Here is a 48,555-nt window from a genome sequence, read left to right on the forward strand (position 1 = left end):
GGGGCGTGAAGGAAGGCGCCATCGACCTCGTGAAGATCGCCGACGACGTGCCCCAGGACATCAAGGACAAGGTCGCCAAGGCACGCGACGGCTTGAAGGACGGCAGCTTCGCCGTCTGGACCGGCCCCATCAAGGACAACACCGGCAAGGAAGTGCTGACGGCAGGCCAGGTCGGCGATCTGGGCTTCATGACCAGCATCAACTTCTTCGTCAACGGCGTCGAAGGCAAGGTGCCGGGCGCCAAGTAAGCGCAGGCGCCGCATGCGCGGCGGCTTGTCTAGTGCGGGGCAGTCCCGCCGGGGAAGCTGACGCGCATGCACAGTCCGGGGCCATCGTCCGCGTCATCGCAGACGATGCTCCCCCCATGCTGGCGCACCACGGCCGCCACGATGGCCAGGCCCAGCCCGCTGCCCGCCACCGCCTGGTCGGGCGCGCGGAAAAAGCGGTCGAATACACGGCTGCGCCAGGCCGGCGCAATGCCCGGTCCCTCATCCATGACTTCGAGCACCATCGCCTGCGTGGCCGCATCCCGGCGCGCGCGCACGCGCACCAGGCCGCCTGGCGGGCTGTACTTGATGGCGTTGTCCACCAGGTTGTCGATCAGGGATTCCATTGCCTGGCGTTCGGCCCACAGCGGCAGCGGGCCTTCGGCGTCCAGATCAAGTTCCACGCCGCGCTCACGGGCCAGGCCCGCCAGACAACCCAGGCGCTGCTGCAGCAGCCTGTCGATCTCCAGCGATTGCATGCCCGGCGCGGAGGGCCCGGCGTCGGCCCGCATCAGTGCCAGCATCTGGTCCACCAGGCGGGACGCGCGTGCGCTGCAGCCGACCAGCGCATCCAGGCGTGCGCCCAGGCGGTTGTCCAGCCCTGCCGGCAAAGGCAGGTTGTTCAGGGCTTCCGCATGCACGCGGATGGCGGCCACGGGTGTGCGCAGTTCATGGGCGGCATCGGCGATGAAGCTGCGCTCCCTGGCCAGCCCGTCCCTGACGCTCTGCAGCAGGCGGTTGACAGAGTGGGCCAGGGGCTTGAGCTCGCGGTGGCGCGGCTGAAAACCCAGCGGCGCAAGGTCGCCCATGCCACGGCGCGCGATTTCGGCACTGAGGCGCCGCCAGGGCCTGAGCGCAAGCCACACGGCGGCCCATGCCGGAAAAACCAGCAGCGGCGCGCTGATCAGCAGGGGCAGCACCAGCAGGCTGCTGGAGGCCAGCGTGAGCATGCCGCGCCCGGGCTCATTGGAGATGGCCAGCGTCACGCGCAACTGGCCCGAGGCGTCCGAGCGCGTCATGGCGCGCCAGCGTTCCCCGGCCGCCGTGACTGTCTCGATGCGATCCGTGGCGGTTTGCACGATGGGGGCGGAAAGGCCGGGCGAGGCAAACAGCAACTGCGGTCCGTGCCACACCATCATGTTCACGCGCCAGCGCGGCTGGTCGGGCAACTGCCCTTCGGTTCTTCGGGCCAGGTCGATGCGGGCGAGGGCTTCCTGCAGCGCGGCAGGGCGGTCCAGCAGGGGGCCGGCAACCGCCAGCACCGCGTCGTGGCGCAACGGGTCCAGCTCCGAGGCATCGCTCTGGAACTCCACCATCAGCAGCGCGCCGAGGGCGATCCACACCACGACCAGCACCACGGCCTGGGCAAGCACCAGGCGCCGGATCAGGCTGGGCTCGGCCCCTGCGCGCCAGGCGCGGCGCAGGCAGGCTGCCGCCTTCATCGCCGCCTGCCTTCATAGGGCTGGCGGTCCAGCACATAGCCGACGCCGCGCACCGTGCGCACATAGCCTTCGCCGATCTGCCGCCGCAGGCTGGAGATGTGCACCTCCAGGCTGTTGCTCGCATAGCGCCCGCTGCCCGGCAGCACCTCCTCTTCGAGCATGTGGCGGCTGAACACCTGGTCGGGGCGGCGGATCAGGGCGGCCAGCAGGGCGAATTCGCTGGGCGACAGATCGATCTCGCGGCCGAAGACGCTGACACGCCGGCTGCGTTCGTTCAGCACCAGTCCGCGCACGTCGAAGACCTGCTCTTCCGTGCCCAGGCTGCGGCGCCTGAGCGCGCGGATGCGCGACAGCAGCTCGGCCAGCGCAAAGGGCTTGACCACGTAGTCATCGGCTCCGCCGTCGAGCCCGCGCAGGCGGTCGTCCAGCCCGTCCCGCGCCGTGAGGATCAGGATGGGCAGGTCCTTGCGTTCACGCCGCACGCGCGCCAGCAGCGACAGTCCGTCGCCATCGGGAAGGCCCAGATCCGGCACCAGCAGGTCGCAGGCGCCCTGGTCCAGCAGGGGGCGGGCCTCGGCGATGCGGCGAACCCAGGTGACATCGAAGCGCTGGTCCTGCAGCGCCAGGCGCACCCCGTTGCCAAGGTCCAGATCGTCTTCAACCAGCAATAGCTTCATGGGGCAGGGCGCGGGGCCGGTGGGGGCAATGCCGGATTTTCCCAGACAGGGTCTTCAGGATTCCTTCAGGCGGCCGTCCGGCTTTCTTCAGGCCCGCCGCCGACAGTGCGGACCTCTTCATTCATTGTACGGAGGCGTTTCATGCACGTTCGAGTTCCCGCTCCCACCCAACCCCGCTGGCTGCTTGCCGCGGCCCTGTCATCCCTGCTGCTGGCGGCCTGCGGCGGCGGCGACTCCAAGATTCTGTCGGAGCGCAGCGGCCAGGTCGTGGTGGATGGCCGCACGTCCGGCGACCTGGAGGGCGTATGGCGCATCCTGGGAGAAGGCACGCTGATGGAGTTCAAGTCGAATTCCGTGGCGCGCTACCAGGAGGCCGGAGCCCTGTGCTACCCCCAGGCCGGTGCTGCAGGCGGCACGGTGGAGCAGTTCAAGGAATACAGCTACCGCACCACGGCCAATCTGCATGGCATCCGTGCCGAGCTGTTCGAGCTGCCGGGCTTTCCTGCCACCTACTCCCTGGAGCGCCTGGGCAGCGTGCCTTCGGCCTGCCGCAATGCGCCGGCGACCGACCCTGCCACCACCTTCAAGGCCCTGAGCGATGTGATTGCCCTGGACTACGCCTTTCTCAAGGAACGCAACATCGACTGGCCGCAGATCACCAGCCGCCTGGCACCCCGGGCGGCCGCTGCCGCCAACGACGATGCCCTGCAGGCCGTGATGAGCGAGGCGCTGAAGGACTTCAACGACGTGCATACCGCCCTGATCCGCTCGCACGATGGCGCGCTGAGCTATGCCTTCCTGGGGGGCAACAAGCCCACCACCAAGCGCCTGCGCCAGGCCTTCGAGGCACAGACCGAGGTCAAGGACTTCCTGGTTTTCCAGGAGCTGTGGAAGGCGCGGGTCCGTGAGGACCTGGCATCCCGCCTGCAGGGTGGCAGCGGCCCCGTGCTCGGAGGAACCATGGTCTGGGGCCGGTTGCCGGGCAATGTGGGCTACATCGAGATCGGCAGCATGGGCGAGTTTTCCAGCCCCTTCGATGCGCACAAGGACATGGCCGCGGCGCGGGCAGAGATGGACCGCGCGCTGGCCGCGCTGGCGGACACGCGCGCGCTGATAGTCGATGTGTCGCTCAACACCCTGGGCGGACTCGACCAGGTCAGCGCCGAGATGGCGGGCAGTTTCACGCGGCAGCGCGTGCTGGGCTTCACCAAGCAGGCGCATCGCCCGCAGGGCCGCAGCGAACAAAGCTGGTATGTCGAGCCCAGGGGCAGCCAGACCTATGCCAGGCCCGTGCATGTGCTGACCAGCGATCTGACCGTCAGCGCTGCCGAGACCTTCACGCTGATGATGCGGGCGCTGCCCCAGGTGACCCAGGTGGGCCAGCCAACGGCAGGATCACTGTCCAACTCCCTGGTCAAGCCCTTGCCGGGCAACTTCTTCGTGTCCCTGTCCAACGAGATCTACCGCGATGGTGCCGGCGTGGCCTTCGAGGTCACCGGCATTCCCCCGCGCATCGGCCTCGCGGTGTTCGATCCCGCCGATCCTGCCGCGCTGGAGACCGGGCACCGCCGTGCGGTGGAGCGCCTGGTGGCGATGCTGGGCAGTTCCTGAGGGCCGGCGCTGGCGGCCTGTTCATGCACCGATTCCGTGCGCATCCCGGAAAATGTCGTTTTCCAGGAGCACGCAGCCCATGAACAGGCCGGCTGGCGTCATTCTTGCTTTATTCTCTGGACCCATCGCGGCGGGCCTGCGCCCTGCAGACCTGCCTTCTTCCTGCCTGCCGCAGGACCACTTGAGGAAACTTCGATGACTGATCTTCACAAACGCTCCCTGATCAAGGTGGCAGCGCTGTCGGCCGTGGCCGCCGCCGCGCTGGCCGGCTGTGGCAAGAAGGAGGAGGCCGCGCCTGCGCCCGCTCCCGTTGCCGAGGCCCCTGCTGCCGCTGCAACCGAGCCTTTGAAGATCGCCTTCGCCTACGTGGGCCCCGTCGGTGACGGCGGCTACACCTTTGCCCACGACCAGGGCCGCCTGGCACTGGAGAAGGAATTCGGCGACAAGATCAAGACCTCCTATGTGGAGAGCGTGCCCGAGGGCGCCGACGCCGAGCGCGTGCTGCGCGACATGGCCGCCAACGGCAACAAGCTGGTCTTCGGCACCACCTTCGGCTACATGGAACCCATCCAGAAGATCGCTCCCGACTTCCCCGATGTGAAGTTCGAGCACGCCACCGGCTACAAGACTGCCGCCAACGTCAGCACCTACGACAGCCGCACCTACGAAGGCGCCTACCTGGCCGGCATCATCGCGGGCTCCATGACCAAGTCCAACGTGCTGGGCGTGGTCGGCTCCGTGCCGATTCCCGAAGTGCTGCGCAACATCAACAGCTTCACGCTGGGCGCGCAGTCCATGAACCCCAAGATCAAGACCAAGGTGGTCTGGGTCAACGAGTGGTTCGCCCCCCCGAAGGAAACCGAGGCTGCGACTTCGCTGATCAACGGCGGCGCCGACATCCTGTTCCAGAACACCGACTCCGCTGCCGTGCTCAAGACGGCCGAGGAAAAGGGCAAGCGCGCCTTCGGCTGGGACTCCGACATGACGGCCTACGGCCCCAAGGCCCACCTGGGCTCGGCCATCATCAACTGGACGCCCTACTACACCAAGACCGTTCGCGAGATGCTGGACGGCAAGTGGAGCAGCCAGCAGACCTGGTGGGGCGTGAAGGAAGGCGCGATCGACATCGTCTCGCTGGCCGATGACGTGCCCGCCGAAGCCAAGGCGAAGATCGAAGAGGTCAAGAAGGGCCTGAAGGACGGCACCTTCCACATCTGGAAGGGCCCGATCGCAGGCCAGGACGGCAAGGAACTGCTGGCTGCCGACGCCGTGGCCGAGGACAAGTTCCTCACGGGCATCAACTTCTACGTCAAGGGCGTGGAAGGCAAGGTGCCGGGCCAGGACAGCAAGTAAGCAAGACGCCAGGCCGCCCGGCGCAGGCCGGGCTGCCCGTTGCCGCCAGGGCCGCCTTCGGGCGGCCTTGGCGTTCATGCGCCGCACAGGTGTACCTGTACCGTACCTGTGCTGCGCATCGAGTGGGTTTATGCTCGCTCCCAGCCGCGGCCTGCCCGCCGCCGCGGCACAGACAGACAGCAAGAGATTCCCCCCATGATCGAAAACTCCCTCTGGCATCCCGTGGCCCAGGCCCACGAAGTTGTCGATGCGCCGCTGGGCGTGCAACTGCTGGACCAGCCCCTGGTGCTGTGGCGCGATCCGCAAGGCCTGGTCCGCGTCTTCGTGGACCGCTGCCCGCACCGTGGCGCACGCCTGTCCATGGGCCGTGTCGAGAACGGCCACCTTGAATGCCCCTACCACGGCTGGCAGTTCGCCGACAGCGGCCAGTGCGTCAAGGTGCCGGCCCTGCCCAGCTTCACGCCCCCGCCCTCGCAATGCGTGAAGGCCTTCGAGGCACAGGAAGCCTACGGCCTGGTCTGGGTGCGGCTGGCCACGGGCGAGGAGCTCTCGGCTGTTCCGGCCCTGGCGGCCCTTCCTGCCTTTGAAGCCGAGGCGGACGCGCACCTGCGCAAGCTCAACTGCGGCCCCTACGATGTGGCCGCCAGCGCGCCGCGCATCATCGAGAACTTCCTGGACATGTCGCACTTCGGCTTTGTCCACGAAGGCTGGCTGGGCAGCCGCGATGCCATGGCCATCGAAGCCTATGCCGTGGAGACCACGGCCACGGGCGTGCTGGCCACGGGCTGCAAGGCCGTGCAGCCGCAGTCCAACCTGCACTCCACCAGCGCGGCCGAGGTCGAATACACCTACGAAGTGACGGCGCCCTATGCCGCCGTGCTGACCAAGCTGCCCGAGTCCGGCACCACCCGGGCCGGCTGGCGCGAGTCCATCGCCCTGTTCATCTGCCCCCTCACGCCCGAGACCAGCCGCGTCTGGTTCCGGCTGGCCGTGGCAGACTTCGACTCGCCCGACGCACAGCTGCAGGAATTCCAGCACACCATCTTCTGCCAGGACCAGCCCGTGCTGGAGTCGCAGCAGCCCAAGTGCCTGCCGCTGGACCCGCGCGCCGAAATGCACTCTGCGGCCGACCGCATGTCGTCCGCCTACCGCCGCTACCTCCGGGCCAGCGGCATCACCTTCGGAGTCTGCTGATGCACACCGTACCCGCCGTGGATGCCGCGCATCTGCCCCAATTGCTCCAGGCCATGCCCAAGGCCGAGCTGCACATGCACATCGAAGGCTCGCTGGAGCCCGAGCTGATCTTCGCCCTGGCCCAGCGCAACGGCGTGAAGCTGCCCTACGCCAGCGTGGAAGACCTGCGCCGCGCCTATGCCTTCACCGACCTGCAAAGCTTTCTGGACATCTACTACGCCGGCGCCAGCGTGCTGCTGTACGAGCAGGATTTCTACGACATGGGCCGCGCCTACCTGACGCGCGCCGCGCAGGACAACGTGGTCCATGCCGAGATCTTCTTCGACCCCCAGACCCACACCCAGCGCGGCGTGGGCATGGAGACCGTGATCAACGGCCTGTACCGCGCCTGCCGCGATGCGGAGATAGAGCAGGGCATCTCGTCGGCGCTGATCCTGAGCTTTCTGCGCCACCTCAGCGAAGAGGACGCCTTCGCCACGCTGGAGGCCGCGCTGCCGCTGCGCGACCGCTTCATCGGCGTGGGGCTGGACAGCAGCGAGGTCGGCAACCCTCCCGAGAAGTTCGCCCGCGTGTTCGCCCGCTGCCGCGAGCTGGGCCTGCACCTGGTCGCGCATGCGGGCGAGGAGGGGCCTCCCGCCTATATCTGGGGCGCGCTGGACGTGCTGCATTCCGAGCGCATAGACCATGGCGTGCAGGCCGCGCGCGACGAGGCCCTGATGCAGCGCCTGGTGCGCGACGGCGTGCCGTTGACCGTGTGCCCGCTGTCCAACCTCAAGCTGTGCGTGGTGTCCAACCTGGCCCAGCACAACCTGCCCCAGCTCTTGGAGGCAGGGCTCAAGGTCACGGTCAACTCCGATGATCCGGCCTATTTCGGCGGCTACGTGAACGAGAACTACCTGCAGCTGTTCGCCGCCACCGGCATGAACTCGCAGCAGGCCTGGCAGCTGGCGGTCAACAGTTTTGACGCCAGCTTCGTCACACCCCAGCAGCGCGCCCACTGGATGCGCCAGCTGGAGGCCGTGTTCGCCCGCTACGCCGCCCTGGCCTGAGTCCGTTCAGGCCAGCGCCTGCCTGAGGCGCTCGGCATGGTCCTGCAGCGCCTGCATGCCGGGCTCCTTGCGCGGCCAGCCCAGGCCCACGCCGTCGCCCTCGTGGCGCGGCAGCACATGCAGGTGGAAGTGGAAGACGGTCTGCCCGCCCGCCGCGCCATTGGCCTGGAACAGGCTGATGCCATCGGGGTCGAACGCCGCCTGCACTGCCTGCGCCACGCGCTGGGCCGTGCGCATCACGGCGCCGGCCTCGTCGGGCGTGAGGTCCAGCAGGGTCACGGCATGGCGCTTGCTGGCCACCAGCACATGGCCGGGGTTGACCTGGCCGATGTCCATGAAGGCGATGGTCTGCTCGTCCTCGAACACCTTGGCGGACGGGATCTCGCCCGCCACGAGGCGGCAAAAAAGGCACTGCCCCGGGGGCGAGGTATCGACGAACATCGGCATGGTCCTGTACTCCTTGGTGGTTGCTTGGGGTTGGAATTTGCTGGCGATCTTAGAGCGTGTTATGCACTTTTAAGTACCCGCGCTGGTTCTGCGCGCTAGTGGACGGTATCTGCTGTCCCTTATGGAGGCCATAAGCGCAGGCCCAGGCAGCCCTCAGGGCCGCTGCCTATAATCGCGCCCCGCACCGGCCGCTGCCCATGGCCGGTGCGTTTTCATTTCCGGGCCATGTAGAGGAACACCATGTACAAAAACCTCGCAGCCGCAGTCGCGGCCGCAAGTCTTGTATCCACGGCCTTGTCCCAAGGCCATCCCGCCCCTTCATCCCCCGCAGGTTCCGCGCCCCTCAAGGCCGCCTTCGTCTATCTGACGCCCGTGCTCGACGCCGGCTGGACGCGCCAGCACGACGAGGGACGGCGCGCATTGCAGGCGGCCCTGGGTCCGCGCGTGCAGACCCGTGCGGTGGACAGCGTGCCCGAGGGCCCCGACGCCGAGCGCGTGCTGCGCGACCTGGCCGCCTCGGGCAACCAGCTGATCTTCACCACCAGCTTCGGCTACACCGAGTCCGTGATGCGCGTGGCGCGCGACTTCCCGCAGGTGAAGTTCGAGTCGGTCACGGGCTTCAAGCGTGCCGACAACGTGGCCACCTCGAACGCTCGCTACTACGAGGGCCGCTATCTGTCGGGCATTGCCGCAGGCCGTGCCAGCAAGACGGGCGTGGCCGGCTTCGTGGTCGGCTTTCCGATTCCCGAGGTGCTGCAGGGCATCAACGCCTTCACGCTGGGCATGCGTTCTGTCAATCCCAAGGCCACGGTCAAGGTGGTCTGGCTGGATACCTGGTTCGACCCGCCGCGCGAGCGCGATGCGGCCATGGCGCTGTTCAACGGCGGCGTGGACGTGGTGTCCTTCCAGGTCGCATCCACCGCCGTGATGCAGGCCGCCCAGGAGCGCGGCCGCATGGCGATTGCCTACCACTCCGACATGCGCAAGGACGGGCCCGACGCCCAGTTGCTGGCCGTCACCCACCAGTGGGGCGACTACTACACGGCGCGCGCCAAAGCGGTGCTGGACGGCCGCTGGAAGAGCCAGGACACCTGGGGCGGCGTGCGCGAGGGCATGATCCGCGTGGAGGGCTTCGGCCCCAGGCTGCCGCCTGCCGTGCGCGAGGAAGTGCTGCAGCGCCAAAAGGACATGGCCCAGGGCCGTCTGCAGCCCTTCAAGGCCGGCGACCAGCCGGTGCGCGACAACCAGGGCCAGGTGCGCATTCCAGCCGGCAAGCAGCTGGACGATGCGCAGATCCTGCAGATGAACTGGCTGGTGGAAGGCGTGCAGGCCACCCTGCCCAAGTGATGCGGCCCGTGGGGCGTCCGGTCCTGGCGTAAACCCTAGGATGGCGCCTGCCGATGGCGCCTATAGCGCTGCGGATATGGCATCTGCCTGTCCGCCCGCTAAGCTTGGCGGCATGCAAATCTACCGTTCCTCATTGCTGCGTTTTGCCGACGATGGCCAGGCGCTCTACGACGAAGACGGCCTGCTGGCCGTCGCCCCGGATGACAGGGGGCAGCAGCGCGTCGTCGCCGCCGGCAGCTGGCAGGCGCTGCAGGCGCAGTTCACCGGACAGCCGGGCGCCGAAGTCACCCATCTGCCGGGCCGCATCCTCGCGCCGGGCTTCATCGACCTGCACATCCACTATCCGCAGACCGATGTGATCGGCGCGCCCGCCGCCGGCCTGCTGCCCTGGCTGGAGAAATACACCTTTCCGCACGAGTCGGCCTTTTGCGAACGCGCCCATGCCGACAGCGTGGCCGAGTTCTTCCTGGACGAGCTGCAGCGCAACGGCGTGACCACGGCGCTGGCCTTTGCCACCTCGCACCCGGGTTCGGTCGATGCGCTCATGGGCGCGTCGCAGGCGCGCGGCATGCGCATGATCACGGGCAAGGTCCTGCAGGACCGCCACAGCCCCGACGGCGTGCGCGACCAGACCGAGCAAAGCCTGATCGATACCGAGACCCTTATCCAGCGCTGGCATGGCGTGGACCGCCTGGGCTACGCCATCACGCCGCGCTTTGCGCCCACCAGCACGCACGAGCAGCTGCGCGGCGCGGGCGAGCTGGCCGCGCGCTACGCCGATGTCTGGATCCAGTCCCATGTGGCCGAGAACCTGGACGAAGTGCGCTGGGTGGCCGAACTCTTTCCGAAGGCCCGCAGCTATCTGTCGGTCTACGACGACTTCGGCCTGATGCGCGAGCGCGCCGTCTACGCGCACTGCATCCACCTGGACGATGAAGACCGCGCCCTGATGCGTGAACGCAGCACCGCTGCGGCCGTCAGCCCCACCAGCAACCTGTTCCTGGGCAGCGGCTTCTTCGACTTTGCGCGGGCCGATGCCGCGCAGTTCCTCTACGGCCTGGCCAGCGACGTGGGCGGCGGCATGAGCTTCAGCCCCTTCCGCACCATGCAGGCCGCCTACGTGGCGGGCCGCGAGGGCCAGACCAAGCAGGGCCTGAGCCTGTCGCCCGGCAACCTGTGGTGGCAGCACACGGCGGGCGCGGCGCGCGCCCTGGGCCTGGCGGGCCAGGTGGGCAATCTGCAGCCGGGCTGCGAGGCCGACTTCGTGGTCATCAACCCGGCCTGCACGCCGCTGCTCGAGCGCAAGACCCGCCAGGCCGAGAGCCTGGACGAGCTGCTGTTCGCCATGATCATCCTGGGCGATGACCGCCTGATCGAGCGCACCGTCGTTTCTCAAGCAAAATAGCGCCTTTGCGCCAGTGCCCGGCCGGGTGCTGGCGCCTGACAAGTGCAGCTAGGGAACGAGGAATTGCCATGAGCATCAAGAGCGACAAGTGGATCCGTCGCATGGCCGAGGATCACGGCATGATCGAGCCTTTCGAGCCGGCCCAGGTTCGCAACGTCGATGGCCGCAAGATCATCAGCTACGGCACCAGCAGCTATGGCTACGACATCCGCTGCGCACCCGAATTCAAGGTGTTCACCAACATCCACAGCACCGTGGTGGACCCCAAGAACTTCGATGAAAAAAGCTTCGTCGATTTCGAGGGCGACAGCTGCATCATCCCGCCCAACAGCTTCGCGCTGGCGCGCACGGTCGAGTACTTCCGCATCCCGCGCAACGTGCTGACCATCTGCCTGGGCAAGAGCACCTACGCGCGCTGCGGCATCATCGTCAACGTCACCCCCTTCGAGCCCGAATGGGAAGGCTATGTGACGCTGGAGTTCTCCAACACCACGCCGCTGCCCGCCCGCATCTATGCCGGCGAGGGCTGCGCCCAGGTGCTGTTCTTCGAGAGCGATCCCGACGATGTCTGCGAGGTCAGCTACCGCGACCGTGGCGGCAAGTACCAGGGCCAGGTGGGCGTGACGCTTCCCAAGGCCTGACGGCTTTGGCCCGGCAGACAAGGCCCGCAGCGAAAGCTGCGGGCCTTTTTCATCGCCGGGCCGCCCCAAGATGAAAAGCGGCCCCCTCGGGGGGCAGCGGACCTTGCGCAGCAGGGGGAGCGTGGGGGCCATTTCTCATCGCCGGGCCGCCCCAAGATGAAAAGCAGCCCCCTCGGGGGGCAGCGGACCTTGCGCAGCAGGGGGAGCATGGGGGCCATTTTTCATCGCCGGGCCGCCCCAAGATGAAAAGCAGCCCCCTCGGGGGGCAGCGGACCTGGCGCAGCAGGGGGAGCGTGGGGGCCATTTTTCATCGCCGGGCCGCCCCAAGATGAAAAGCAGCCCCCTCGGGGGGCAGCGGACCTTGCGCAGCAAGGGGAGCGTGGGGGCCATTTTTCATTCCACCAGCGCCAGGGCGGCGTCGATGCGCGAATGCGCACCGCAGCTCTCGCGCCGTGCGGCGGCAGCCGTGGCCATGAGCCAGCAGACATCGAGCTGATTGCGCAGCGCATGGCCTGCGGCAGGTGCCAGCCTTTCACGCCATGCCGCAATGCGCTGCACGGCCTGCGCCAGGCCCTGGTCGCTGCGCTGTATGCCCACGCAGTCCTGCATGAGCTGGCGCAACTCCTGCGCGATGGCTGCCGTGTCCTGATCCTGTGCGCCGGCCTGCAGGGTTTCGGTCGGCCGGGTCGGCGCAGGGACAGCAGCCGGCTGCTGCGCGATGGCCTGGGCGGCCGCGCGCCCCATCACCACGCATTCGAGCAGCGAATTGCTGGCCAGCCGGTTGGCGCCGTGCAGGCCGGTGCGCGCCACCTCGCCAATGGCGCGCAGGCCATCGACATCCGTGCGCCCGTCGATATCGGCCAGCACGCCGCCGCAGGCGTAGTGGGCGCAGGGGGCCACGGGAATCGGCTGCGTGGCAATGTCGATGCCATGGCTGGCGCACAGGGCCATCACGCCCGGGAAATGCGACTGCAGCCAGGCACGTGGCCGGTGGGTGATGTCCAGGTGCACGAAGGCCAGGCCATGGCGGTCCATCTCGTGCCGGATGGCCCGGGCCACGATGTCGCGCGGCGCCAGTTCGGCCCGCTCGTCATGGGCAGGCATGAAGCGCGTGCCGTCCGGCAGGCGCAGCAGGGCGCCTTCGCCGCGCAATGCCTCGGAGACCAGGCCGGCCGCACGGCCGCCCACCTGCAGGGCCGTGGGATGGAACTGCATGAACTCCAGGTCGCCCACGCGGCAGCCTGCGCGCCAGGCCATGGCCACGCCGTCGCCCGTGGCGGTGGCCGGGTTGGTGGTGGCGGGATAGACCTGCCCCAGCCCGCCCGTGGCCAGCACGGTATGCGCGGCATGCCAGCGCTGCTGGCGGCCATCGGGCAGGCGCACCAGCGCGCCTGTGCAGTGCGCAGCCTGTCCTTCGGTCAGCAGGTCCAGCGCGCTGGTGTGCTCATGCAAATCGATGTTCGCGCGCTCCCGGCAGGCGTGCAGCAGGGCGGCGTGCACGGCCTGGCCGGTGCAGTCGGCGGCATGCACGATGCGGCGGCGGCCGTGGCCGCCCTCGCGCGTGAGGTGCAGGCCACCGCTGTCGTCACGCGTGAAAGGCACGCCGTGGGCCACCAGCCAATCAATGGCGGCAGGCGCCTGCTCAAGGATGGCGCGCACGGCCTGTGCATCGCACTGGCCTGCGCCCGCGACCAGGGTGTCTGCCAGGTGTTCGTCGATGCTGTCTTGTGCATCCAGCACGGCGGCAATGCCGCCCTGGGCCCAGGCGCTGGCGCATTCCTCGGCCGCGCCCTTGCTGAGCAGTGCCACGCGCAGATGCGGCGGCAGCGACAGGGCGGCGGCCATGCCGGCCAGGCCGGCGCCGATGATGAGTACGTCTGTGCAAGGCTGTGTCATGGCGCTGTCCTCAGGCGGGACCGAAATGCTGGAAGAGCGCTGCATCGCGCGCAAGGTCGCCGCTGGCGCGCACGGGCTGGCGGTGGCCGGCCGCGAAAGCCAGCATGCGTTCGATGGGCCGGCGCGCGGCCTGGGCGATGGCGGGATCCACCTCGATGGCGCACAGGCCCTGCTCCAGCGCCAGCTCCACGCCCTGCAGGCTGTTCATCGCCATCCAGGGGCACATGGCGCAGCTCTTGCAGGTGGCGCCCTGGCCGGCCGTGGGCGCGGGCAGGAAGGTCTTGCCCGGGTAGCGCATGCGCATGTCGTGCAGGATGCCCTGGTCGGTGGCGACGATGAAGGTGTCGGTGGGCAGCCGGCCAGCCGCGTTGATGAGCTGGGTGGTGGAGCCCACCACATCGGCCTGGGCGGCCACGGCGGCCGGCGACTCGGGGTGCACGAGGATGGCGGCCTGCGGATACTCCAGCGCCATGGCGGCCAGTTCGTCGGCCTTGAACTCGTCATGGACCAGGCAGGAGCCATGCCACAGCAGCATGTCGGCGCCGGTCTGGCGCTGGATGTGGGCGCCCAGGTGGCGGTCGGGGGCCCAGAGGATCTTCTCGCCGCAGGCGTGCAGGTGGGCCACGATGTCCTGTCCCACGGACGAGGTGACCACCCAGTCGGCACGCGCCTTCACCGCCGCGCTGGTGTTGGCGTAGACCACGACCGTGCGGTCCGGGTGGGCGTCGCAAAAGGCGCTGAACTCGTCTGCCGGGCAGCCCAGATCCAGCGAGCAGCTGGCGTCGTCGTCGGGCATGAGCACCCGCTTTTCCGGGCTGAGGATCTTGGCGGTCTCTCCCATGAAGCGCACGCCGGCCACGACCAGGGTGCTGGCCTGGTGCTGGGCGCCGAAGCGCGCCATCTCCAGCGAATCGCCCACGCAGCCGCCGGTCTCGCGCGCCAGGTCCTGCAGTTCGCCGTCCACGTAGTAATGGGCCACGAGCACGGCATCGCGCTCGTGCAGCAGGGCGCGTATGCGCTCGGCGGTCCGAAGGCGCTGGGCGCGGTCAAGTTCAGGAGGAATGCGGGCCCAGGCCTCGCCGATGCCGCACTGGCCGGCGAGGGAGAAATGGGGCTTGTCGTACTGCACGGATTTGAGCTGCATGGTGGCCGTCCGGGACTGTGGAAAGGGCTGGTGATGGCAGCGAATAATATGCTCAATTTGAGTATTAGTGTGGTGTTTTTTGCCGCACAGGTGTTTTGCGGCAGTCAGGAAATCGAGGGCGGGAAAAGCGGCGCGGGGCCGCCTCAGCGCTGCAGCTGCACGTTGTTGCGGCCTGCGCCCTTGGCTTCGTACAGCGCTTCGTCGCCACGGCGCAGCATGGCGGTGGCCGTGTCCGTGGTGCCGCGCAGCGTGGCCACGCCCACGCTGGCGGTGACGGGCTCGCCATGCGCCATGGGCGTGGCGGCCAGCAGTTCGCGCAGTTGCTCGGCAATGACCACGGCGGCATCGGCCGTGGTGTCGGGCAGCAGCGCCAGGAATTCCTCGCCCCCCATGCGGGCCAGCACGTCGGACTCGCGCAGCCGCATGCGGAAGGCGCGCGCCAGGGCGCGCAGCACGGCGTCGCCCATGTCGTGGCCGTGCTGGTCGTTGATGCGCTTGAAGTAGTCCACGTCAATGACGAGCACGCTCAAGGGCCGGCCGCTGCGGCGCGCCAGCGCCATGGCGAAGTCCAGCTGGAAGTCGAAGCCGCGGCGGTTGAGCAGGCCCGTGAGCGGATCGCTGCGCGCCTGGTGCTCCAGTTCGGCATTGGCCTGCTGCAGCTGCAGCGTGCGCTCGCGCACCTGGCGCTCCATGGCCTCGTTGGCCGAGCGCAACTGGGCAATGCTGCCGCGCAGCGCTTGCGAAAGGCGATGCACTTCGCGGCTGCTGTGCAGCTGCGGGATGTCGGAGGCCGCACCGCTGCCGTCGATGCCATTGGCGGCACGGGCCAGGCGCTTGAGATCCTGGCTCAGCCTGCGCGCCACCAGCCAGGCGATGACGGCGGCCACCAGCGCGGCCGCCAGGCCGCCGGCCAGCACCTGGTGCATGGCCTGGCGAGCGGGCGCGTAGGCGCTGTCATGCGGCTGCCGGGCCACGATGTGCCAGCCCATGGCGGTTGCCCGGTTGTGGGCCTGCAGCGGCACGGTGGCCGTCAGAAAGCTCTGCGGGCTGTCCTGCCAGCGCGCCACCTGTACGGGCTGCAGCGTGGCATCGGCCGTATCGGCAGACACGGTATGGGCCACCGGCAGGCGCTGGTCCAGGGCCAGCAACGGCTCCAGGCTGTCGCCCGGCGCGTGGATGAGCCGTCCACGCCGGTCGAAGATGAACAGGCCGATCTGCCGGTCGGCGCTGTCGGCCTGCTGCAGGGTCTGCATGGTTTCGCGCACCCATTCCCAGCTGCTGTGCATGCACAGCACGCCCTGGGTGAGATCGCCCACGCGAATGGGCGCCGCGAAGTCCATGAACCGGCGCGGCGCGCCGTCGGCCGCAGGCGGCAGCAAGGCGGACATCACAGGCGAGGAGGCGCGCACATCGCCCACATGGACGCGCTGCAGGCCCGGCTCGAACCAGGGCCGGTCGCTGACATCGTGGCCCACCAGCACCTGGTCGGTCGCGCTGCGCACCGTGCCCTCGGCGTCGGCCACGCCGATCCAGAGGTTGGTGGGCGTCAGCGAACGGGCGCGGTTGAGCAGTGCGCCCACGCCCGGGGACTCCAGCCCCTGGATCCAGAGCTCCGGCGAGGCGGCCAGCACTTCCACGGTATGGGCGCGGCTGAACAGGCCATCGGACAGCTGCCGCGCGGCGTTGGAGGCCATGGCATGCAGCGAGGCGCTGACCTCGCGCTCCATGCGCCAGCGCAGCAGCTCGCCGAATGCCAGCGACATCAGCACCGTCACGCCCACCAGCAGCGAGCCGAAGACCAGGGCCAGTTGCGTGCGCAGGCCCAGGCGCTGCCAGCGACTGGGCGCGGTGCTGGAATCCGGGGCGGGGGAATCCGGGGGGAAAAGCTCGTTCAACGCAGAAATCCGCTTTCAACTGTTCTGGAGTGCGGCCCGGCGCATGGCCAGGCGGGTGGCTGCAAGATCCCAGCCACCCCAGCCGCAGCATTTGAACAGCACGGGCGAATCCGAGCGCGGCCATTGCTCGCGCACCACCTGCTCCAGCGTGGGCAGGGCGGCGACATCGATGCCGGCCTGCAGCAGGTCACCGGCCTCATGCAGCGCATCCCCGGTATCGACCACCACGCGGCCCGACTGCAGCAAGCCCTGGCACAGGCCGGGTGCCAGCTCCACCATCTGCGGCGTGAAGGCGCCCACGGCCGAGATGAAGGCATCGCTGCGCGGCGCCTCGCGCAGCACCACGCCCCGGGCGGGCGTGCAGGTCACGATCAGCGGGCAGTGGCGCGCCGCCGCCTCCACATCCTCCACGGTGGTGGCCTGCAGTCCCATGGCCCGGGCCTGGTCGACCAGCGCCTGGGCGCTCTGCGCGCTGCGCGATGCCACCTGAACCTCGCGCACGCCCAGGCCTGCGGCAAAGGCCTGCAAATGGGCCAGGCCCTGCACGCCGGCGCCCACGATCAGCAACGGACCCTGCGGATTCGGCGCCAGCCTTTGCGCGGCCAGCAGCGATACGGCGGCCGTGCGCCGCGCCGTGACCGTGGGGCCGTCCAGGATCAGACGGCGCTCGCCCGTGGCCACGTCGAAGACCACCACATCCCCCTGGATGGTGGCGCGCGGCGTGCCGGCGTTGCCGGGCGTGAAGCTGATCAGCTTGGTCATGGCCACCTGGCCGTCGGTGGCGGGCATGCAAAACAGGCTGCCACCGGCCGGCAGGGGCATCACGATGCGCGCCGGCACCTGCGCTGCCTGGGGCTGCAGCAGCACGGCGGCGATCTCTTCGGCCAGTTCGTTCCAGGGCAACAGCGCGGCCGTGGCCTGTGCGTCAAGGGCGGTGGAGGAGGGCATGCTGGAATGGCTCATGGCCGCGACTGTACACAGTAGGCTTGGACCGGCCAATTCGCGATGTGTCCAGTGCTGCGCACAGGCCCGTGAGGGCCTGCGCAGGCACTACGATGTCGCCTATGTCACAAAAGCCTTCTTATCCGCGCGAAGAGCCCCGCTGGGACGGTTCGGCGCGGCCCGAAGCTCCGCGCAAGGAATCGGCCCCGCGCTATGAGCAGCAGCGGCGCGGACCCGCGCCCGAGCCGTGGCAGCGCGAGCAGCCGCCCAGCGAGCAGGCTCCCGCGCCCCGCCGGCCCGGCGAGCCTGCACGCGAGCGGCGCAGGCGCGGCGGATGGGGGCTGGGCCTGGCGGTCGTCATCGGCCTGGGCATCGTCGCCGCGCTGCTGGCCGCCATGGTGCTGGTGGCCCGCGAGCAGGTCCTGCGCAGCCAGGCGCCACCGGCCACCGCCCCCATGGCGGTGCAGCCCGTGCGCTGATACACGCCGTATCATTGCCGCAGCTGCGGTCGCTGCGGTCCCGCAGGTTCCGACGTAATATCGCCGCCCGATGCTGCAGGCTGCAGCACAGATCCAGGAGTGAACACCATGAGATGGGATGGCAACCGCGAGTCGGACAATGTGGAAGACCGCCGTGACGAGGGTGGCGGTGGAGGCGGCCCCGTCTTCGGCGGACGCAGCATAGGCATTGGCACCATCGTCATCGCCCTGGTCGGCGGCTGGGTGCTGGGCATCAACCCGCTGACCATCCTGGGTGCGCTCAGCGGCGGCTCGCCGGTGCAGGTGCAGCAGCCTCAGGGCCCGGCCCACAAGCCGCCGGCCGATGACAAGCTCGCCCGCTTTGTCTCCACCGTGCTGGCCGATACCGAAGACGTCTGGCGCGATGTGTTCCGCCAGGGCGGCGCCCAATATACCGATCCCAAGCTCGTGCTGTTCCGTGGCGCAACGCCCACGGCCTGCGGCACGGGGCAGTCGGCCATGGGGCCGTTCTACTGCCCTGCCGACCAGAAGGTGTATATCGACCTGGGCTTCTACGAAACGCTCAAGAACCAGCTGGGCGCGCCCGGCGATTTCGCCCAGGCCTATGTGATTGCCCACGAGGTGGGCCACCACGTGCAGAACCTGCTGGGCATCAGCGCCCAGGTGGACCGCGCCCGTGGCCGCGTCAGCAAGGTGGAGTACAACCACCTGTCGGTCAAGCTGGAACTGCAGGCCGATTGCCTGGCCGGCGTCTGGGCGAACCGCGCGCAAAGCGCCCGCCAGATCCTGGAGCAGGGCGATGTGGAGTCGGCCATGAATGCGGCATCCAAGATCGGCGACGACGCCCTGCAGCGCGCAGGCGGCGGCGCCGTGGTGCCGGACAGCTTCACGCACGGCACCAGCGCCCAACGCCAGCGCTGGTTCAGCACCGGCCTGCGTACCGGCAGCGTCAAGTCCTGCGACACTTTTTCGGCCGCTTCCCTCTGAGAAGTACCCCCACGCTCGCGTTGCTGCGCAAGCTTCTACGGCCCCTGCGAGGGACCGCCTTTTCATCTGGAGGCTGTCCGGCGATGAAAAAATGCCCGCATTGCGGGCCCTCATACCGGGTTTTTGCGGGTTGCGCTCACACAACGCCATGCTTGTCCAGGTGCCAATTGGCGTTATTGCAACGCACAAATCGCGCTAGGTGCGACAATAGCGCTCTCAATGACAAGCTCTTTCTCCAATCTCCAGCTGGCTGAGTCCCTGGCGCGCGCCGTGGCCGACATGGGCTACGAGTCCATGACGCCCATCCAGGCACAGGCCATTCCGGTCGTTCTGACCGGCAAGGATGTCATGGGCGCCGCCCAGACCGGCACAGGCAAGACGGCGGCGTTCTCGCTGCCGTTGCTGCAGCGGCTGATGCGCCACGAAAATACCTCCGCTTCGCCTGCACGCCACCCCGTGCGGGCGTTGGTACTTTTGCCCACACGCGAACTGGCGGACCAGGTGGCCCAGCAGATCGCCCAGTATGCGAAGTACACCAAGCTGCGCAGCACCGTGGTGTTCGGCGGCATGGACATGAAGCCGCAGACGCTGGAGCTCAAGAAGGGCGTCGAGGTGCTGGTGGCCACGCCGGGCCGTCTGCTTGACCACATCGAAGCCAAGAACGCCGTGCTCAACCAGGTCGAGTACGTGGTGCTGGACGAGGCAGACCGCATGCTGGACATCGGCTTTTTGCCCGATCTGCAGCGCATCCTGTCCCACCTGCCCAAGACACGCACCACCTTGCTGTTCAGCGCCACCTTCTCGCCCGAGATCAAGCGCCTGGCCAGCAGCTACCTGCAGGACCCCGTCACCATCGAAGTGGCCCGCCCCAACGAGACGGCGTCCACGGTGGAGCAGCGCTTCTACAGCGTCAGCGACGACGACAAGCGCTATGCGCTGCGCTCCTTGCTCAAGCAGCGCGACATCCGCCAGGCCTTCGTCTTCTCCAACAGCAAGCTGGGCTGTGCGCGCCTGACGCGTGCCCTGGAGCGTGATGGCCTGCGCGCAACGGCGCTGCACGGCGACAAGAGCCAGGACGAGCGGCTGAAGGCGCTTGAAGCCTTCAAGCGCGGCGAGGTGGATCTGCTGGTGTGTACCGATGTCGCGGCCCGTGGCCTGGACATCAAGGACGTGCCGGCCGTCTTCAACTACGACGTGCCCTTCAACGCCGAAGACTATGTGCACCGCATCGGCCGCACGGGCCGTGCAGGCGCCTCCGGCATTGCCGTGACCCTGGTGACCAACCACGATGCGCGCCTGGTGGGCGAGATCGAGAAGCTCATCAAGAAGAAGATCAACGTCGAGCCCTGCCCCATGGAAGATTTCCGTGGCAGCGCACCGCGTGGTCACCGTTTTGACGAGCTGCCGCGCCAAAGCAGCGGCGGCTACGGTCGTGAACGGGATCGCGGCGCCGAGCGTGGCGATCGCGGCGGTGATGCGTCGCGGGGCAGTTCCGGTTTTGGCCATCGCGGCTCGCGCATGGCCCAGCGCCCGGCGCACTCGGACCCGTTCTTCGACAAGCCCTACGAGGCATCCGCCAGCGTCGATGCGAGCTGGGACAGCCAGGGTGCTGCCGCGCCCAAGGCGGGCAGCGGCATCAAGCCCAAGCGCAAGCTGGCCGCGCTGTTCAAGGCGCCTGTCGCACCTGTCGCGCCGGTCCCGCCTGTGGCACCCGTCGCCACTTCCGAGGTCTGAGCGCCGCGCAAGCCGCCTGCCTCACGAAAAACGCCTGCCTTGCAGGCGTTTTTTCATGGGCGCTCGCCCATCGGAGTCGTCCAGGTCAGCCCGGGGCCTGCGCCTGCGGGCAGTCCACCTGGATCAGTTCCCGGTCCGCCAGGTGATCGCCGAAGCGCATCATGCTCAGGCAGCCGCCCCAGACGCAGCCGGTGTCCAGCGCCACCAGGTCGGGCCGGCTGATGTGGCCCAGCGTGGACCAGTGGCCGAACGCAATCGTTGCGCTCGCCGTGGCGCGGCCCGGCACATCGAACCAGGGCATGAGGCCGGGCGCCGCCTGCTCGGCCGACTCGGTGCTGTCGAAATCCATGACACCCTGTGCGGTGCAAAAGCGCAGCCGGGTCAAGGCGTTGACGATGACCCGCAGGCGCTCCCAGCCCTGCAGGTCGGGTGACCAGCGATCGGGCTGGTTGCCGTACATGGCCTGCAAGAAAGCGGGCAACTGCTTGCTGCGCAGTACCGAATGCACCTCGCCCGCCAGCGCCATCACTTCCTGGCTGCTCCACTGCGGCAGCACGCCGGCATGGACCATCAGCAGTTCCTCGCCATGCGCCATGCGGTGGCTGCGCGCCAGCGGCTGGTGGCGCAGCCAGTCCAGCAACTGATCGCGGTCGGGCGCATCCAGCACCCGGGCCAGCGTGTCGCGCCGGCTGCTGCGGCGCACGCCCTGGGCGGCGGCCAGCAGGTGCAGGTCATGGTTGCCCAGCAGAGCGCGCATGGAGTCGCCGGCGGCCATGCAGGTGCGCAACACCTTGTCCGATTCCGGACCGCGGTTCACAAGGTCGCCCAGGATGTACAAGGTATCGCGGCTGGCGGAGAAGTCCACGCGGTGCAGCAGGCGCTCAAAGGCGTCGTGGCATCCCTGGATATCGCCGATACAGTAAAGTGCCATGGTCTTCTTTCTGATATACGAACCATGGATTTTCTGCTGATCGCGTTGCTTACGCTGCTCAATGGGGTGTTTGCAATGTCCGAATTGGCACTGGCCTCCAGCCGCAAGGCTCGGTTGGTGGCACTGGCTGAAACAGGCGACAAGGGTGCGGTGGCAGCACTGGCCTTGCTCGAAAACCCCACGCAATTTCTTTCTTCGGTGCAGGTGGGCATCACCTCCATCGGCCTGCTCAACGGCATTTTGGGCGAGGCGGCCTTCAGTGACGGGCTGGCCGCATGGCTGCTGGGCCTGGGCGTTCCGGAACGCGCGGCCAGCATTTCTGCCACGGCGCTCGTCGTGACCGTGATCACCTTCGTCACCATCGTCTTCGGCGAGCTGGTGCCAAAGCGCATAGGCCAGCTTTATCCCGAAACCGTGGCCACGGTGGTTTCCCGGCCCATGACCTGGGTGGCGTCGGCTGCAAAGCCCTTTGTGCGGCTGCTGGCCTTTTCCACGCGCGCCATGCTGACTCTGCTGCGCATCAATGAATCCGCAGCGCGCGCCGTGACCGAAGAGGAAATCGTGGCAAGCCTGGCCGAAGGGCGGGATGCCGGAGTGATCGAGGCCAACGAGCACCAGATGGTGCAAAACGTCTTTCACCTCGATGACCGCTCACTGACGTCGATCATGGTCCCGCGAGGCGACGTGCAATGGCTGGATGCCGACATGACCGTCACCGAGGCATTGCAGGCCTCGGCCGACGACCACTCGAAGGGCGGGCATTCCTGGTACCCGGTGTGCCGCAATTCGCTGGATGACGTGGTCGGCATCATCAGCGTGGCGCGCCTGCTGGCATTGGGCTCGGATGCCGCCGGCACCACGCTGTACGAACATGTGCTGCCGGCTTCTTTCCTGCCCGAGACGCTCAGCGCCATGGAGCTGCTGGAGCAATTGCGTGCCCGGTCCGGGCGCATGGTGTTTGTGGTGGACGAATATGGCGTGGTGCAGGGCATCATGACGCCCCGGGATTTGCTCGAAGCGATTACCGGCGAGTTACAGCCTGTGACCGAGGCAGAAGCCTGGGCCATGCAGCGTGAGGATGGCTCCTGGCTATTGGACGGTCTGATGCCCATATCGGAGCTGAAGGCGCGCCTCGATATTCGTGATCTTCCCGATGAGCACCGCGGCCGATACAACACCGTGGCGGGCCTTCTCATGGCAGAAAGCGGTCATTTGCCCATTCTGGGGGAACGGGTCAGCTGTGCGGGCTGGATCTTCGAGGTCATCGATCTCGATGGCAAACGCATTGACAAGGTGCTGGCCATATCGGATTTATCCGAGAACTACTCTTCGCAATAGGCAGCAGCGATATTGTGGGTTTTGCTTACATGCGTCTTGCGCCATGGGCTGATTATGTTTTTATAATGAAAGCTCTTAAACTACTTTCAAGGCGCATACCATGAGCTCTTACAAGGAACTGCTGAAGCAGCGACAGGAACTGGAGCAACAGATCCAGGAAGCACGCAAGCGCGAGCTTGCCGACGCCGTGGGACAGGTTCGCAACTTGATTGCCGAATATGGTCTGACTGCCGATGACGTGTTTCCTGCAGCTCGTGGTCGTACCGCTGGCACAACCGGCGCCAAAGTGGCTCCCAAGTACCGCGATCCCGCAACCGGCCAAACCTGGACCGGACGTGGCAAGCCGCCAAAGTGGATTCAGAATCAGGACCGTGAGAAGTTTGTCATCTGATTTTCCCGCCGCGCATGAAAGAGCCCGCCCAGTGCGGGCTTTTTTCATTGTCACGGCCATTTGTCAAAAGATTGTCTCAGTTGAGAATCTCTATCATCCGCGGCGTAAAGTGTGGATCCGTGTATGGACATTTCCAGAGCGGCGATGCAAAGGCCGATTTTTGGCCGCACCGCACAGGTGATGGTGGGGCGGTGTCCTTTATGGCAGTCTGGTGCGTGGCGGGATGTCCGTTTTTGGGATCTTGATGCGCCTCAATGCCTGGGGGATGCGCGCATGTTTCAGAAGATTCCGAGCATTCTTTGATTTTCTTCAGCGGTGTCCGACTTGAATAATCAGGCCCCGGCCGCCACGGGTGGCGGCAGGGGCACAATACGCACATGAACAAGCAGGTGTTGATTGCCGGCGGCGGCATTGGTGGCCTGGCCGCCGCCATCGGTGCGTCGCGGGCGGGTTGGGAAGTGCGTCTTTTCGAGCAGGCGCCCGCGCTCAGTGAAGTGGGCGCCGGAATCCAGATCGGTCCGAATGTCGTGCGGCGGCTTCAGGCCTGGGGCCTGCAAAAACCGCTGCAGCAGGTGGTGGCGCTGCCGGGCAGCCTGCGCGTGCGCAGCGCAGTCACCGGGCAGGAATTGGCGCATATGCCCTTGGGCAGCGAGTCCGTGCAACGCTATGGCGCGGCCTACGCCACCATCCACCGGGCCGATCTGCAGCAATTGCTGCGGGAAGCCGCTCAGACTTATCCGGGCATGCACCTGAACCTGGGCCAGCCCATCGAGAGCTTTTCCGAGACCGACGGCGTGGTCACCGTGCGAACCCGGGCCGGCAAGCTGATCGAAGGCGATGCCCTGGTCGCCGCCGATGGCGTGCGCAGCGTTCTGCGCCAGCAGTTGCTGGGCGACGGCCCGCCGCGTGTCACCGGGCACCTGGCCTACCGCGCCCTGGTGCACCAGGCCCAGTTGCCCAAGCGCCTGCGGGCCACCGATGTCACGGCCTGGCTGGGCTCGCGCATGCATGCCATCCAGTACCCCGTGCGCCGGGGCGAGCTGCAGAACCTGGTGATCATCATCCAGGGCCCGGCGCCCGAGGATCTGGCGAACTGGGACCATGCGGGCAATCTCGACGATCTGGTGCGGGTGCTGCAGGGCAGTTGCCCCCAGCTGCTGGACCTGGTCCAGCATGTGCCGGCGGCCGGTGGCGACTGGCGGCTGTGGCCGGTGGGGGACCGTCCGCCCGTGCAATCGGCCGCGCAGATGGCGCGCGGCGTGGTGGCCTTGCTGGGCGATGCGGCCCATCCCATGCGCCCCTACCTGGCCCAGGGCGCCGGCATGGCGATTGAAGATGCAGCGGAGTTGCAGCGCGCCCTGTCCATGCACGACCTGGACGTCAACATGCGCCTGCGCCGCTACGCGCTCAACCGCTGGCAGCGCAATGCGCGCGTGCAGGCGCGCTCGCAGCGCAATGGCCGCATCTTCCATGCCACGGGTCCCGTGCGCTGGGGGCGTGACCTGTCGCTGCGCCTGCTGGGCTCCCGGCTGATGGATCTGCCCTGGCTGTACCGTGGCGATGGCTCGGCCGCCAACGCCTTGTAGAGACAGAGACTCCGGCCGCTAGGCGGCGGATGCCTGGCGCAGCAGCGGCGAGGAGGGCAGGAAACGGAACGCAGTTGACGCGCCCACCAGCGTGGCCGCAATCGAGATCATGACGGCCTTGTAGGGCTCCACGCCCCAGGCCTCGGCCCAGGCTGCCACCCAGCCCGTGAACCATTGCACCAGGGCCACGCCCAGGAACATGGCCATGGTGAACAGCGACAGTGCGCGGCCGGTCATCTCTGGGGGGTAGGAAGCACGCACATCGGCGTACTGCAGCACCGAATAGCCCGACAGCAGGCCCATGGCGAAGATCAGCGCCACATTGGTCCAGCCATGGTGCAAAAAGGCCATGAGCATGAACAGGCTGCCCATGAGCAGCGAGTAATTGGTGAGCCAGCGCCGGCGCCGTCCTGGGCCGGGGTCCATGCGCCCGAAAATCGCGGGGCTGAACAGCGAGATCATCGATACGACCAGCGCCACATTGCCGCTTTCCACCAGCGAAAAGCCATAGCGATGGATGAGCAGCGGCCCCAGCCACAGGCCGCGCAGCGCCAGAAACGATGCATAGCAGGCCATGGCCAGCAGGACGATGCCCAGGGTGTGCGGCAGCGTGAACAGCTCGGCCATGCGGCGTGCCGCCACGCCCCAGCTTTCCCGTGCGGCGGTCTGTGCTCCGCTGCGGGCGGGCTCGTGCACGCGCCACCAGATCAGCAGCCACGACAGGGCCGACATCACGGCCAGCAGCGCAAAGCCCGAGCGCCAGCCGAAATGCTGGACCAGCCAGGCCAGTGGCGTGCCTGTGAACAGCAGCCCCAGTCCCCCGACACCCATGCCCACGCCCGACAGAAAGGCAAAGCGGTCCATGGGAAAGTGGCGCGAGATGAACATGGTGCAGGCCAGAAAGGCGGGCGAGCAGCCCACGCCGATCAGCAACTGGCCCACCATCAGCCAGCCGTAATTGGGTGCGGCGGCGGACAGTGCCGATCCCGCAATCGCCAGCGGAAACGACAGCAGCACCGTGCGCCGCAGGCCGTAGAGGTCCATGCCGATGCCCATCAGCAGCTGGGCCACGCCGAAGGACAGGCCGAACAGGCCGGCGAAGGCGCCCAGCGACTGGGCCGTGAGCCCGAAATCCTGCTGCAGGCCCGTGGCCATGACCGAGGTGATGGTGCGAAAGGCCTGGCTCAGCGCAAAGGCCGAGAGCAGGGACAGCAGCATGGCCCACAGCAGTTGGCTGCGCGGCGGCGGTGCTGCGGGGGAGGTCTGCGAAGCCTCTGTGTGTATGTTGTTGTGTGGGGGCTGTTGTGGCGCTGCGGACACGGTATTTCTCCTGGCGCCGCAGCTTACCCGTTTGCGCGCCTGCGCGCTGTCGCCACCGCAGCGGTTTGCCGTCGGTGGCGCCCGCCAGTTCTTACAGCTCGGTGCGCAGCGCCCAGATTTCGGGGAACAGCACCACGTCCAGCATCTTGCGCAGGTAGCTGACACCACCGGTGCCGCCTGTGCCGCGCTTGAAGCCGATGACGCGCTCCACCGTGGTCAGGTGGCGGAAGCGCCACAGGCGGAAGGCGTCCTCGATGTCGGCCAGCTTTTCGCCAAGCTGATACAGGTCCCAGTGCTTGTGGGGATCGCGGTAGACGGTGATCCAGGCCTGCTTGACGCCCTCGCTGGCCTCGTAGGGCTGGGTCCAGTCGCGCTCCAGCCGGTCGGCGGGCACGTCGATGCCCTCGCGCGCCAGCAGTTGCAGGGACACGTCGTAGAGCGAGGGCGAGCGCCATGCCGCCTCCACCTGGGCCAGCAGGTCGGGCCTGTGGGCATGGGGCTGGAGCATGGCGGCGTTCTTGTTGCCCAGCGAGAACTCGATGCAGCGGTACTGGTAGCTCTGGAAACCGCTGGAGTTGGCCAGGTAGGGGCGCATGGCCGTGTACTCGGGCGGGGTCATGGTGGACAGAACGGTCCAGGCGCTGACCAGTTGCTCCATGATGCGGCTCACGCGGGCCAGCATCTTGAAGGCGTCGGCACGCGTGCCGCCTGCGATGGCGGCCGTGGCGGCTCGGACCTCATGCAGCATCAGCTTCATCCACAGCTCGCTGGTCTGGTGCTGGATGATGAACAGCATCTCGTCATGCGCGGGCGACAGCGGATGCTGTGCCGTGAGGATCTGGTCCAGGTGCAGGTAGTCGCCATAGCTCATGGACTGGCTGAAGTCCAGCTGGGCGCGCTCCTCTTTGACGATGGATTCGGTGCGGCCGGGGCTGTTCATGGGGCAGCCGGAGTGTTCGGTGGTCATGTGGGAGTCTCGCAAGTCTCGACGCGGAAAATGCAGGGCGCAGCGTAACCGAATCCCGCGCTGAAATCCTGCGGGTTGCAAGAAGCGGGATGCGCGGGTGCTCCGGGCTGCGTAGAGTAGGGCATCCGATGACCCAGAAAGACATGCCGTGTCCAACCAAGCCATGAATCAAGCCAGCGATGCCACTGCCAACCCCACGGCCCTGGTGGCCCGATGCTGCCGCTGGCTGGAGACCGAGGAGCCCCCACCCGCCCTGGGCCAGCTGGCCGAACGCTCGGGCCTGAGCCCCTGGCAACTGCACCGATTGTTCAAGCAGGCCACGGGCCTCACGCCCAAGGCCTATGCCAAGGCCCATCGCGCGCATGCCCTGCGCGCGGCGCTGCAGCCGGGCCAGAGCGACTCGGTCACCGATGCGGCCTACTCCAGCGGCTATGCGGCCAGCAGCAGTTTCTACCGCGACGCAGGCGCCATGCTGGGCATGGCGCCCGGCGACTACCGGCGCGGCGGCATGCGCCAGACCATCCGCTTTGCCGTGGCCGAATGCACGCTGGGCAGCATCCTCGTGGCCAGCACCGAGCGCGGCGTGTGCTGCGTGCTGCTGGGCGACGACGCCGAGGCCCTGGTGCAGGATCTGCAGCAGCGCTTTCCGCTGGCCGAGCTGGTGGGCGGCGATGCGGGCTTCGAGCACACCGTGGCCCAGGTCGTGGCCCTGGTCGAGCAGCCGCGCCGTGGTCTGGCGCTGCCGCTGGACGTGCAGGGCACGGTCTTCCAGCAGCGCGTGTGGCAGGCGCTGTGCGCCATTCCGGCCGGCCAGACCCTGAGCTATTCGGAACTGGCCCTGCGCCTGGGCATGCCCACGGGCGCCCGCGCCGTGGCCAGCGCCGTCGCTGCCAACCCGATTGCCGTGGCCGTGCCCTGCCACCGCGTGGTGCGCAACGACGGCAGCATCTCCGGCTACCGCTGGGGCGTGGAGCGCAAGCGTGCCCTGCTGCTGCGCGAGGCGCGCCAGGCGCAGGAGGCGGCTGGCCGGGAGACAGGGCGGGAGAGCGGCCGAGCCCCGCTGCGCCAGGCCGGTAAGGCATGAGCGGGCGGCGTGGCGGCCACAGCCTTGGCGCAGAGCAGCAACTGACGCTGCCGGCCGGCTACCGCATGAACGAGTTCTGGGGCTTTCACCGGCGCGATGCCCAGCGCCTGTCCGAATGCGATCTGCAGGACGGCGACACCATCCGCATGCACAAGGGCCTGATGTGGAAAGGCCTTCCCACGCTGCTCACCCTGGAGCTGACGCAGCATTGCGAAGAGGCGGCCGTGGTGCAGGCCCGATGGCGCCTGCCCGCCGGTGCAGGCGCCATCGCCGGCATGGACGATGTGCTGGCCGCCATGCTGCGGCGCATGTTCGGACTGTCCCAGGATGTGGGCGAATTCGAGCGCCGTTTTGGCCGCCATGCGCGGCTGGGGCCGCTGCTGGCGCGCCAGCGGGGCTTGCATGTGCCCGCGGCCTGCACGCCCTGGGAGGCGCTGAGCTGGGCCGTCACCGGGCAGCAGATCAGCGTGGCGGCAGCCGTGTCGCTGCGCCGCCGCCTGATTGCCGCAGCCGGCCAGCCGGTGGCGCTGCACGATGGCCATGCCGACGCGCCGCAGCAGCTGTGGTGCATGCCGGAGGCCGCCCAGCTGGCGCAGCTCGGTGAGGAGGATTTGCGCGCCGCCGGCTTTTCGCGGAGCAAGACGCACACGCTGCGCCTGCTGGCGCAGGCCGTGCAGTCGGGGGAATTGCCGCTGGACGACTGGGCGGCCCTGCCTGAACTGCCGGTGGCCGAGATCCGCGAGCGGCTGCTGGCCCTCAAGGGCATAGGCCCGTGGACCGTGAACTACATGCTGCTGCGCGGCTATGGCCACCTGGACGGCCCGCTGCACGGCGATGTGGCCGTGCGCCGGGCCCTGGCCCTGCTGCTGAAGACGGACGCCATGGACGCGGTGCAGACCGAGTTGTGGCTGCGGGACTTCGCGCCCTGGCGTGCTCTGGTCGCGGCCCATCTCTGGGCCTCGCTGTCGTCCACGGCGTTCTGAGCGCCGGGCTCCAGGCTTCAGGTCACCGCATTGACGCGGTTGAACTCCGGCTTGCGCCATTCGCCCGATTCCAGCACTTGGCGCAGGTGCTCCACGGCATGCCAGACATCTTCGAATCCCACGTACAGCGGCGTGAAGCCGAAGCGCAGGATGTCCTTGTGCAGGCCCGTGCCGTCGCCCTTGCGGAAGTCGCCGATCACGCCGCGCGCGATCAGCGCCTGCACGATGGCATAGGCGCCGCTGTCCTTGCCGTCCACGCCCAGCCCTTCCTCGCGCGTGAGGCAGACCTGGGAGCCACGCCGGCCGTGCTCGCGCGGCGTGGCCAGGCCCAGGCCGTGGCCCTGGCAGCGTTCCTCGACCAGGGCGATGAACAGGTCGGTCAGCGCCAGCGACTTGTTGCGCAGCGCGTCCATGCCGCCCAGCGGCTCCACGGCCGTGAACACGTCCAGGCCGCACTGCAGCACGCTCAGGCTGACCATGGGCTGGGTGCCGCACAGGTAGCGCTGTATGCCCTGGGCCGGGTGGTAGTCCGGCACGAACTTGAAAGGCTCGGCATGGCCGAACCAGCCCGACAGCGGCTGCCAGAAGCGGTTGATCAGGCGCGGGTTGGCCCAGACAAAGGCCGGCGCACCGGGGCCGCCGTTGAGGTACTTGTAGCTGCAGCCGATGGCGAAGTCTGCATTCGCGCCCTTGAGATCGACAGGCACGGCACCCGCGCTGTGGCACAGGTCCCAGACGCAGAGAATGCCCTTGCCCTGCGCGGCAGCCGTCACGGCAGCCATGTCGTGCATGGCGCCCGTGCGGTAGTTGACATGGGTGAGCATGCAGATGGCCACCTCGTCGGTCAGCGCGCCGGCAATCTCCTCGGGTTCGAGCAGCACCAGCTCCAGGCCGTATTCCTGGCAGACCGACTGGGCGATGTAGAGGTCGGTGGGGAAGTTGCTGCGCTCGCTGATCAGGCGCTTGCGCTGCGGCGCGTCCTCGCGCGCAATGCGGGCCGCCGCTGTCAGCACCTTGTAGAGGTTGATGGAGGCCGTGTCGGTGAACACCAGCTCACCCGCGCCCACGCCCAGCCAGGGGGCGAACTGGTCGCCCAGGCGCTGGGGCAGGCTGATCCATCCGGCATCGTTCCACGAGCGGATCAGGCCCTGCGCCCATTCCTGCTGCACCACCTCGGCCACGCGCGCGGCGGCGGCGCGGGGGCTGGCGCCCAGCGAATTGCCGTCAAGGTAGATCACGCCTTCGGGCAGCGTGAATTGGTCGCGCAGGGCGCGCAGCGGGTCTTGCGCATCGAGGGTGAGGCAGTCTTGCAGGCTCGTCACGGGGTCTCCTTGGGTATCGAAAAGGCGAAAGGCGCGGGCTGGGCCGGCGCCGCAATGCGGGCAGGGATCAGGCCAGGGCGCGCAGCACGGCGCGCACGGGCGAGGCATCGGCTTCGACCAGCTTGAGCGGCAGGGCGATGAGCTCGTAGTCGCCCTCGGCCACCTCGTCCAGCACCAGGTTCTCCAGCACGCGCAGGCCGCGCCGGCGGATCACCTGGTGGCTGTCCAGGCTCTTGCTGCTGGCCGGGTCGATGCTGGCCGTGTCAATGCCGATGAGCTTCACGCCCAGGTCGGCCAGCCGCTCGACCGTGGCCGGTGCATAGGCGGCCAGTTCCTGGTCCCAGGTGGTGGGCGCGCGCTTGTAGGTGCGCACCAGCACGCGTGCCGGAAGATGCTCCACGGCGTGGGCGATGTGCTCCCATTCGACCAGCGGTCCCTTGCCGATGGCGTGGATCACGCGGCAGGGGCCGAGGAAGGCGTCGAGATCCACGTTGCCGATGGATGCCCCGGCGGCGTCATAGTGCAGCGGTGCATCGGCATGCGCTCCCACATGGGGCGACAGCGTGATGGCGCTGACATTGACCGGGCAGCCCGGCCCGATGGTGGCGCACCACTGCTGGCTGTAGGCCGTGTCGCCGGGAAAGACGGGGCTGGCGGCCTGCACGGCCGGGGAGATGTCCCAGAGTCTGCGGGTCATGGTTTCAGTCCTTCTTGCGCGCTTGTGCGCGGGGCCGGTACCACAGCGCATACACCAGGGCCAGCAGGCCCAGGAAGGGCAGGCCCGTGAGCAGCGTCATGTGGAAGACCTCGGTGAAATAGGTGGTGACGATCACGCCCAGCATCAGCGCGGCGCCGGCCAGCGTGAACAGCGGAAAGCCCCACATGCGGAACTGCAGGCGCTGGCCCGGATGCTCGCGCGACCAGCGTGCGCGGAAGAACAGATGGGTCACGAAGATCATGAACCAGGTGAACATGGCGCCGAACATGGACACGGACATCATCCACAGCAGCGAGCCCTCGGGCTTCCACAGGTTCACGGCCACGGCCACGGCAATGCCCAGGCAGGAGATGGCAATGGCCGCCACGGGCACGCCCCGGCTGTTCAGCCGCCCGAACACCGAGGGCGCATAGCCGCCGCGCGACAGGCTGAACATCATGCGCGAGGTCACATACAGCTGGCTGTTCATGGCCGACAGCGCGGCCACCAGCACCACGAAGTTGATGATGCTGGCAGCGCCCGGGATGCCGATGATCTCCATCACCTTCACGAAGGGGCTCTTGTCCGTGCCGGCCTGCTGCCAGGGCACGATGGCCAGCATCAGCGCGATCGTGGCCAGGTAGAAGATCACCAGGCGCGCCATGGTGGTGCGAAAGGCCCGGGTGATGGCGCGCTTGGGGTCCTCGGCCTCGCCGGCCGCCACGGCCACGGCCTCCAGGCTCAGGTAGCTGAAGATGGCGATGATCACGGCCACCCAGGTGCCCCACAGGCCCTTGGGGAAGAAGCCGCCATCGGCCGTGTAGTTGAAAAAGCCGATGCCCTGGGGCTGTGAGCCGAACACCACCCAGGCGCCGATCAGGATGAAGGCCACGATGGCGATGATCTTGACCATGGAAAAGCCGTACTCCACCTGGCCGAAGGCCTTGACGCTGCTGGCGTTGACGGCCACCAGCGCGCCCGAGAACACCACCACCCAGATCCAGCGCGGCACGTCCGGGAACCAGTAGCCCATGTAGATGCCGATGGCCGTCACCTCCATGCCCACGGCCAGCACCACGGCGGCCCAGTAGGCATAGCGGACCATGAAGCCGGCCAGCGGGCTGATGTAGTGCTCGGCATAGGCGCCGAACGAGCCCGAGGTCGGGTGGGCCACCGTCATCTCGGCCAGGCAGCCCATGAGCAGCAGCGAGATCAGCGCGCCGATGGCATAGCTGACCAGCACGCTGGGGCCGGCGAAGCCGATGGCGAAGGCGCTGCCCATGAACAGGCCGGTGCCGATGGCGCCGCCAATGGCGATCATCACCATCTGGGCGGCGGACAGCTGCTGGCGCAGGCCGGTTTCTCGTTGCTGAATGTCTTGGAAGGCGGCCATGGTGCGCGGCAGGTGGGGGCTGAAAGCGGAAGGCGTAAGTATCTGCGCTTTCACCGCCGGCCCCGGGCTGGCCGCTGCAAAACCATGGGAGGGTCCGGCCCAGGTACCGGCTCAGGCGCCGCGTGCGTAGCAGCCCGGCGTCAGCGCATGGTGGGCCTTGAAGGCGCGCTGCAGGTGCGCCTGGTCGGCAAAGCCCATGGCATAGGCCGCATCGGACAGCGCTGCGCCCGTGGCCAGCAGGCGGCGCGCGCCGTTGATGCGCAGGTTCAGGCGGTAGCTGCCAGGCGTCATGCCCGTGGCCGCCTTGAAGCGGCGGATGAAGCGCGTGGCGCTCATGCCGCACTCGTGGGCCAGGGCCTGCACGGTCAGGCCCGCATCGGGCCTCGCATGCAGGCGCTGCAGTGCGGGGGCCAGGGCCGCCGCATCGCCGGGCAGGGGCAAGGCTGCGGGCTGGGCACAGCGGTCCAGCAGGTGCTCCAGGCCCAGGGCCAGGCGGTCGGCGGCCGCCGTGCCATCGACGGGGCGGCACAGGCCATCCACCAGGCGGGCGATGTCCGCATCCGTGAGCGTGCGTCGGGGAAAGCGCAGCGCGGCCACGCCCAGCCGCGCGTGCAGCCAGTCGGCATCGACAAACAGCATGCGGTAGGACCACGGCGCGCCGGGGTCGGGATTGCAGGCATGCCAGGCGCCGGGCTCGATCAGCACCACGCCGCCCGCCTCCACAGGCTGCGGGCCGTGGGCATGGTGGAACACGGTGCGGCCCGCGTCCACGATGCCGATCGAGTACTCGGCATGCATGTGCAGCCGAAAGCAATGCGGCGAGCGCGCGCTGTCGCGCAGCTCGGCCCAGGGGGCGGCCGGATGGCGGTGGAAGCGGTGGGGAGAGGGTGAAGTCATGGCGGCCAGCCATCATGCCAGCATGGCCGCCACGCTGGCGACCAGCAGCAGGGCCAGCAGGCGGTGGAACAGGCGCTGGCGGCGTTCGGTGCGCAGCCAGCCCGAAAGCAGCTGCCCCAGCAGCGCCCAGCTGCCGACCCCCACCAGGCAGGCCAGCAGCGAAATGGCGCAAAACTGCAGCAGCGCCCACGGCGCATTCGCGTGGGGCAGCACGAACAGGCCCACGCCGGCCAGCGCCACCAGCCAGGCCTTGGGGTTGAGCGTCTGCACGGCCGTACCCTGCAACAGCGCTTGCAGCAGGGCCTGCAGCGTGCGCTGCGATCCGGCCTGCTGCTGCGCACCGGCCTGGCCCACAGGCGCGTTGGCCAGCCGCCAGGCCAGCCACAGCAGATAGGCGGCGCACAGCCACTGTGCGGCCATGGAAAGTTGCGGCAGCGTCTGCAGCAGCCACTGTGCGCCCTGGCCCATGACCCAGACCACGGCCGCATAGCTGGCGCTGGCGCCCAGCACATAGGCGGCAGAGACCAGGCGCGAGCGGGCTGCGCCGTGGCGCAGGGCCAGCACATTGACGGGGCCGGGCGTGATGGCGCCGACGAGGGTGAAGACGCCCATGGCGAGCAGCGAGGAGGACATGAGATTTCGCGCGGACGCAGGACTGCACAAGGCCCGCAGTCTCGTCCCGCACGCCGCCCCTGTATTGAACGCAATTGCGGGGCGCCGGCATGTCCGTCACATCCTCTAGGGGAGCATGGCGTAGGCCACGATCTCCAGCTTCATGCCCGGCACCACCAGCGCCGAAATCCCCATGCTGGAGCGGTTGGGATAGGGCGCCTCGAAGAACTCGCGGTACACGGCGTCGATGGCAGGCATGTCGGCCACGTCGGTCATGTAGATCAGCACCTGGGTCACATGCGCCAGCGTGCCGCCTGCGGCCTGCAGCGCGTTGCGCAGGTTGGTGAAGGTCAGGCGCGCCTGCTGTTCGATGGGGCCGGTGTCGATGCTGCCGTCGGGCCGCACGGGGCCGTGGGCCGTGAACAGCATCTGGCCGCTGGCCTTGACGGCCCAGGAGAAGGGCTGCTTGAGCGGCGGCAGTCCCACGTCGATGATTTGCTTCATGGATTTCCTTGTGTTTTGACTACATGCGAAGGCATGGTGTTCTTGCGTCGGAAACTTGGCGCGGCCCATCGGCGGACGCCGAGCAAGGGCCGTCCCGCAGCGATGGTGTCGTCCCGCGCCCGCGCAGCGAGAGCGGAGGAAGCGGCAAAGCCGCTCAGGGGTCACAGTTTCGTTCTCACGGACCAGATTTCGGGGAACAGCACCACGTCCAGCATCTTGCGCAGGTAGCTGACGCCGCCAGTGCCGCCCGTGCCGCGCTTGAAGCCGATGACGCGCTCCACCGTGGTCACATGGCGAAAGCGCCACAGGCGGAAGGCGTCCTCGATGTCGGCGAGCTTTTCGCCGAGCTGGTACAGGTCCCAGTGCGACTGCGGGTCGCGGTAGACCTGGGCCCAGGCGGCCTCGACCTCGGGGCTGGCCGTGTAGGGCTGGGTCCAGTCGCGTTCCAGGTGCCCGGCAGGAATGGCCAGGCCCTGGCGTGCCAGCAGGCGCAGGGCCTCGTCGTACAGGGAAGGTGCGCGCCATGCGGCCTCCACCCGGGCCAGCAGGTCCGGGCGGTGGGCATGGGGCTGGAGCATGGCGGCGTTCTTGTTGCCCAGCGCGAACTCGATGCAGCGGTACTGGTAGCTCTGGAAGCCGCTGGAGCTGGCGAGATACGGGCGCATGGCCGTGTACTCGGTAGGCGTCATGGTGGCCAGCACGGACCAGGCGCCCACCAGCTGCTCCATGATGCGGCTCACGCGGGCCAGCATCTTGAAGGCATCTGCATGGCGGTCGGCCGCCACGGCGGCCGTGGCCGCGCCCAGCTCGTGCAGCATGAGCTTCATCCACAGCTCGCTGGTCTGGTGCTGGATGATGAACAGCAGCTCGTCATGCGTGGGCGACAGCAGTTGCTGGGCGCCCAGGATGGCGTCCAGCTGCAGATAGTCGCCATAGCTCATGGACTGGCTGAAATCCAGCTGCGCCCTTTCCTCGGCGACGATGCGCTCGGTCAGGCCGCCATGGACGGGGCAGCCGCTCATTGCGGTGCCTCCAGCACCGTGGCAATGGCGTCGGCCACGTACTGCACGTTGGCGCCGGACAGGCCCGACATGCACATGCGGCCCGAGCGGATCAGGTACACGCCGTGCTCGTCGCGAAGGCGGTGGACCTGGGGCTCGCTGATACCGGTGTAGCTGAACATGCCGCGCTGGGTCAGCAGGAAGCCGAAGTCGCGCCGCTCGCCAAAGCGTTCATGCAGCGCGCCGTGCAGCTGGGCGCGCATGTCCTTGATGCGCCCGCGCATCTGCGCCAGCTCCTGTGCCCATTGGGCGCTCAGTTCTGGCGACGCCAGCACCTGCTGCACCAGGCGCGCGCCACGGGTGGGGGGCGAGGAATAGTTGCTGCGCACCGTGGCCTTGAGCTGGCCCAGCACATTGCCGGCCGTGGCCGCGTCGCTGCAGACCACGCTGAGGCCGCCCACGCGTTCGCCATACAGCGAGAAGTTCTTGGAAAACGAGTTGGCCACAAAGGCCTGGGCGCCCGCATCGGCCAGCGCGCGCACGGACCAGGCGTCTTCATCGAGCCCATCGCCAAAGCCCTGGTAGGCCATGTCCACGAAGGGAATCAGGCCGCGCTCCACGATCACGGGGATCAGTTGCTGCCACTGCTCGCGCGACAGGTCCACGCCCGTGGGGTTGTGGCAGCTGGCATGCAGCAGCACCACGCTGCCCGAGGGCAGGCCGCGCAGCGTCTGCAGCATGGCGTCGAAGCGCAGGCTGCCCGTGGCCGCGTCGTAGTAGGGGTAGCTGTGGGTGCGCAGGCCCGCGCCCTGGAAGATGGCCAGGTGGTTGTCCCAGGTGGGATCGCTGAGCCAGACCTCGGCGTCGGGGAAATAGTGCTTGATGAAGTCCGCGCCCAGCTTGAGCGCGCCCGAGCCGCCCAGGGTCTGCACGGTGGCGATGCGCTGCGCGCGCACGGCCTCGTGCTCAGCGCCGAACACCAGGTTCTGCACCAGCTGGCGGTAGGGGGCTATGCCTTCGATGGGCAGGTAGCCGCTGGGGCTTTGCTCGCGGGCCAGGGCATCGCCAGCCTGGCGCACGGAGTCCAGCACGGGCAGGCGGCCGGCCTCGTCGAAATACAGGCCGATGCTCAGGCTGACCTTGTCGGCGCGCGGGTCCTGCTGAAAGGCTTCCATCAGCGACAGGATGGGATCTCCGGGGTAGGGCGGGACGTGGCTGAACATCGAGGCGCGTGCGGTATCGAGGGGGGCAAAAGTCGTCATGTTTCTAAGGGAGGGGGAAAAACGGGAGGCCGGATGTCACCGGGCGGGAACCTGGGCTTGCGCTTGGGCTTGGGCTGAGGTTTGGGTCTGAGGGGCGGGCTGGCCGGCCCGCTTGCGGTACCAGATGGCGTAGATGGCGCCCAGCAGCAGCAGGAAGGGCAGGCCGGTGAGCACGGTCAGGCGGAACACGTCGGTGAACAGCGTGGACACCAGGGCGGCCAGCATCAGAGCCGCGCCCAGCAGCGTCAGCACCGGAAAGCCCCACATGCGAAAGGCCAGCGGCTTGTTGCCCTGGCGCACCCAGTGGATGCGGAAGAACAGATGGGTCACGAAAATCATGAACCAGGTGAACATGGCGCCGAACATGGCCACGGCCATCATCAGCATGAAGGACTGCTCGGGGTTGACGATGTTGAACAGCGTGGCCACGGCAATGCCCAGGCAGGACAGCAGCAGCGCCGGCAGCGGCACGCCGCGCGAGTTCACGCGGCCCAGCACGGCGGGCGCATGGCCGGCGCGCGAGAGGCTGAACATCATGCGGGTGGTGATGTACAGCTGGCTGTTCATGGCCGACAGGGCCGCCACCAGCACCACGAAATTGACCACGCTGGCCGCGCCGGGCAGGCCGATGATCTCCATCACCTTCACGAAGGGGCTGCCGTCCTTGCCGGCGGCCGACCACGGCACGATGGCCAGCATCAGCGCGATCGTGGCCAGATAGAACACCACCAGGCGCACCATGGTGGAGCGGAAGGCGCTGGTGACGGCGCGCTGCGGGTCCTTGGCCTCGCCAGCGGCCACGGCGATCATCTCGATGCTCAGGTAGCTGAAGATGGCGATGATCACGCCCACCCAGGTGCCCCACAGGCCGTTGGGGAAGAAGCCGCCGTTGTTGACGTAGTTGGCAAAGCCCACGCCGGCCGGCCGGGTGCCGAACACCACCCAGGCGCCGACCACGATGAAGGCCACGATGGCGATGATCTTGATCATGGAGAAGCTGTACTCCACGGCACCGAAGGCCTTGACGCTCATCATGTTCACGCCGATCAGCGCGCCCGAGAAGATCACCACCCAGGCCCAGCGCGGCACCTCGGGGAACCAGTAGCCCATGTACAGGCCCACGGCCGTCACCTCGGTGCCCACGGCCAGCACCACGCAGGCCCAGTAGGCATAGCGCACCACGAAGCCGGCCCAGGGGGCGATGTAGTGCTCGGCATAGGCGCCGAACGAGCCCGAGGTCGGGTGGGCCACCGTCATCTCGGCCAGGCAGCCCATGAGCAGCAGCGAAATCACCGCGCCGATGGCATAGCTGATCAGCACGCTGGGCCCGGCGAAGCCGATGGCAAAGCCGCTGCCCAGGAACAGGCCGGTGCCGACGGCACCGCCGATGGCGATCATGGTCATCTGTCCGGCGGACAGCTGCTGTTGGAGTCCGGCTTCGCGCTGGACGATGTCTTCGAAGGCTGGCATGGGTTGTTGTCTCCGTTGCTGTGGGGGGCTTCGGAGGCGGATGCTAGTTACGACCTTCGCAGGGCGTTTAGTAGTTATCCCTAAATGCGCTTGATCTTGGATAAGTTATTCTGTGAAACATGAATTCATAGGTGGTTTATGTCAATCGAGATCGACAGAACGGACCGGCTGCTGATCCGCGCCTTGCAGGACAACGCGCGGCTGACCTCGGGCGAATTGGCGCAACGCGTGCACTTGTCGCAATCGCCGTCGTGGCGGCGCATCAAGCGGCTGGAGGATGAGGGCGTGATCACCGGCTACCACGCCGCGCTGAGCCGGCGCGCCATCGGCTTTGGCGTGCTGGCCTTCGTGATGGTGGGCATAGACCATCAGAACGAGGAGTCATCGCGCCACTTTCAGGAAGCGGTCTGCGCCATCCCCGAGGTCGTGATGTTCCACGGCATCTCGGGGCCGGAGGACTTCCTGCTGGTCGTCGTGGCGCGCGATCTCGATGCCTATTCGGACCTGCTGCTCACCCGCCTGCACCGGCTGCCCGGCGTGCGCCAGGTGCACACGCATTTCTCGCTGCAGGAGTTCAAGGGGCAACTGGCGGGGCTGCCCGTGGAATAACGGCTGGTGGTGGCGGCTGTTGGCGGCCGGCTGCGCCTGGCTGGTTGCTACAGCAGGCCGCTGTCCAGCGCCTGCATGCCATGGCGCACGCGCACGCGGTTGCAGGCATCGCTGCCGGCCGCAAATTCGCGGCAAGGAGAGGGCCGCCACTCGTAGATGCCGCAATGGGCCTTCTCGCCCACCTTGCCCACCAGCGCTGCGCAGCGCGGGCGCGACCAGTCCGTGCCGCGCATGCGGCAGGTGTGGTCGGTGACTTCCTCGATCAGCCCGGCCGGCACGCGGCCGCCATGCTCCTGCGACTCATGCACGGAAAAGTCCACGCGAAACGATGCGCAGCAGGCGCCGCAGCTCAGGCAGGGATGGGTCATGGCGTGGGCAAGCAGGTGCAGGTGCGGATCGTGGGAGCGCGATTGTCGCGCGCACGCGTGCGGGGCGCCTGGAACCGGCCAAAAACCATGACGGCCCTTTGGCAAGACCCTGCCTCTTACTCCGATACCATGCGCGGGCTTCCCACGGGGATTCGATCAAAATCAAAATGAGAATAAAAATCAGTTGATACAACACGCCATGCATTCGATGAACCCCGGGACGGACGCCACGGCTCCGTCCGCGCTGTCCGCGCCTCCCCATTCCCCCAGCCCGGCCGCCGCTGCGGCCATCACCCTGGATGCGCTGCCGCGCCAGGTTCCGGCGCGCGTGGTCGAGCTCCATGCGGCGCGCGACACGGCCGAGCAGGAACTGCTGCTGCGTCTCATGGAAATCGGTTTCCTGCCGGGCGAGCCCGTTCGCATCCTGGCCGCAGGCTTTCCGGGCGACGACCCGCTGGCCGTGCGCGTGGGCCAGGCCACGTTCGCGCTGCGCCGCCATGAGGCGGCCCTGGTGCGCGTGGCGCCGGAGGCGGTGGCATGAGCGCGTCGTCCTCTCCCAAGCTCATCCAGCCGCTGCAGCCTGCCCAGGGTGGTGGCGGCGGTGGTGATTCCGCACTGCGCCTGGCCTTGCTGGGCAACCCCAACTGCGGCAAGACAGCCTTGTTCAACCTACTGACCGGCGCACGCCAGAAGGTGGCCAACTACGCGGGCGTGACCGTGGAGCGCAAGGAAGGCTGGCTGAGCACGGCCAGCGGCCGGCGTGTGCGCGTGCTGGACCTGCCGGGCACCTACAGCCTGCACGCCCACAGCGAGGACGAACGCATCACGCGCGACATCGTCTCGGGCCGCCACGCGCGCGAGGCGCCTCCCGAACTGCTGGTCTGCGTCACCGACGCCACCCACCTGCGCCTGAACCTGCGCCTGGTGCTGGAAGCCCAGCGCCTGGGCCTTCCCATGCTGCTGGTGCTCAACATGAGCGACATGGCCAGGCGCCAGGGCATCGATATCGACCGCGAGGCGCTGTCACGCGCCCTGGGCATGCCCGTACTGTCCACGGTGGGCGTGCGCCAGGACGGCGCGCGCGAACTGCTGCAATGGCTGGACGGCCCCGAAGCGCGCGCCCTGGCGGCGCCACAGCTGCAGGCCCCGGCCCGCCCGGGCGATGCGCGCGAGCAGGTGCTGGCCCTGCACCAGCAGGTGGCCCGCATCATGGCCGACTGCGTCAAGGAGCCCGTGGTGGACACCCGGCGCGACGACCGCATCGACGCCGTGGTGCTGCACCCGCTGTGGGGCATGCTGCTGCTGGCGGCTACGCTGTTCCTGATGTTCCAGGCCGTGTTCAGCTGGGCGCAGCCGCTGATGGACGGCATCGAGGGCGGCGTCTCGGCCGTCTCGGCCCTGGTCAACGAGCACATGCCCGAAGGCGCGCTGCGCAGCCTGCTGGCCGACGGCGTGATCGCGGGCACCGGCGCGGTGCTGGTCTTTCTGCCGCAGATCCTGATCCTGTTCCTGTTCATCCTTGCACTCGAGGATTCGGGCTACCTGCCGCGTGCCGCCTTCATGCTGGACCGCATCATGGGCAAGGTCGGCCTGTCGGGCCGCTCCTTCATTCCGCTGCTGTCCAGCTTCGCCTGCGCCGTGCCCGGCATCATGGCCACGCGCTCCATCACCAGCTGGCGCGACCGCCTGGTGACCATCATGATCGCGCCGCTGATGACCTGCTCGGCGCGCTTGCCTGTGTATGCACTGCTGATCAGCGCCTTCATTCCCGAGCGCACGGTGGGCGGCATCTTCAACCTGCAGGGGCTGGTGCTGTTCGCGCTGTACGTGGCCGGCATCGCCAGCGCCATGGCCGTGGCCGGCGTGGCCAAGTTGGCCGGCCGCAGCGCCGGACCCACGCCGCTGCTGATGGAGCTGCCCTCCTACCGCTGGCCCAGCCCGCGCAGCCTGGCCCTGGGCCTGTACGAGCGCGCCATGATCTTCCTGCGCCGCGTGGGCGGCATCATCCTGACCGTCAGCATCGTGCTGTGGTTCCTGGCCAGCTACCCGGCGCCGCCCGATGGCGTCACCGAAGCGGCCATCCGCTACAGCTTTGCGGGCCGCATCGGCGGCTGGCTGGAGGTGGTGCTGGCGCCGATCGGCTTCAACTGGCAGATCGCCATCGCCCTGGTGCCCGGCATGGCCGCGCGCGAGGTGGCCGTCAGCGCCATGGGCACGGTCTATGCCCTGTCCGCCGCCAGCGACGAGGCCATGGCCGAGCAACTGGGCCCGCTGATCGCCCACACCTGGTCTATGGCCACGGCGCTGTCGCTGCTGGCCTGGTTCGTGTTCGCGCCCCAGTGCATCTCCACGCTGGCCGCCGTGCGGCGCGAGACCAACGGCTGGCGCTATCCGCTGCTGATGACCGGCTATCTGTTCGCGCTGGCCTACCTTGCCAGCTTCATCACCTACCGCGTGGCCATCGCATTGGGCGCGGGCTGAAAGGAACAAGCACCATGTGGCAGAACATCATCGTAGGGTTGATCGTGGCGCTGGCCGGCATGTCTCTCGTCTGGCGCTATCTGCCCGCGCGCTGGCGCCAGAAGGCCGGGCAGATGCATCCGGCACTGGCGCCCAAGGATGCGGGCGGCTGTGGCGGCTGCAGTGCCTGCGGCGGGGACAGTTGCGCACCGGACAAGCGAGGACCGTAAGGCCACGGCCCGAACTTCCACCGGGAAAAAAAGAATGCCTGCAGGCGCAAAGCCTGCAGGCATTCTTTTTTGAGCGGACTGCGTTATCAGTTCGGCTGGCGGCCCAGCAGCAGGTACTCCATCAGAGCTTTCTGCACATGCATCCGGTTCTCGGCCTCATCCCAGACCACGGACTGCGGCCCGTCGATGACCTCGGCCTCCACTTCCTCGCCGCGGTGGGCGGGCAGGCAGTGCATGAACAGGGCATCGCCACGTGCCGCGGCCATCATTTCGGCGTCCACGCACCAGTCGGCAAAGGCCTTCTTGCGGGCTTCGTTCTCGGCCTCGTAGCCCATGCTGGTCCACACGTCGGTGGTCACCAGGTCGGCGCCCTTGCAGGCGTCCAGCGGGTCCTTGAAGACCTTGTAGCAGCCCTCGCGCGGGGTCTTGCCGCCAAAGGCCAGCTTCTCGTCCACCTCGTAGCCGCCCGGCGTGCTGACGTGGACGGTGAAGCCCAGCAGGTCGGCCGCCTGCAGCCAGGTGTTGGCCATGTTGTTGCCGTCGCCAACCCAGGCGACGGTCTTGCCCTGGATCGAGCCGCGGTGCTCGATGAAGGTGAAGATGTCGGCCAGGATCTGGCAGGGGTGGAACTCGTTGGTCAGGCCGTTGATGACGGGAACGCGCGAGTATTCGGCAAAGCGCACGATCTTGTCCTGGCCATAGGTGCGGATCATCACCAGGTCGGTCATGCGGCTGATGACGCGTGCGCTGTCTTCGATGGGCTCGGCGCGGCCCAGCTGGCTGTCGCCCGTGGTCAGGTGGACCACCGAGCCGCCGAGCTGGTACATGCCCGCCTCGAAGCTCACGCGGGTGCGCGTGCTGGCCTTCTCGAAGATCATGGCCAGCGTACGGTCGCTGAGCGTGTGGTGCTTTTCGTAGCCCTTGAACTTCTTCTTGATCAAGGCCGCGCGTTCGAGCACATAGGCGTACTCGTCGGCCGTGAAGTCGGAAAACTGCAGATAGTGCTTGATGGCAGTCATAGGCAGGTACTCATTCGGACAGGAATTGCACGATCAGGGGCTTGAGCTTGGCGACCACTTCGTCGGCTTCGGCCTCGGTCATGATCAGCGGCGGCACCAGGCGCACCACGGTGTCGGCGGTCACGCTGAACAGCAGGCCGGCTTCGGCGCCACGGCCCAGCAGGGCGCCGCAGGGCTTGTTCAGCTCGATGCCGATGATCAGGCCCTGGCCGCGCACATCGACCACGCCCTTGACGTCGGCCAGTTCCTTTTGCAGCGTGGCCTTCAGGTGGTCGCCCACCTTGGTGGTGTGGGCGAGCAGGCCGTCCTCTTCCATGATGCGGATGGTTTCGATGCCCGCGCGCATGGCCAGCGGATTGCCGCCGAAGGTGGAGCCATGGTTGCCCGGCTGCAGCACGGTGGCCGCCTTGCCATGGGCCACGACGGCACCGATGGGCACGCCCGAGCCCAGGCCCTTGGCCAGGGTCATCACGTCGGGGATGATGCCGGCCCACTGGTGGGCGAACCACTTGCCCGTGCGGCCCATGCCGGCCTGGACTTCGTCGAACATCATCAGCCAGCCGTTGGCATCGCACAGTGCGCGCACCTGCTGCATGTACTCGATGCGCATGGGGTGCAGGCCGCCTTCGCCCTGGATGGGCTCCATCATCACGGCCACCACGTCGGGGTTGCCGGCCGTGGCCTGCTGCAGCGCTTCGAAGTCATTGACCGGCACGCGCAGGAAGCCGTCGAGCAGCGGGCCGAAGCCGTCGCGCACCTTGGGGTTGCCCGTGGCCGTCATGGTGGCGATGGAGCGGCCGTGGAAGGCATGCTCGTAGACCACGATCACCGGCTTGGCGATGCCCTTGTCCACGCCGTACTTGCGCGCGATCTTGATGGCGGCCTCGTTGGCCTCCAGGCCCGTGCTGCAGAAGAAGACATTGGTCATCTTCGCGCGCTCGGTCAGCAGCTTGGCCAGCGTTTCCTGGCCGGGCACGTGGTAGTAGTTGGAGGTGTGGATGAGCTTGGCCACCTGGTCCTGCAGCGCAGGCACCAGCTTGGGGTGGTTGTGGCCCAGCGTGTTCACTGCAATGCCGCCCAGCGCATCGAGGTACTGCTTGCCGTTGACGTCCCACACGCGGCAGCCCTGGCCTCGCTCCAGAGCGATCGGTACGCGGCCATAGGTGTTCATCACGTGGGGCGAGGCAGCCTCAATGAAAGCGGTCATTGCAAAAATCTCCTGAGCTGGAAAGTAAACGGCATCCGGGCGTTGCCGCCGCAGATGCCTGAAAAACAGCGAAGCCCGATTCTAGGGGCCGCGAGATGGCCTACCGTTGCGGTTTGCGCATCACAGCCATGCAATGAGCCTACGCCACACTTGGGTAGTGCGCTGCAACAAGGCCTCAGCTCTTATATAAGAGATAAAATGCCGGCTTGGCCTGCTGGCAGCGATTCTGCCCGTGGGCTCTGACTTTTTTGAAGGACTTGCGCAAACAGGACGTGGCAGGGCGCCGTGCCCCTTGGCAGGTCGCCTGTGTTGTTCCTTGTTGCGCAAGTCGTATTTTGGCGTGCATCCTGATGGTCTCTCCCTCCAGCAAAGAACTGTTCATCCAGGGCATCACCCACGAAGGCAAGACTTTCCGGCCCAGCGACTGGGCCGAGCGGCTGGCAGGCGTCATGAGCCAGTTTCGCCCCGGTGGTGCCCAGCGCGGCAGCCACCTGAGCTACTCGCCCTGGTGTGTTCCCACAACGCTCAATGGCGTCAAGTGCGTGGTCGTGCACCGCGACCTGCGCGACTACGAGCCCATGGCCTGGGATTTCTGCCTGAATTTCGCCAAGGACAACAACCTGCAGGTTGCCGAGGCCTGCCTGATACCGGACGAGCCGGCCCGCTGAGGCCGGCTTCTTTTTTTGCGGGTCGTTCCCGTCCGATGTGAAGCGCGCCTGGGGTGCGTTTTTTTTCGCCTGTGCTCCGGAGGGTGGGGCTTTTTTGCTGGATCCTGCGGATGCAGGGGCATCGTTCAGGCACAAAAAAACCGCCCGAAGGCGGTTTTCTCGTTCGCTGACAGCGCACCCGTTACAAACGGCAGATGGCCGGAGCCATCCGTGCGGTTGCCTAATTGGATTAGGCGGCGGCCAGGGCCTTGACCTTGGCGGACAGGCGGCTCTTGTCGCGAGCGGCCTTGTTCTTGTGGAAGATGCCCTTGTCGGCGATCGTGTCCAGAACGGATTGGGCTGCGGCAAACAGTTCGGTTGCCTTGGCCTTGTCGCCAGTCAGAACGGCCTTTTCGACCTTCTTGACGGCGGTGCGGTACTTGGAACGCAGCGAGGTGTTGGCTGCGTTGAGCTTGGTGTCCTGGCGGACGCGCTTGCGGCCGGAGGCGAGACGGGGGTTCTTCTTTGCGGGCTTGGATGCCATGATATGTATTCCTAGTGTCTGAGGATGTTGTCGGCGAAGCGCGGGATTATAGCACGCGGCCCGGACAGGGCCTTGAGGGCCCAGGCCGCACGGGCCCGCCTGTTGCAACGGAGTGCAAGAGCGGCCAGGCCCGCCTGGCGTGCCGGCCGGCGGGGCATGCCAGCGCATACACTCCCCACGGTGTCACTGTTCAAAGCCGCCTCCACCGTTTCCCTGCTGACGCTGGCCTCCCGTATCACCGGGCTGGTGCGCGATCTGCTCATGGCCTCCATGTTCGGAGCCAATGCGCTGACCGATGCGTTCAATGTCGCCTTCAGGATTCCCAATCTCTTTCGGCGGCTGTTCGCCGAGGGTGCTTTCAGCCAGGCCTTCGTGCCGGTGCTGGCCGCCAGCAAGGCCAAGGAGGGGGACGAGGCCACGCGCAGGCTGATCTCGCACGTGGCCACGCTGCTGTTCTGGGTGCTGCTGGTGACCTGCGTGCTGGGCGTGGTCGGCGCGCCGCTGCTGGTCTGGCTGCTGGCCAGCGGCCTGCGCCAGTCGCCCGAGGGCTATGACGCCGCCGTGCTGATGACACGCTGGATGTTCCCCTACATCGGCTTCATGTCGCTGGTGGCGCTGGCTGCCGGCGTGCTCAATACCTGGCGGCGCTTTGCCGTCTCGGCCGCCACGCCGGTGCTGCTGAACCTGGCCATGATCGCCGCCGCCTTCTGGGGCGCGCCCTGGCTGCAGGCGCGCGGCATCGAGCCCATCTACGCCATGGCCGGTGGCGTGATGCTGGGCGGCGTGCTGCAGCTGGCGGTGCAACTGCCTGCGCTGGCGCGTCTGGGCCTGCTGCCGCGCATCGGCTTTTCGCCAGCTGCGCTGCGCCAAGCCTGGGCCGAGGCTGGCGTGCGCCGCATACTCAAGCTGATGGCGCCGGCCCTGCTGGGCGTGGGCGTGGCCCAGGTCTCGCTGATGATCAACACCCAGATCGCCTCCTATCTGCAACCGGGCAGCGTGACCTGGCTGTTCTATGCCGACCGGCTCATGGAGTTTCCGACGGCCCTGCTGGGCGTGGCGCTGGGCGTGGTGCTTACCCCCCAGCTGGCCGCTGCCAAGGCGGCCGACGACTCGGAGCGCTACTCGGCCATGCTGGACTGGGGGCTGCGCCTGGTGGTGCTGCTGTCCGTGCCGTGCGCCGTGGGCCTGCTCACTTTTGCCGAGCCGCTGGTGGCCACGCTGTTCCACCGCGGTGCGCTGCAGGACAGCGACGTGGGCCAGATCGCCCTGGCGCTGGTCGGCTACGGCGCAGGCCTGGTGGGCCTGGTGGCCATCAAGGTGCTGGCGCCGGGCTACTACGCCAGCCAGGACATCCGCACGCCCGTCAAGATCGCCATCGTGGTGCTGGTCATCACCCAGCTGCTCAACCTGGTGCTGGTGCCCTTCATGGCGCATACCGGCCTGGCGCTGTCCATCGGCCTGGCGGCCCTGGTCAATGCGGGCTGGCTGCTGTGGGGTCTGCTGCGCCGGGGCGTCTACCGTCCCAAGCCGGGCTGGGGCCGGCTGGGCTTGCAGGTGGTCGCGGCCAGCAGCCTGCTGGCCGTGCTGCTGACCTGGGGCAGCCAGCATTTCGACTGGATCGCGCTGCGCGCCAACGGCTGGCAGCGTGTGGGCCTGCTCGCCGCGCTGATGGCCGCCTCGGTGCTGCTGTACTTCGGTGCGCTGTGGGCGGCGGGGCTCAAGCTGCGCGCGCTGCTGCGGCGCTGAGAGGCATCGCCCAAACCCGCATAATTGCAGGCTTGGGCGCTGCAATATACAAAGCATCATGAGCTGGAGTTACGAAGACACGCCAACGGCCCTGCAATACTTTGCAGCGCTGGTGCAAAGCGATGACCACCTGCCGTTGATGGAGGCGGCAATCAGCATCGCCCAGGATGCCGTGCCCGATCTCGACCTGCAGGCGGCCAGCGCCGAGCTGGACCGGCTGCAGGTGCGCCTGCTCCAGCGCCTGGCCGGCGAAACCGATTCCCTGCAGCGCCTGCGCGTGCTCAACCAGTTCTTCTATGGCGAGCTGGGCTTTGGCGGCAATCTCAACGATTACTACGACCCGGCCAACAGCTACATCCACCATGTGCTGCAGATGCGGCGCGGCATTCCCATCAGTGTGGCGCTGATCTGGCTGGAGCTGGCTGCGGCCATCGATCTGCCGGCACAGGGCGTGAGCTTTCCCGGGCATTTCCTGGTCAAGCTGCGCCTGCCCCAGGGGCAGGTGGTGATGGACCCGCTGAGCGGTGAATCCTTCTCGGCCAACAGCCTGGCCGAGCGGCTGGAGCCCTTCTGGCAGAACGCCGGCCTGTCCGCCGAGGAGGCGGCTCCGCTGGGCATGTACCTGCAGGGCGCATCGCCGCGCGACATTCTGGAGCGCATGCTGCGCAATCTGCAGGAGATCCACCATGCACGGCGCGACTGGCCGCTGCTGGTGGCCGTGCTCAACCGGTTGGCCGTGCTGCGGCCCGACATGCCGGAGATCTTCCGGGACCGGGGGCTGGCCTATGCGCAGTGGGGAGTGACCGAGCGTGCGCTCGAAGACCTGGAGCGCTTCCTGCATTCCCAGCAGGGCGCGCAGGCCGTGGCCGTGCGCGAGGTGATCCGGCGGCTCAGGGGCCTGTAGCGGCAGCCCCCAGGGTCGGAGCGCTGCTCAGACCAGCCGGACGGCTTCCAGCTCTTTCTTGAGATAGGCGTAGAACAGTGGCGCCGCCACCAGGCCTGCGGGGCCGAACACCGACTCGGCCACGAACATCACGGCCAGCAGCTCCCACACGCCCATGTGCGTGCGCTGGCCCACCACCTTGGCGTTGATCACGTACTCGGCCTTGTGGATCAGGATCAGAAAGCCCAGGCAGGCCGCGGCGGCCACCGGGGAGACCGACAGCCCCACGATGGTGATCACCGCATTGCACAGCAGGTTGCCCACGATGGGCACCAGGCCCGCGATGAAGGTCAGCGTGATCAGGGCTGGCGTGTAGGGCAGGGTCAGGTTCCAGTGCGGCAGCACGCCCAGCAGGAAGATGGCCGTCAGGAAAGTGTTGAAGGCCGCAATCCAGAACTGCGCCGCCACGATCTGGCGGAAGGCCAGCCCCATGAGCCGGATGCGTTCGCGCAGCGCAGCCACCAGGGGCGGGCGGCGCGTGGTGATGGGGCGCACGGCGGCCAGCGCGCCGATGA

At 67.8% G+C, this 48,555-nt stretch carries 47 protein-coding genes and 1 pseudogene; 24 read left to right on the forward strand and 24 right to left on the reverse strand.

Going from position 1 to position 48,555, the window contains the following annotated elements; translation table 11 throughout:
* Positions 1–248, forward strand: a pseudogene (locus JHD82_RS16500) (BMP family ABC transporter substrate-binding protein); the annotation flags it as partial.
* Between the two features lie 29 nt (positions 249–277).
* Here the strand turns inward: JHD82_RS16500 and JHD82_RS16505 are convergent.
* Positions 278–1,708, reverse strand: coding sequence for a HAMP domain-containing sensor histidine kinase (locus tag JHD82_RS16505; protein ID WP_199137544.1), 1,431 nt, complete (start codon positions 1,706–1,708; stop codon positions 278–280).
* The gene (locus tag JHD82_RS16510; protein ID WP_199137546.1) at positions 1,705–2,385 is read right to left on the reverse strand and encodes a response regulator; all 681 of its coding nucleotides are present in this window, start codon (positions 2,383–2,385) and stop codon (positions 1,705–1,707) included. The genes JHD82_RS16505 and JHD82_RS16510 overlap by 4 nt, the downstream gene beginning before the upstream one ends.
* A 141-nt stretch (positions 2,386–2,526) precedes the next feature.
* On the opposite strand from JHD82_RS16510, the gene JHD82_RS16515 reads away from it, so the two are divergent.
* The 4 genes from JHD82_RS16515 (at position 2,527) to JHD82_RS16530 (ending at position 7,592) form a co-directional block, all read left to right on the forward strand.
* Positions 2,527–3,996: a S41 family peptidase gene (locus JHD82_RS16515; RefSeq protein WP_199137548.1), complete on the forward strand. Its 1,470-nt coding sequence runs from the start codon at positions 2,527–2,529 to the stop codon at positions 3,994–3,996.
* 195 nt (positions 3,997–4,191) lie between these two features.
* Positions 4,192–5,349 (forward strand): BMP family ABC transporter substrate-binding protein, encoded by a 1,158-nt coding sequence (locus tag JHD82_RS16520; protein WP_012204065.1) that lies wholly within the window; start codon positions 4,192–4,194, stop codon positions 5,347–5,349.
* Positions 5,350–5,544: 195 nt separating this feature from the next.
* Positions 5,545–6,543, forward strand: a complete 999-nt coding sequence (locus JHD82_RS16525; protein ID WP_199137550.1) for an aromatic ring-hydroxylating dioxygenase subunit alpha — start codon at positions 5,545–5,547, stop codon at positions 6,541–6,543.
* Positions 6,543–7,592 carry an adenosine deaminase gene (locus JHD82_RS16530; protein ID WP_199137552.1) on the forward strand — a complete coding sequence of 350 codons (1,050 nt, stop codon included), beginning with the start codon at positions 6,543–6,545 and terminating at the stop codon, positions 7,590–7,592. The genes JHD82_RS16525 and JHD82_RS16530 overlap by 1 nt, the downstream gene beginning before the upstream one ends.
* 6 nt (positions 7,593–7,598) lie before the next feature.
* Here the strand turns inward: JHD82_RS16530 and JHD82_RS16535 are convergent, their stop codons facing one another.
* Entirely contained in the window at positions 7,599–8,039 is a 441-nt protein-coding gene (locus JHD82_RS16535) for an HIT family protein (protein WP_199137554.1), read from the reverse strand.
* A 240-nt stretch (positions 8,040–8,279) separates the two neighbouring features.
* Between JHD82_RS16535 and JHD82_RS16540 the strand changes: the two genes are divergently transcribed.
* The 3 genes from JHD82_RS16540 (at position 8,280) to dcd (ending at position 11,432) form a co-directional block, all read left to right on the forward strand.
* Positions 8,280–9,386, forward strand: coding sequence for a BMP family ABC transporter substrate-binding protein (locus JHD82_RS16540; protein WP_199137556.1), 1,107 nt, complete (start codon positions 8,280–8,282; stop codon positions 9,384–9,386).
* A gap of 112 nt (positions 9,387–9,498) precedes the next feature.
* Positions 9,499–10,791 carry a guanine deaminase gene (guaD, locus tag JHD82_RS16545; RefSeq protein ID WP_013803687.1) on the forward strand — a complete coding sequence of 431 codons (1,293 nt, stop codon included), beginning with the start codon at positions 9,499–9,501 and terminating at the stop codon, positions 10,789–10,791.
* Positions 10,792–10,859: 68 nt separating this feature from the next.
* Positions 10,860–11,432: a dCTP deaminase gene (gene dcd, locus JHD82_RS16550; protein ID WP_013803686.1), complete on the forward strand. Its 573-nt coding sequence runs from the start codon at positions 10,860–10,862 to the stop codon at positions 11,430–11,432.
* Between the two features lie 393 nt (positions 11,433–11,825).
* Here the strand turns inward: dcd and nadB are convergent, their stop codons facing one another.
* The 4 genes from nadB to JHD82_RS16570 all read right to left on the reverse strand — a co-directional run bounded on the left by nadB (position 11,826) and on the right by JHD82_RS16570 (position 17,330).
* Positions 11,826–13,328: an L-aspartate oxidase gene (gene nadB / locus JHD82_RS16555; protein ID WP_199137558.1), complete on the reverse strand. Its 1,503-nt coding sequence runs from the start codon at positions 13,326–13,328 to the stop codon at positions 11,826–11,828.
* 10 nt (positions 13,329–13,338) lie between these two features.
* Positions 13,339–14,472: a quinolinate synthase NadA gene (gene nadA, locus JHD82_RS16560; RefSeq protein ID WP_034391148.1), complete on the reverse strand. Its 1,134-nt coding sequence runs from the start codon at positions 14,470–14,472 to the stop codon at positions 13,339–13,341.
* A gap of 143 nt (positions 14,473–14,615) precedes the next feature.
* Positions 14,616–16,367 (reverse strand): sensor domain-containing diguanylate cyclase, encoded by a 1,752-nt coding sequence (locus JHD82_RS16565; protein ID WP_199137560.1) that lies wholly within the window; start codon positions 16,365–16,367, stop codon positions 14,616–14,618.
* A gap of 15 nt (positions 16,368–16,382) precedes the next feature.
* Positions 16,383–17,330, reverse strand: coding sequence for a delta(1)-pyrroline-2-carboxylate reductase family protein (locus JHD82_RS16570; protein WP_199137562.1), 948 nt, complete (start codon positions 17,328–17,330; stop codon positions 16,383–16,385).
* Between the two features lie 101 nt (positions 17,331–17,431).
* On the opposite strand from JHD82_RS16570, the gene JHD82_RS16575 reads away from it, so the two are divergent.
* The 3 genes from JHD82_RS16575 to JHD82_RS16585 all read left to right on the forward strand — a co-directional run bounded on the left by JHD82_RS16575 (position 17,432) and on the right by JHD82_RS16585 (position 20,509).
* Complete coding sequence (locus tag JHD82_RS16575) at positions 17,432–17,788, forward strand: hypothetical protein (protein WP_224986416.1); 357 nt, start codon at positions 17,432–17,434, stop codon at positions 17,786–17,788.
* A 108-nt stretch (positions 17,789–17,896) separates the two neighbouring features.
* Entirely contained in the window at positions 17,897–18,775 is an 879-nt protein-coding gene (locus JHD82_RS16580; RefSeq protein WP_012204077.1) for a neutral zinc metallopeptidase, read from the forward strand.
* Between the two features lie 219 nt (positions 18,776–18,994).
* Positions 18,995–20,509, forward strand: coding sequence for a DEAD/DEAH box helicase (locus tag JHD82_RS16585; RefSeq protein ID WP_065347804.1), 1,515 nt, complete (start codon positions 18,995–18,997; stop codon positions 20,507–20,509).
* An 85-nt stretch (positions 20,510–20,594) separates the two neighbouring features.
* Here JHD82_RS16585 and JHD82_RS16590 read toward each other — a convergent pair whose 3' ends face one another.
* A complete protein-coding gene (locus JHD82_RS16590) occupies positions 20,595–21,440 on the reverse strand; it encodes a symmetrical bis(5'-nucleosyl)-tetraphosphatase (protein WP_199137564.1) in 846 nt (281 codons plus the stop codon).
* A 24-nt stretch (positions 21,441–21,464) separates the two neighbouring features.
* Here JHD82_RS16590 and JHD82_RS16595 point away from each other — a divergent pair, with 24 nt between their 5' ends.
* From JHD82_RS16595 to JHD82_RS16610, 4 genes are all read left to right on the forward strand, one after another.
* The gene (locus JHD82_RS16595; protein WP_199137565.1) at positions 21,465–22,778 is read left to right on the forward strand and encodes a hemolysin family protein; all 1,314 of its coding nucleotides are present in this window, start codon (positions 21,465–21,467) and stop codon (positions 22,776–22,778) included.
* A 100-nt stretch (positions 22,779–22,878) separates the two neighbouring features.
* Entirely contained in the window at positions 22,879–23,169 is a 291-nt protein-coding gene (locus tag JHD82_RS16600; protein WP_012204081.1) for an H-NS family nucleoid-associated regulatory protein, read from the forward strand.
* Between the two features lie 123 nt (positions 23,170–23,292).
* The gene (locus JHD82_RS16605; RefSeq protein ID WP_199137567.1) at positions 23,293–23,472 is read left to right on the forward strand and encodes a hypothetical protein; all 180 of its coding nucleotides are present in this window, start codon (positions 23,293–23,295) and stop codon (positions 23,470–23,472) included.
* A gap of 74 nt (positions 23,473–23,546) precedes the next feature.
* The gene (locus JHD82_RS16610; RefSeq protein WP_013803678.1) at positions 23,547–24,755 is read left to right on the forward strand and encodes an FAD-dependent monooxygenase; all 1,209 of its coding nucleotides are present in this window, start codon (positions 23,547–23,549) and stop codon (positions 24,753–24,755) included.
* A gap of 18 nt (positions 24,756–24,773) precedes the next feature.
* Here JHD82_RS16610 and JHD82_RS16615 read toward each other — a convergent pair whose 3' ends face one another.
* Both JHD82_RS16615 and kynA (JHD82_RS16620) read right to left on the reverse strand, forming a co-directional pair.
* The gene (locus tag JHD82_RS16615) at positions 24,774–26,075 is read right to left on the reverse strand and encodes a nitrate/nitrite transporter (protein WP_012204083.1); all 1,302 of its coding nucleotides are present in this window, start codon (positions 26,073–26,075) and stop codon (positions 24,774–24,776) included.
* A gap of 91 nt (positions 26,076–26,166) precedes the next feature.
* Positions 26,167–27,042 (reverse strand): tryptophan 2,3-dioxygenase, encoded by an 876-nt coding sequence (gene kynA / locus JHD82_RS16620; RefSeq protein ID WP_034391164.1) that lies wholly within the window; start codon positions 27,040–27,042, stop codon positions 26,167–26,169.
* Positions 27,043–27,205: 163 nt separating this feature from the next.
* On the opposite strand from kynA (JHD82_RS16620), the gene ada reads away from it, so the two are divergent.
* Together ada and JHD82_RS16630 are read left to right on the forward strand one after the other, a co-directional pair.
* Positions 27,206–28,126 carry a bifunctional DNA-binding transcriptional regulator/O6-methylguanine-DNA methyltransferase Ada gene (gene ada, locus JHD82_RS16625; RefSeq protein ID WP_012204085.1) on the forward strand — a complete coding sequence of 307 codons (921 nt, stop codon included), beginning with the start codon at positions 27,206–27,208 and terminating at the stop codon, positions 28,124–28,126.
* Complete coding sequence (locus JHD82_RS16630; RefSeq protein WP_012204086.1) at positions 28,123–29,109, forward strand: DNA-3-methyladenine glycosylase; 987 nt, start codon at positions 28,123–28,125, stop codon at positions 29,107–29,109. Before ada ends, JHD82_RS16630 begins: the two co-directional genes overlap by 4 nt.
* A gap of 17 nt (positions 29,110–29,126) precedes the next feature.
* Here the strand turns inward: JHD82_RS16630 and kynU are convergent, their stop codons facing one another.
* From kynU to JHD82_RS16675, 9 genes are all read right to left on the reverse strand, one after another.
* On the reverse strand, positions 29,127–30,431 hold the full coding sequence (gene kynU, locus JHD82_RS16635; protein ID WP_063326908.1) for a kynureninase: 1,305 nt from the start codon (positions 30,429–30,431) through the stop codon (positions 29,127–29,129).
* A gap of 67 nt (positions 30,432–30,498) precedes the next feature.
* The gene (gene kynB, locus JHD82_RS16640) at positions 30,499–31,128 is read right to left on the reverse strand and encodes an arylformamidase (RefSeq protein WP_199137574.1); all 630 of its coding nucleotides are present in this window, start codon (positions 31,126–31,128) and stop codon (positions 30,499–30,501) included.
* Between the two features lie 4 nt (positions 31,129–31,132).
* The gene (locus tag JHD82_RS16645) at positions 31,133–32,521 is read right to left on the reverse strand and encodes an amino acid permease (RefSeq protein ID WP_012204089.1); all 1,389 of its coding nucleotides are present in this window, start codon (positions 32,519–32,521) and stop codon (positions 31,133–31,135) included.
* A 111-nt stretch (positions 32,522–32,632) separates the two neighbouring features.
* Entirely contained in the window at positions 32,633–33,418 is a 786-nt protein-coding gene (locus tag JHD82_RS16650) for an AraC family transcriptional regulator (protein ID WP_199137576.1), read from the reverse strand.
* A gap of 12 nt (positions 33,419–33,430) precedes the next feature.
* Positions 33,431–34,051, reverse strand: a complete 621-nt coding sequence (locus JHD82_RS16655; protein ID WP_199137577.1) for a LysE family translocator — start codon at positions 34,049–34,051, stop codon at positions 33,431–33,433.
* A 105-nt stretch (positions 34,052–34,156) separates the two neighbouring features.
* Positions 34,157–34,534 (reverse strand): RidA family protein, encoded by a 378-nt coding sequence (locus tag JHD82_RS16660; RefSeq protein ID WP_013803668.1) that lies wholly within the window; start codon positions 34,532–34,534, stop codon positions 34,157–34,159.
* Positions 34,535–34,695: 161 nt separating this feature from the next.
* Positions 34,696–35,556, reverse strand: coding sequence for a tryptophan 2,3-dioxygenase (kynA, locus tag JHD82_RS16665; RefSeq protein WP_046238767.1), 861 nt, complete (start codon positions 35,554–35,556; stop codon positions 34,696–34,698).
* Positions 35,553–36,758: an amino acid aminotransferase gene (locus tag JHD82_RS16670; protein WP_199137584.1), complete on the reverse strand. Its 1,206-nt coding sequence runs from the start codon at positions 36,756–36,758 to the stop codon at positions 35,553–35,555. The genes kynA (JHD82_RS16665) and JHD82_RS16670 overlap by 4 nt, the downstream gene beginning before the upstream one ends.
* 75 nt (positions 36,759–36,833) lie before the next feature.
* Positions 36,834–38,267 carry an amino acid permease gene (locus tag JHD82_RS16675; protein ID WP_199137578.1) on the reverse strand — a complete coding sequence of 478 codons (1,434 nt, stop codon included), beginning with the start codon at positions 38,265–38,267 and terminating at the stop codon, positions 36,834–36,836.
* Between the two features lie 138 nt (positions 38,268–38,405).
* Here JHD82_RS16675 and JHD82_RS16680 point away from each other — a divergent pair, with 138 nt between their 5' ends.
* On the forward strand, positions 38,406–38,876 hold the full coding sequence (locus JHD82_RS16680) for an Lrp/AsnC family transcriptional regulator (protein ID WP_012204096.1): 471 nt from the start codon (positions 38,406–38,408) through the stop codon (positions 38,874–38,876).
* A gap of 47 nt (positions 38,877–38,923) precedes the next feature.
* Here the strand turns inward: JHD82_RS16680 and JHD82_RS16685 are convergent, their stop codons facing one another.
* Positions 38,924–39,244 carry a YkgJ family cysteine cluster protein gene (locus tag JHD82_RS16685; protein WP_013803664.1) on the reverse strand — a complete coding sequence of 107 codons (321 nt, stop codon included), beginning with the start codon at positions 39,242–39,244 and terminating at the stop codon, positions 38,924–38,926.
* 199 nt (positions 39,245–39,443) lie between these two features.
* On the opposite strand from JHD82_RS16685, the gene JHD82_RS16690 reads away from it, so the two are divergent.
* From JHD82_RS16690 to JHD82_RS16700, 3 genes are read left to right on the forward strand one after another with little or no spacing between them, the layout of a single operon-like run.
* Positions 39,444–39,785 (forward strand): FeoA domain-containing protein, encoded by a 342-nt coding sequence (locus JHD82_RS16690; RefSeq protein WP_199137579.1) that lies wholly within the window; start codon positions 39,444–39,446, stop codon positions 39,783–39,785.
* Positions 39,782–41,725, forward strand: coding sequence for a ferrous iron transporter B (locus tag JHD82_RS16695; protein ID WP_043824052.1), 1,944 nt, complete (start codon positions 39,782–39,784; stop codon positions 41,723–41,725). The genes JHD82_RS16690 and JHD82_RS16695 overlap by 4 nt, the downstream gene beginning before the upstream one ends.
* A 14-nt stretch (positions 41,726–41,739) precedes the next feature.
* Positions 41,740–41,934, forward strand: a complete 195-nt coding sequence (locus tag JHD82_RS16700; protein WP_012204100.1) for a hypothetical protein — start codon at positions 41,740–41,742, stop codon at positions 41,932–41,934.
* An 86-nt stretch (positions 41,935–42,020) separates the two neighbouring features.
* On the opposite strand, the gene argF is transcribed toward JHD82_RS16700, so the two are convergent.
* Positions 42,021–42,953: an ornithine carbamoyltransferase gene (gene argF, locus JHD82_RS16705; RefSeq protein WP_012204101.1), complete on the reverse strand. Its 933-nt coding sequence runs from the start codon at positions 42,951–42,953 to the stop codon at positions 42,021–42,023.
* A 10-nt stretch (positions 42,954–42,963) separates the two neighbouring features.
* Positions 42,964–44,160, reverse strand: a complete 1,197-nt coding sequence (locus JHD82_RS16710) for an aspartate aminotransferase family protein (RefSeq protein ID WP_012204102.1) — start codon at positions 44,158–44,160, stop codon at positions 42,964–42,966.
* Between the two features lie 350 nt (positions 44,161–44,510).
* Here JHD82_RS16710 and JHD82_RS16715 point away from each other — a divergent pair, with 350 nt between their 5' ends.
* Positions 44,511–44,828 carry a DUF3579 domain-containing protein gene (locus JHD82_RS16715; RefSeq protein WP_012204103.1) on the forward strand — a complete coding sequence of 106 codons (318 nt, stop codon included), beginning with the start codon at positions 44,511–44,513 and terminating at the stop codon, positions 44,826–44,828.
* A 229-nt stretch (positions 44,829–45,057) separates the two neighbouring features.
* Here JHD82_RS16715 and rpsT read toward each other — a convergent pair whose 3' ends face one another.
* Positions 45,058–45,351 (reverse strand): 30S ribosomal protein S20, encoded by a 294-nt coding sequence (gene rpsT / locus JHD82_RS16720; RefSeq protein WP_012204104.1) that lies wholly within the window; start codon positions 45,349–45,351, stop codon positions 45,058–45,060.
* A 180-nt stretch (positions 45,352–45,531) separates the two neighbouring features.
* Here rpsT and murJ point away from each other — a divergent pair, with 180 nt between their 5' ends.
* A complete protein-coding gene (gene murJ / locus JHD82_RS16725; RefSeq protein ID WP_199137580.1) occupies positions 45,532–47,097 on the forward strand; it encodes a murein biosynthesis integral membrane protein MurJ in 1,566 nt (521 codons plus the stop codon).
* A gap of 58 nt (positions 47,098–47,155) precedes the next feature.
* The gene (locus tag JHD82_RS16730; protein ID WP_199137581.1) at positions 47,156–48,001 is read left to right on the forward strand and encodes a SirB1 family protein; all 846 of its coding nucleotides are present in this window, start codon (positions 47,156–47,158) and stop codon (positions 47,999–48,001) included.
* A 27-nt stretch (positions 48,002–48,028) separates the two neighbouring features.
* Here JHD82_RS16730 and JHD82_RS16735 read toward each other — a convergent pair.
* Positions 48,029–48,555 (reverse strand): AI-2E family transporter (locus JHD82_RS16735; RefSeq protein ID WP_199137582.1); only part of this gene is annotated, 527 nt, incomplete at its 5' end.

The sequence above is a fragment of the Delftia sp. ASV31 genome (genome assembly GCF_016428765.1).
Classification (GTDB): domain Bacteria; phylum Pseudomonadota; class Gammaproteobacteria; order Burkholderiales; family Burkholderiaceae_C; genus Comamonas; species Comamonas acidovorans.

What these genes read in the sequence shown, in the direction of transcription:
- JHD82_RS16690 (WP_199137579.1), top strand. Translation starts at nt 39,444, where the DNA reads ATGCATTCGATGAACCCCGGGACGGACGCCACGGCTCCGTCCGCGCTG.
- JHD82_RS16590 (WP_199137564.1), bottom strand. Translation starts at nt 21,440, where the DNA reads ATGGCACTTTACTGTATCGGCGATATCCAGGGATGCCACGACGCCTTT.
- JHD82_RS16610 (WP_013803678.1), top strand. Translation starts at nt 23,547, where the DNA reads ATGAACAAGCAGGTGTTGATTGCCGGCGGCGGCATTGGTGGCCTGGCC.
- JHD82_RS16600 (WP_012204081.1), top strand. Translation starts at nt 22,879, where the DNA reads ATGAGCTCTTACAAGGAACTGCTGAAGCAGCGACAGGAACTGGAGCAA.
- JHD82_RS16680 (WP_012204096.1), top strand. Translation starts at nt 38,406, where the DNA reads ATGTCAATCGAGATCGACAGAACGGACCGGCTGCTGATCCGCGCCTTG.
- JHD82_RS16595 (WP_199137565.1), top strand. Translation starts at nt 21,465, where the DNA reads ATGGATTTTCTGCTGATCGCGTTGCTTACGCTGCTCAATGGGGTGTTT.
- JHD82_RS16580 (WP_012204077.1), top strand. Translation starts at nt 17,897, where the DNA reads ATGAGATGGGATGGCAACCGCGAGTCGGACAATGTGGAAGACCGCCGT.
- JHD82_RS16510 (WP_199137546.1), bottom strand. Translation starts at nt 2,385, where the DNA reads ATGAAGCTATTGCTGGTTGAAGACGATCTGGACCTTGGCAACGGGGTG.
- JHD82_RS16535 (WP_199137554.1), bottom strand. Translation starts at nt 8,039, where the DNA reads ATGCCGATGTTCGTCGATACCTCGCCCCCGGGGCAGTGCCTTTTTTGC.
- JHD82_RS16660 (WP_013803668.1), bottom strand. Translation starts at nt 34,534, where the DNA reads ATGAAGCAAATCATCGACGTGGGACTGCCGCCGCTCAAGCAGCCCTTC.
- kynA (WP_034391164.1), bottom strand. Translation starts at nt 27,042, where the DNA reads ATGACCACCGAACACTCCGGCTGCCCCATGAACAGCCCCGGCCGCACC.
- JHD82_RS16645 (WP_012204089.1), bottom strand. Translation starts at nt 32,521, where the DNA reads ATGGCCGCCTTCCAAGACATTCAGCAACGAGAAACCGGCCTGCGCCAG.
- rpsT (WP_012204104.1), bottom strand. Translation starts at nt 45,351, where the DNA reads ATGGCATCCAAGCCCGCAAAGAAGAACCCCCGTCTCGCCTCCGGCCGC.
- kynB (WP_199137574.1), bottom strand. Translation starts at nt 31,128, where the DNA reads ATGACCCGCAGACTCTGGGACATCTCCCCGGCCGTGCAGGCCGCCAGC.
- guaD (WP_013803687.1), top strand. Translation starts at nt 9,499, where the DNA reads ATGCAAATCTACCGTTCCTCATTGCTGCGTTTTGCCGACGATGGCCAG.
- kynA (WP_046238767.1), bottom strand. Translation starts at nt 35,556, where the DNA reads ATGAGCGGCTGCCCCGTCCATGGCGGCCTGACCGAGCGCATCGTCGCC.
- JHD82_RS16650 (WP_199137576.1), bottom strand. Translation starts at nt 33,418, where the DNA reads ATGACTTCACCCTCTCCCCACCGCTTCCACCGCCATCCGGCCGCCCCC.
- JHD82_RS16695 (WP_043824052.1), top strand. Translation starts at nt 39,782, where the DNA reads ATGAGCGCGTCGTCCTCTCCCAAGCTCATCCAGCCGCTGCAGCCTGCC.
- JHD82_RS16700 (WP_012204100.1), top strand. Translation starts at nt 41,740, where the DNA reads ATGTGGCAGAACATCATCGTAGGGTTGATCGTGGCGCTGGCCGGCATG.
- JHD82_RS16585 (WP_065347804.1), top strand. Translation starts at nt 18,995, where the DNA reads ATGACAAGCTCTTTCTCCAATCTCCAGCTGGCTGAGTCCCTGGCGCGC.
- nadA (WP_034391148.1), bottom strand. Translation starts at nt 14,472, where the DNA reads ATGCAGCTCAAATCCGTGCAGTACGACAAGCCCCATTTCTCCCTCGCC.
- JHD82_RS16685 (WP_013803664.1), bottom strand. Translation starts at nt 39,244, where the DNA reads ATGACCCATCCCTGCCTGAGCTGCGGCGCCTGCTGCGCATCGTTTCGC.
- JHD82_RS16670 (WP_199137584.1), bottom strand. Translation starts at nt 36,758, where the DNA reads ATGTTCAGCCACGTCCCGCCCTACCCCGGAGATCCCATCCTGTCGCTG.
- argF (WP_012204101.1), bottom strand. Translation starts at nt 42,953, where the DNA reads ATGACTGCCATCAAGCACTATCTGCAGTTTTCCGACTTCACGGCCGAC.
- ada (WP_012204085.1), top strand. Translation starts at nt 27,206, where the DNA reads ATGAATCAAGCCAGCGATGCCACTGCCAACCCCACGGCCCTGGTGGCC.
- JHD82_RS16605 (WP_199137567.1), top strand. Translation starts at nt 23,293, where the DNA reads ATGGACATTTCCAGAGCGGCGATGCAAAGGCCGATTTTTGGCCGCACC.
- JHD82_RS16710 (WP_012204102.1), bottom strand. Translation starts at nt 44,160, where the DNA reads ATGACCGCTTTCATTGAGGCTGCCTCGCCCCACGTGATGAACACCTAT.
- JHD82_RS16570 (WP_199137562.1), bottom strand. Translation starts at nt 17,330, where the DNA reads ATGAGCCATTCCAGCATGCCCTCCTCCACCGCCCTTGACGCACAGGCC.
- JHD82_RS16655 (WP_199137577.1), bottom strand. Translation starts at nt 34,051, where the DNA reads ATGTCCTCCTCGCTGCTCGCCATGGGCGTCTTCACCCTCGTCGGCGCC.
- JHD82_RS16515 (WP_199137548.1), top strand. Translation starts at nt 2,527, where the DNA reads ATGCACGTTCGAGTTCCCGCTCCCACCCAACCCCGCTGGCTGCTTGCC.
- JHD82_RS16730 (WP_199137581.1), top strand. Translation starts at nt 47,156, where the DNA reads ATGAGCTGGAGTTACGAAGACACGCCAACGGCCCTGCAATACTTTGCA.
- dcd (WP_013803686.1), top strand. Translation starts at nt 10,860, where the DNA reads ATGAGCATCAAGAGCGACAAGTGGATCCGTCGCATGGCCGAGGATCAC.
- JHD82_RS16520 (WP_012204065.1), top strand. Translation starts at nt 4,192, where the DNA reads ATGACTGATCTTCACAAACGCTCCCTGATCAAGGTGGCAGCGCTGTCG.
- JHD82_RS16525 (WP_199137550.1), top strand. Translation starts at nt 5,545, where the DNA reads ATGATCGAAAACTCCCTCTGGCATCCCGTGGCCCAGGCCCACGAAGTT.
- JHD82_RS16505 (WP_199137544.1), bottom strand. Translation starts at nt 1,708, where the DNA reads ATGAAGGCGGCAGCCTGCCTGCGCCGCGCCTGGCGCGCAGGGGCCGAG.
- JHD82_RS16530 (WP_199137552.1), top strand. Translation starts at nt 6,543, where the DNA reads ATGCACACCGTACCCGCCGTGGATGCCGCGCATCTGCCCCAATTGCTC.
- JHD82_RS16630 (WP_012204086.1), top strand. Translation starts at nt 28,123, where the DNA reads ATGAGCGGGCGGCGTGGCGGCCACAGCCTTGGCGCAGAGCAGCAACTG.
- JHD82_RS16675 (WP_199137578.1), bottom strand. Translation starts at nt 38,267, where the DNA reads ATGCCAGCCTTCGAAGACATCGTCCAGCGCGAAGCCGGACTCCAACAG.
- JHD82_RS16540 (WP_199137556.1), top strand. Translation starts at nt 8,280, where the DNA reads ATGTACAAAAACCTCGCAGCCGCAGTCGCGGCCGCAAGTCTTGTATCC.
- JHD82_RS16575 (WP_224986416.1), top strand. Translation starts at nt 17,432, where the DNA reads ATGTCACAAAAGCCTTCTTATCCGCGCGAAGAGCCCCGCTGGGACGGT.
- nadB (WP_199137558.1), bottom strand. Translation starts at nt 13,328, where the DNA reads ATGACACAGCCTTGCACAGACGTACTCATCATCGGCGCCGGCCTGGCC.
- JHD82_RS16715 (WP_012204103.1), top strand. Translation starts at nt 44,511, where the DNA reads ATGGTCTCTCCCTCCAGCAAAGAACTGTTCATCCAGGGCATCACCCAC.